The organism is Mesorhizobium sp. Cs1299R1N1, assembly GCF_037179655.1.
Taxonomy (GTDB): Bacteria; Pseudomonadota; Alphaproteobacteria; order Rhizobiales; family Rhizobiaceae; genus Mesorhizobium; species Mesorhizobium salmacidum.
Genome location: NZ_JAPYKR010000002.1, coordinates 574,817 through 631,486, shown reverse-complemented (window position 1 = coordinate 631,486; position 56,670 = coordinate 574,817). Strand labels below are relative to the sequence as shown.

The 56,670-nt window shown below is 59.4% G+C and carries 54 protein-coding genes and 5 pseudogenes (1 of these 59 running past the window's edge); 27 read left to right on the top strand and 32 right to left on the bottom strand.

The genetic code is table 11. The features are described from left to right. Positions 1-132, top strand: partial view of a type IV secretion system ATPase VirD4 gene (gene virD4, locus O7A70_RS06385; RefSeq protein ID WP_337139619.1) — the 3' end only. It extends 1,827 nt beyond the left edge of the window; 132 of the gene's 1,959 nt are visible here — the last part of the coding sequence; its start codon lies off the left edge, out of view; its stop codon occupies positions 130-132. A gap of 184 nt (positions 133-316) precedes the next feature. On the opposite strand, the gene O7A70_RS06380 is transcribed toward virD4, so the two are convergent. The 4 genes from O7A70_RS06380 to O7A70_RS06365 form a co-directional block, all read right to left on the bottom strand. Next, positions 317-502, bottom strand: a complete 186-nt coding sequence (locus O7A70_RS06380; RefSeq protein WP_337139618.1) for a hypothetical protein — start codon at positions 500-502, stop codon at positions 317-319. A gap of 174 nt (positions 503-676) precedes the next feature. Next, positions 677-868: a hypothetical protein gene (locus tag O7A70_RS06375; protein WP_337132397.1), complete on the bottom strand. Its 192-nt coding sequence runs from the start codon at positions 866-868 to the stop codon at positions 677-679. 90 nt (positions 869-958) lie between these two features. Next, entirely contained in the window at positions 959-1,327 is a 369-nt protein-coding gene (locus O7A70_RS06370; protein ID WP_337139617.1) for a hypothetical protein, read from the bottom strand. 346 nt (positions 1,328-1,673) lie between these two features. Then, positions 1,674-2,558, bottom strand: a complete 885-nt coding sequence (locus tag O7A70_RS06365; RefSeq protein ID WP_337139616.1) for a hypothetical protein — start codon at positions 2,556-2,558, stop codon at positions 1,674-1,676. A 123-nt stretch (positions 2,559-2,681) separates the two neighbouring features. Here O7A70_RS06365 and O7A70_RS06360 point away from each other — a divergent pair, with 123 nt between their 5' ends. Beyond that, positions 2,682-2,846: a hypothetical protein gene (locus O7A70_RS06360; protein ID WP_337139615.1), complete on the top strand. Its 165-nt coding sequence runs from the start codon at positions 2,682-2,684 to the stop codon at positions 2,844-2,846. Positions 2,847-3,240: 394 nt separating this feature from the next. Here O7A70_RS06360 and O7A70_RS06355 read toward each other — a convergent pair whose 3' ends face one another. The 12 genes from O7A70_RS06355 to O7A70_RS06300 all read right to left on the bottom strand — a co-directional run bounded on the left by O7A70_RS06355 (position 3,241) and on the right by O7A70_RS06300 (position 16,653). Further along, positions 3,241-4,092, bottom strand: a complete 852-nt coding sequence (locus O7A70_RS06355; protein ID WP_337139614.1) for a hypothetical protein — start codon at positions 4,090-4,092, stop codon at positions 3,241-3,243. Positions 4,093-5,046: 954 nt separating this feature from the next. Next, a complete protein-coding gene (locus O7A70_RS06350; protein ID WP_337132393.1) occupies positions 5,047-5,931 on the bottom strand; it encodes a hypothetical protein in 885 nt (294 codons plus the stop codon). Positions 5,932-6,273: 342 nt separating this feature from the next. Next, complete coding sequence (virB11, locus tag O7A70_RS06345) at positions 6,274-7,275, bottom strand: P-type DNA transfer ATPase VirB11 (protein ID WP_337139613.1); 1,002 nt, start codon at positions 7,273-7,275, stop codon at positions 6,274-6,276. Next, positions 7,272-8,693 (bottom strand): TrbI/VirB10 family protein, encoded by a 1,422-nt coding sequence (locus O7A70_RS06340; protein ID WP_337139612.1) that lies wholly within the window; start codon positions 8,691-8,693, stop codon positions 7,272-7,274. Before O7A70_RS06340 ends, virB11 begins: the two co-directional genes overlap by 4 nt. A 15-nt stretch (positions 8,694-8,708) precedes the next feature. Beyond that, complete coding sequence (locus O7A70_RS06335; RefSeq protein WP_337139611.1) at positions 8,709-9,386, bottom strand: TrbG/VirB9 family P-type conjugative transfer protein; 678 nt, start codon at positions 9,384-9,386, stop codon at positions 8,709-8,711. An 82-nt stretch (positions 9,387-9,468) separates the two neighbouring features. Further along, complete coding sequence (locus tag O7A70_RS06330) at positions 9,469-10,143, bottom strand: virB8 family protein (RefSeq protein ID WP_337129079.1); 675 nt, start codon at positions 10,141-10,143, stop codon at positions 9,469-9,471. A gap of 29 nt (positions 10,144-10,172) precedes the next feature. After that, positions 10,173-11,342 carry a type IV secretion system protein gene (locus O7A70_RS06325; protein ID WP_337139610.1) on the bottom strand — a complete coding sequence of 390 codons (1,170 nt, stop codon included), beginning with the start codon at positions 11,340-11,342 and terminating at the stop codon, positions 10,173-10,175. 5 nt (positions 11,343-11,347) lie between these two features. Continuing rightward, on the bottom strand, positions 11,348-12,166 hold the full coding sequence (locus tag O7A70_RS06320) for a type IV secretion system protein (protein WP_337139609.1): 819 nt from the start codon (positions 12,164-12,166) through the stop codon (positions 11,348-11,350). Positions 12,167-12,296: 130 nt separating this feature from the next. After that, the gene (locus tag O7A70_RS06315) at positions 12,297-14,558 is read right to left on the bottom strand and encodes a TraG/VirB4 family ATPase (protein WP_337139608.1); all 2,262 of its coding nucleotides are present in this window, start codon (positions 14,556-14,558) and stop codon (positions 12,297-12,299) included. Positions 14,559-14,637: 79 nt separating this feature from the next. Further along, on the bottom strand, positions 14,638-14,916 hold the full coding sequence (locus O7A70_RS06310; protein WP_337139693.1) for a VirB3 family type IV secretion system protein: 279 nt from the start codon (positions 14,914-14,916) through the stop codon (positions 14,638-14,640). Between the two features lie 75 nt (positions 14,917-14,991). Continuing rightward, positions 14,992-15,300, bottom strand: coding sequence for a TrbC/VirB2 family protein (locus tag O7A70_RS06305; protein WP_337139607.1), 309 nt, complete (start codon positions 15,298-15,300; stop codon positions 14,992-14,994). Positions 15,301-16,296: 996 nt separating this feature from the next. After that, entirely contained in the window at positions 16,297-16,653 is a 357-nt protein-coding gene (locus O7A70_RS06300; protein WP_337129085.1) for a hypothetical protein, read from the bottom strand. Positions 16,654-16,681: 28 nt separating this feature from the next. On the opposite strand from O7A70_RS06300, the gene O7A70_RS06295 reads away from it, so the two are divergent. Next, positions 16,682-16,948 carry a hypothetical protein gene (locus O7A70_RS06295; protein WP_337139606.1) on the top strand — a complete coding sequence of 89 codons (267 nt, stop codon included), beginning with the start codon at positions 16,682-16,684 and terminating at the stop codon, positions 16,946-16,948. 301 nt (positions 16,949-17,249) lie between these two features. Here the strand turns inward: O7A70_RS06295 and O7A70_RS06290 are convergent. The 5 genes and pseudogenes from O7A70_RS06290 to O7A70_RS06265 all read right to left on the bottom strand — a co-directional run bounded on the left by O7A70_RS06290 (position 17,250) and on the right by O7A70_RS06265 (position 23,207). Further along, positions 17,250-18,278 (bottom strand): annotated as a pseudogene (locus O7A70_RS06290) (LacI family DNA-binding transcriptional regulator). Positions 18,279-18,991: 713 nt separating this feature from the next. Beyond that, positions 18,992-19,738: a 2OG-Fe dioxygenase family protein gene (locus O7A70_RS06280; protein WP_337129087.1), complete on the bottom strand. Its 747-nt coding sequence runs from the start codon at positions 19,736-19,738 to the stop codon at positions 18,992-18,994. 10 nt (positions 19,739-19,748) lie between these two features. Further along, entirely contained in the window at positions 19,749-20,948 is a 1,200-nt protein-coding gene (locus O7A70_RS06275) for an argininosuccinate synthase-related protein (protein ID WP_337139605.1), read from the bottom strand. A 2-nt stretch (positions 20,949-20,950) separates the two neighbouring features. Continuing rightward, positions 20,951-21,883 (bottom strand): DMT family transporter, encoded by a 933-nt coding sequence (locus tag O7A70_RS06270; protein ID WP_337129089.1) that lies wholly within the window; start codon positions 21,881-21,883, stop codon positions 20,951-20,953. A gap of 664 nt (positions 21,884-22,547) precedes the next feature. Then, the gene (locus tag O7A70_RS06265) at positions 22,548-23,207 is read right to left on the bottom strand and encodes an OmpW/AlkL family protein (RefSeq protein ID WP_337129090.1); all 660 of its coding nucleotides are present in this window, start codon (positions 23,205-23,207) and stop codon (positions 22,548-22,550) included. Positions 23,208-23,716: 509 nt separating this feature from the next. Between O7A70_RS06265 and O7A70_RS06260 the strand changes: the two are divergent. Next, positions 23,717-24,333 (top strand): annotated as a pseudogene (locus tag O7A70_RS06260) (MFS transporter); the annotation flags it as partial. Positions 24,334-24,728: 395 nt separating this feature from the next. On the opposite strand, the gene O7A70_RS06255 reads toward O7A70_RS06260, so the two are convergent. The 3 genes from O7A70_RS06255 to O7A70_RS34175 form a co-directional block, all read right to left on the bottom strand. Beyond that, positions 24,729-25,031 (bottom strand): DUF982 domain-containing protein, encoded by a 303-nt coding sequence (locus tag O7A70_RS06255; RefSeq protein WP_337129091.1) that lies wholly within the window; start codon positions 25,029-25,031, stop codon positions 24,729-24,731. 898 nt (positions 25,032-25,929) lie between these two features. Further along, positions 25,930-26,514 (bottom strand): GNAT family N-acetyltransferase, encoded by a 585-nt coding sequence (locus O7A70_RS06250; protein WP_337139604.1) that lies wholly within the window; start codon positions 26,512-26,514, stop codon positions 25,930-25,932. 243 nt (positions 26,515-26,757) lie between these two features. Then, positions 26,758-27,081, bottom strand: coding sequence for a hypothetical protein (locus tag O7A70_RS34175; RefSeq protein ID WP_442921162.1), 324 nt, complete (start codon positions 27,079-27,081; stop codon positions 26,758-26,760). A 263-nt stretch (positions 27,082-27,344) separates the two neighbouring features. On the opposite strand from O7A70_RS34175, the pseudogene O7A70_RS06240 reads away from it, so the two are divergent. Further along, positions 27,345-28,308 (top strand): annotated as a pseudogene (locus O7A70_RS06240) (NUDIX hydrolase). Between the two features lie 109 nt (positions 28,309-28,417). Beyond that, positions 28,418-28,800: pseudogene (nadA, locus tag O7A70_RS06235) on the top strand (quinolinate synthase NadA); the annotation flags it as partial. A 54-nt stretch (positions 28,801-28,854) separates the two neighbouring features. Here the strand turns inward: nadA (O7A70_RS06235) and panC are convergent. Both panC and panB read right to left on the bottom strand, forming a co-directional pair. Then, positions 28,855-29,736 carry a pantoate--beta-alanine ligase gene (panC, locus tag O7A70_RS06230; protein ID WP_337139603.1) on the bottom strand — a complete coding sequence of 294 codons (882 nt, stop codon included), beginning with the start codon at positions 29,734-29,736 and terminating at the stop codon, positions 28,855-28,857. Next, positions 29,733-30,578 carry a 3-methyl-2-oxobutanoate hydroxymethyltransferase gene (panB, locus tag O7A70_RS06225; RefSeq protein WP_337139602.1) on the bottom strand — a complete coding sequence of 282 codons (846 nt, stop codon included), beginning with the start codon at positions 30,576-30,578 and terminating at the stop codon, positions 29,733-29,735. The genes panC and panB overlap by 4 nt, the downstream gene beginning before the upstream one ends. Positions 30,579-30,998: 420 nt before the next feature. Here panB and queC point away from each other — a divergent pair, with 420 nt between their 5' ends. The 18 genes and pseudogenes from queC (at position 30,999) to O7A70_RS06125 (ending at position 48,454) form a co-directional block, all read left to right on the top strand. Then, positions 30,999-31,709, top strand: coding sequence for a 7-cyano-7-deazaguanine synthase QueC (gene queC / locus O7A70_RS06220; protein WP_337139601.1), 711 nt, complete (start codon positions 30,999-31,001; stop codon positions 31,707-31,709). Between the two features lie 9 nt (positions 31,710-31,718). Continuing rightward, positions 31,719-32,075: a 6-pyruvoyl trahydropterin synthase family protein gene (locus tag O7A70_RS06215; RefSeq protein ID WP_337139600.1), complete on the top strand. Its 357-nt coding sequence runs from the start codon at positions 31,719-31,721 to the stop codon at positions 32,073-32,075. Beyond that, positions 32,072-32,803, top strand: coding sequence for a 7-carboxy-7-deazaguanine synthase QueE (gene queE, locus O7A70_RS06210; RefSeq protein ID WP_337139599.1), 732 nt, complete (start codon positions 32,072-32,074; stop codon positions 32,801-32,803). Before O7A70_RS06215 ends, queE begins: the two co-directional genes overlap by 4 nt. 666 nt (positions 32,804-33,469) lie before the next feature. Further along, positions 33,470-34,432: an NUDIX hydrolase gene (locus O7A70_RS06205; protein WP_337129099.1), complete on the top strand. Its 963-nt coding sequence runs from the start codon at positions 33,470-33,472 to the stop codon at positions 34,430-34,432. Positions 34,433-34,496: 64 nt separating this feature from the next. Beyond that, positions 34,497-35,471, top strand: coding sequence for a quinolinate synthase NadA (nadA, locus tag O7A70_RS06200; protein WP_337139598.1), 975 nt, complete (start codon positions 34,497-34,499; stop codon positions 35,469-35,471). Further along, positions 35,468-37,012: an L-aspartate oxidase gene (locus tag O7A70_RS06195; protein WP_337139597.1), complete on the top strand. Its 1,545-nt coding sequence runs from the start codon at positions 35,468-35,470 to the stop codon at positions 37,010-37,012. Before nadA (O7A70_RS06200) ends, O7A70_RS06195 begins: the two co-directional genes overlap by 4 nt. Beyond that, on the top strand, positions 37,012-37,893 hold the full coding sequence (gene nadC / locus O7A70_RS06190; RefSeq protein ID WP_337139596.1) for a carboxylating nicotinate-nucleotide diphosphorylase: 882 nt from the start codon (positions 37,012-37,014) through the stop codon (positions 37,891-37,893). The genes O7A70_RS06195 and nadC overlap by 1 nt, the downstream gene beginning before the upstream one ends. Before the next feature lie 10 nt (positions 37,894-37,903). After that, complete coding sequence (locus tag O7A70_RS06185; protein WP_337139595.1) at positions 37,904-38,245, top strand: hypothetical protein; 342 nt, start codon at positions 37,904-37,906, stop codon at positions 38,243-38,245. Positions 38,246-38,359: 114 nt separating this feature from the next. Next, entirely contained in the window at positions 38,360-39,358 is a 999-nt protein-coding gene (gene bioB, locus O7A70_RS06180) for a biotin synthase BioB (RefSeq protein ID WP_337139594.1), read from the top strand. Then, entirely contained in the window at positions 39,355-40,497 is a 1,143-nt protein-coding gene (locus O7A70_RS06175; protein ID WP_337139593.1) for an 8-amino-7-oxononanoate synthase, read from the top strand. The genes bioB and O7A70_RS06175 overlap by 4 nt, the downstream gene beginning before the upstream one ends. Next, complete coding sequence (gene bioD / locus O7A70_RS06170) at positions 40,494-41,132, top strand: dethiobiotin synthase (protein ID WP_337139592.1); 639 nt, start codon at positions 40,494-40,496, stop codon at positions 41,130-41,132. Before O7A70_RS06175 ends, bioD begins: the two co-directional genes overlap by 4 nt. Next, on the top strand, positions 41,129-42,394 hold the full coding sequence (locus O7A70_RS06165; protein ID WP_337139591.1) for an adenosylmethionine--8-amino-7-oxononanoate transaminase: 1,266 nt from the start codon (positions 41,129-41,131) through the stop codon (positions 42,392-42,394). The genes bioD and O7A70_RS06165 overlap by 4 nt, the downstream gene beginning before the upstream one ends. Next, positions 42,391-43,374, top strand: a complete 984-nt coding sequence (locus O7A70_RS06160) for a beta-ketoacyl-ACP synthase III (RefSeq protein ID WP_337129107.1) — start codon at positions 42,391-42,393, stop codon at positions 43,372-43,374. Before O7A70_RS06165 ends, O7A70_RS06160 begins: the two co-directional genes overlap by 4 nt. Before the next feature lie 1,379 nt (positions 43,375-44,753). Further along, positions 44,754-45,350 carry a sugar O-acetyltransferase gene (locus O7A70_RS06145; protein ID WP_337139590.1) on the top strand — a complete coding sequence of 199 codons (597 nt, stop codon included), beginning with the start codon at positions 44,754-44,756 and terminating at the stop codon, positions 45,348-45,350. 668 nt (positions 45,351-46,018) lie between these two features. After that, positions 46,019-46,253 (top strand): annotated as a pseudogene (locus tag O7A70_RS06140) (4Fe-4S dicluster domain-containing protein); the annotation flags it as partial. A 38-nt stretch (positions 46,254-46,291) separates the two neighbouring features. Continuing rightward, positions 46,292-46,537 carry an exopolysaccharide production repressor protein gene (locus O7A70_RS06135; RefSeq protein ID WP_337139692.1) on the top strand — a complete coding sequence of 82 codons (246 nt, stop codon included), beginning with the start codon at positions 46,292-46,294 and terminating at the stop codon, positions 46,535-46,537. Between the two features lie 512 nt (positions 46,538-47,049). Then, the gene (locus tag O7A70_RS06130; protein WP_337129109.1) at positions 47,050-47,739 is read left to right on the top strand and encodes a response regulator transcription factor; all 690 of its coding nucleotides are present in this window, start codon (positions 47,050-47,052) and stop codon (positions 47,737-47,739) included. Positions 47,740-48,157: 418 nt separating this feature from the next. After that, the gene (locus O7A70_RS06125) at positions 48,158-48,454 is read left to right on the top strand and encodes a hypothetical protein (protein WP_337139589.1); all 297 of its coding nucleotides are present in this window, start codon (positions 48,158-48,160) and stop codon (positions 48,452-48,454) included. Between the two features lie 601 nt (positions 48,455-49,055). Here O7A70_RS06125 and hemN read toward each other — a convergent pair. After that, on the bottom strand, positions 49,056-50,390 hold the full coding sequence (gene hemN, locus O7A70_RS06120) for an oxygen-independent coproporphyrinogen III oxidase (protein WP_337139691.1): 1,335 nt from the start codon (positions 50,388-50,390) through the stop codon (positions 49,056-49,058). Positions 50,391-50,672: 282 nt separating this feature from the next. Between hemN and O7A70_RS06115 the strand changes: the two genes are divergently transcribed. Continuing rightward, positions 50,673-50,867 carry a hypothetical protein gene (locus tag O7A70_RS06115; protein WP_337139588.1) on the top strand — a complete coding sequence of 65 codons (195 nt, stop codon included), beginning with the start codon at positions 50,673-50,675 and terminating at the stop codon, positions 50,865-50,867. 129 nt (positions 50,868-50,996) lie between these two features. Further along, entirely contained in the window at positions 50,997-51,389 is a 393-nt protein-coding gene (locus O7A70_RS06110; RefSeq protein ID WP_442920929.1) for a helix-turn-helix transcriptional regulator, read from the top strand. Here O7A70_RS06110 and O7A70_RS06105 read toward each other — a convergent pair. From O7A70_RS06105 to O7A70_RS06095, 3 genes are all read right to left on the bottom strand, one after another. Continuing rightward, positions 51,379-52,635 (bottom strand): tyrosine-type recombinase/integrase, encoded by a 1,257-nt coding sequence (locus O7A70_RS06105; RefSeq protein WP_337139587.1) that lies wholly within the window; start codon positions 52,633-52,635, stop codon positions 51,379-51,381. The genes O7A70_RS06110 and O7A70_RS06105 overlap by 11 nt on opposite strands. Before the next feature lie 315 nt (positions 52,636-52,950). Then, positions 52,951-54,513 (bottom strand): glutamine-hydrolyzing GMP synthase, encoded by a 1,563-nt coding sequence (guaA, locus tag O7A70_RS06100; protein WP_337107363.1) that lies wholly within the window; start codon positions 54,511-54,513, stop codon positions 52,951-52,953. A gap of 56 nt (positions 54,514-54,569) precedes the next feature. Continuing rightward, positions 54,570-55,052: a MarR family winged helix-turn-helix transcriptional regulator gene (locus tag O7A70_RS06095; protein ID WP_337139586.1), complete on the bottom strand. Its 483-nt coding sequence runs from the start codon at positions 55,050-55,052 to the stop codon at positions 54,570-54,572. Between the two features lie 86 nt (positions 55,053-55,138). Between O7A70_RS06095 and O7A70_RS06090 the strand changes: the two genes are divergently transcribed. Next, positions 55,139-55,456: a hypothetical protein gene (locus tag O7A70_RS06090; protein WP_337139585.1), complete on the top strand. Its 318-nt coding sequence runs from the start codon at positions 55,139-55,141 to the stop codon at positions 55,454-55,456. Positions 55,457-55,468: 12 nt separating this feature from the next. Here O7A70_RS06090 and O7A70_RS06085 read toward each other — a convergent pair whose 3' ends face one another. Next, on the bottom strand, positions 55,469-56,104 hold the full coding sequence (locus tag O7A70_RS06085; protein WP_337139584.1) for a 5'-methylthioadenosine/S-adenosylhomocysteine nucleosidase: 636 nt from the start codon (positions 56,102-56,104) through the stop codon (positions 55,469-55,471). Positions 56,105-56,108: 4 nt separating this feature from the next. Further along, complete coding sequence (locus tag O7A70_RS06080) at positions 56,109-56,567, bottom strand: PaaI family thioesterase (protein ID WP_027146613.1); 459 nt, start codon at positions 56,565-56,567, stop codon at positions 56,109-56,111. Positions 56,568-56,670: the final 103 nt, after the last annotated feature.

The window sequence follows — 56,670 nt, the reverse complement described above, 5'->3', positions numbered from 1 at the left end:
CCGCGGGGGACCCCTGCTCAGCGCGAGCTGCTGGCGCAAATAATTTCACTTCAGGAACTTGGCATTTCAGAGCACAACAGAATGAACTCTGAATCTGACCGTTCAATTCGGGGATTTGATGGGGCGGACTGATCATCCGATTGAGCTCTCAAGCCCCGCTTGCCCGAACTCGCGTGGCGGCCGGCCCTGAAGCGAGTTGAGAGGGATCAGAGGACTTGCTAGGGCGCCACGTGTCCTCAACGTCGGCGCAGTGAAAAGGAGCTCCGGATAGTTTGCCTCGACTACTCCACATTGCCCGATCTTTCAGCCCGACCGTTCAGTCGCCGTCCTCGAGATGGACATAGGAGATTTCCATGTCCGTTCTGTCCGGCCCGAGTTCCACGACGAAGCCAAGGTGTTTTTTGGAGGGCTTGGTGCGAACGGCCTTCAAGGCGTCGTGGCGATCCACGCTACCGCACACCGGACCGGTCCGCGCGACCACCCTTATATTCGTTTCGGCCATGCTGACTCAGCGACACCTGCTTTCGACGCGAAAGGTGGCCAGACCCTACCCGGCTGCCGTCCTATTCACCAATCCTTTACCATATCAGCACATGCTCATAGGTGGACATGCTGGTGTAGCTCGTACATGTCGAAAGCCCCGGCGCAGACCCAAGCGCCGGGGCTTTGTTAGTTCCTACATCCGGGTGATCGTATGCAATCCTAGCCGTAGCCGCTGGCCTTCCGCATAGGACAGCGCAAACGATTCCAGTTCAAATGATCGGGTAAGTTCTTGGCCGTCTTCGGTGACGCGGACGAACCACTCGCCACCGGCTTCCGCCACTTCAACACGAGCCGCCACATAGCGGAACGGAACCACGTTATCCATTGCGTGCCTCCCTAGAAGCAAGGGTAACGTCGGTTTTATAAGACCAGCAAAAACACTAGATCAAGTGAGATTCTGCGTCTGATTCCGTACCTATGGATTTCGAGCTGGCTGGCTATCGTCCGGCGCTCCAGTGATCTGGCTAACCGCCGCTTCGGCAAGTTTGTGACCCGCTAGCCTTTGAATGAACTGTTCGGCGTGCTCGCCCCATTCGGCAGGCGAGACATTGTTTTCGCGGACAGACTCCATGAACGCCTCGCGCAGCGCGTCGAGGTCGAAGATGGAAGGGCGTTGACTGTCCTTGCCTCGCATATACGGGAGTATGCCGGCAAAAGCCGGGTCTTCCAAGGGAGTGATGAAAATCCAGTTAATGCGACCTGTCGGGCTTGCGCCCCCAACGGTCCGCCATTGGCGGTTGGGCATGGCGATGGCGTATACGGTCGAGTTGACCGACGCCGACAATCAGATTCTCGTCGCCTTTGAAGATGATGGCCAGTGACCGACCGGGAGGGGAAAGGGAGCGTGGGAGGCGGACGGCTCGAAGCGGAGGAGCAGTCTGGGTGAGCCATCGCCGGAGCGCTGGCCGAGACGTGTTTTTGGCGCGAAGCTGCGACCGCGGCCAGAATCTGACCTGATCCTGTTACCCTCTCCCTACAGCGCTGACGGGTTGCAGCGCTGGCTCGGTAAAGTATGTCCTGCACGCCGGAGGCTCGTTGCGAGCCTGCTGTATCGACGCGACCGAGGTCGACCGCGAAGACGACCTCGGTCCGCTAGCGATTACACGGTCATCTTGGCCGCGGGCACGACCTCATCGTGTCAGGTCCCTGCTTCTGTTGGAACGCATGAGTTCCGCTCGAGCGCTATTGTAGGTTTCGCTAATGGAATCCCCGAGCTCCGCCATCGCATCCTGCTGCTGATACGAAGCGAAGTCCCCTGGCAGCTGATGGGCACGATCCTGAATTGCGTTGATGCGCGCGTCCAAATCCGGGTTTTGCGGCGCCGCCGCATGCCCGGCCGGCTGCACCTCAACCGCCGCATAGAAGGAAGCCAGTTCGGGATTCTGCGCAAACGCGGTGTTTAGCTGTTCTCGTTGATTTTCATTCAGATAGTCGCGGCCCATTTTCAGGGCCTTGGCCGTGTTGTTGCGGATGACGAAGTGCGCTGGACCGCCGCCCTCCTGCGTAAAAAGTTCTAGGGATCGATCCAGCAGGCGCGTCCTATCCAGTTGGCTGAGATCACCTATGCTTTGCCCTAGCTTGGATAGGGCGAGAGATTGGCGCCTTGGTTCATCGATAGCGAGGGTTCTGTCGACCACAGCAGTCTTCATTGGGGCAGTTTGAAACTTGAGGATTGGCCTGACAGCGCGGGTTTGATAGCGCGCAAAGAAAAGGTCGTCCTGCGGCACGACATTCTCAGGAGGCATTTCTGCTGCATAAAGGCGGTGCGCTGAATCTCCGAGCCGATTGAGCCGCTCGTGAAACTGCCCTGCACTGGTTCTCTCAAACTCGGTCCGGACTGAGCGGCTCGCCAGCCGAAGATTGGTAAGACGGTTTGCCGTCTCAACCGGATCCTCGGAGATTACACTTGCCGCCACTTTGCCCAATAACTCGCTTGGCATGTCAGTGAATCGTGCGGCGTCACCGCCGGTGCGGCTTGAACTTCCAGGTCTATCTCTACTTGTGTCGCGGTCCATTGCATGATGTCCTTAGGCCGTTTTTACGACTCGACGCTAGCATTCCGAAACACTCTGTCGAACTGATTCTTCGTTACACTTGAAATTTGGCCTGCAATGAGGATTTCGTGGGATCCAGGCCCCGTGAAGGATCATCATGATCGCGAATTTGTGGCTCGGGATGTGCTGTGTGGCATGTTTGAACGTGCCGACCGACACTGTGGCGACGTGCACCTCCTGGAGTGCCGCGTGATCGGTCTTGTGGTGAAGATCGCCGCACGCTGCGTCGACGCTCCGCCGATCACCTGACGGGCAAGGCCCTCTGCGTCTGTTTCCAGCGTTGCCGCCAAGGGCGTCGAGCCCGATTTCCTGCGCTATCGCCACTCGATGGACGTAGAAGCCGCCCAATTTTCGGAGTCAACGTGACTTCCAATGGGCGGCGAAAGCAGAGAGCGAGGCCGCTGACCTGGGACTGGAATTCACCTGATCCCTTTTGTCACGCCCGCACATCATACCCGCAAACCGGCAAGTGATGCGGGACGTCCACCTCGCCGTTCCGCTGATGGGCTTGACCTTCTGACCGAGCAAACTGCTCCGTCCACACCGAAGAAGGCTGCCCGCAAGGCTTAAGGGCCGAGGTCAAGCGCGAACCCGATCTCGGTCCGTGACCCGGCTAGCCGGTTAGCTTACCGCGCAGACCATTTCATCGTGTCCAGTCCCTGCTTCGGTCGGAATCCATGAGTTCCGCTCGCGCGCTATTGTAAGCGTCGTGAATGTCTTCCCCGGTCTCTGCAACTGTATTCTGCTGGTAATACGACCATTCTCCTGGCAACTGCTGGGCTCGAGCCTCAATGGCGTCGATGCGCCTGTCCAAGTCGGAATTTTGCGGCTGTCCCGCACGCCCGGCAGGCTCGCCAAGCGCATCGTGGAGCATCCCATACAATGGAAATGCGTCTAATCGCTCTCTTTGGCCTTCATTCAAATAATCCTGCCCTTTTTTGAGGGCTGTTACATAGTTGACGTTATGTTCGGCGGCGTTCGGACCTTGTGTAAGCAAATCGACTGTTCGGTCAAGAATGCGCGTTCTGTCAGCCGAGCTGAGATCGCCTATGTTGTCGGCGATATTGGACAAGGCGAGAGATTGTGACGTTCGGTCGGTCATTCCGAGGATTCTGTCGACTGCGGCAGATTTCATCGCGGCCGTTTGAAACTTCAGGACTGGCCCGACAGGGCAATAGCGCGAGTTGAATGGGTCGCTTATCAAGGCATTGCCAGGGGGCGGCATTGCTGCGGAATACACGCGCTGAGCTGATTCGCCGAGCCGATTGAGCCGGCTGTGAAATTGTCCTGCACTGCCGCCCTCCAAGTCGGAGCGTACTGAACGACTCGCCAGCCTGAGGTTGGTAAGGTTGTTTGCCGCTTCAACTGGATCGTCGGAGGCTACACCTCTGGCCACGTTGTCCATTAGTTCACGAGGCACATCGGTGAATCGTGTGGAGCGGCCGCTATCGCGAGCCGAATTTTCCGGCCTATTTCTACGTGTGTTGCGATCCATTGCTCAGAGTCCTTACGTTCATTTCTACTGGTCCAGGCTATCAGGCACGAGCGACCTGCCGAACTGATTTCGCGTTACGTTTGCAATCCTGCAGACCGGGGAATTGAGCTTTCAAGGGGCCGCTGCATGTGCCAGCCTTTGGCCGTATGTTCGCCCCTCAACAGAGGCAGACATTCCGGTCAAGGCTGCAAAACAAAGGCGGCCGGGCTGTTGAGCACACGACCGATCCCGGCGGCACTCCCGGCGCTGGTCGCCGGCCGATTGCTGAACAGTCGCGGCACCCGCGTTTGAAGCCTCACCTGCGTGGCCAAGCCCGACTTGCTCGACGTTGATCGAGACGCCTAAACCCGGTAGGGAGCCAAACGTGGGAGAGCTGACGTTCGCCTTGCTGGCGCACCTCCGACGCAGGTCTATGAATGCACCCTCTCAGGTCTCTCGCCTGTGGGGGGAAGCCGAGGGGTGGATCCGAGAGGCAAAGGTTCGAGGCCAGGCCCGAGTGCCGCAGCTCCGCGCGTCCAGGAGTCCGTGGGCTGCACCGTCGCCGAACGCTACCCGCTGGGAAAACAGCTTCCCGCATGGGCCGCAAGTCGAAATTTGTCTGGACGATCCGCCGTGCCGGAAGCCGGCGCGAAGCACCTAAATGCCTGCCCGCCGGTCACCGTTTGGACACCGACTTCAATGCTGTCCAGCGGCCATTGGGGCCGCGGACTGTAGTGCCGTTGGGGTGGGCGGCCGGCGGTGGGCCGCGTTGCGAGTTGGAGACGTCAACCATGGCGACATCACCTTTTGGCGCCGGCAGCTCCGCTGAACTGCTCCAAGACAGTTCGATCAAGATTTACCTTCGGCTGCCACAACAGCGACAGGATTCCCCGAGACCACCCCTACCCTTTGCTCAAAACCCTGCTGGCGCTGGGCGAACGGTTAGGAACGAGCTTCGCCAGCGCTCATGAAACCTTATCGTGTCAAGTCCCTGCTTCTATCGGAATGCATGAGTTCCGCTCGCGCGTTATCATAGGTTTCGTTGATGGAAGCGCCGATCTGCGCAATCGCATTCCCTTGGCCAATCGACCACTCTGCTGGCAGCTCAGCGGCCTGATGCTCAATTGCGTTGATGTTTCCGTCCAAATCTGGATTGCGCTGCGGGATCGCACGCCCGGCGGTGCTCACCTGAATCGACCTATACAGCGCACCCAGGTACGGATCCTGTGAAAATGCTCCGTTCAGTCGCTCTCTTTGTTCTTCATTCAAATGGTCGTGTCCCTTTTTAATGGCCCTGACCGTGCTGACAAGAACACTCCATTGTCCCTGAGCACCCTGTGCCGCTGTAGCGGTCAACAATTCTATCGATCGGTCAAGAAGTCGCGTCCTATCTGCCGGGCTAAAATCACCTAGCCTATCCCCCATCTTGGACAGGGCGAAGGCTTGGGCGCCTGGCTGGGTCAGACTTAGAATGCTGTCGGCAACGGCAGATTTCCTGGGCGCATTCTGAAACTTCAGTATTGGTGCGACAGCACGGCTTAGATAGCGTGCCCTGAGAAGATTCGACATGCCATTCTCAGGCGGCATTGCTGCCGTATACAAAGCCTGAGCTGAAGTGCCGAGCCGACCGAGCCGCGTATTAAACTCGCCAACTGCACCGCCTCCATCGAACTCGTCTCGGACTGAACGACTCGTTTGCTTAAAATTGGTAAGGCTCTTTGCCGTTTGAACCGGGTCGTCGGTGACGACACGCCGTGCCAATTCGCTCACCAATTCCCTTGGCAGATGACTTAATCCTGCGGCATCGCCACCGTCGCGGGCTGAACCTTCAGGTCTATTTCTACGTGTATCGCGGTCCATTGCAGGCTCCTTATGGCAACTCTCCGAGGCTACCACCCTGCCGTGGGTTGCTGAACCTGTTTCGCGTTACAACTGCAGCCTAGACTTTGGCGTCGTCGAATTGTGCAGCCGCCGCTTTGACTGGCTCTGAGACGCTGCGGTGAAGAGCGGCCAAGGCATTCAGCCCATTTAATCAGGAGATGCCAAGGGTTCGGCCACCATAACATCGGATGTCCACCCAACCGCAGAATCGGCCTTCCGGGCCGGGGTGAAGTGCGAGCTTCAACCATCCGATCGACATGGATGGAGGCTCACGTCGGCGGCAAGCAGTTTCCGTCAGACCTGCCATGTGGTCTCTCGCGCTTAGTCCAGGCATTGCGAGGGCAGGTGGATTTCCAGTACGCCCCGCCTGCCCTTCTGGCGGCCGACTTGAATAACCAGGTCAATCGTCTTTCTGGCATAACTGACAATTTCGCGATGCGACATCTGCACACCAGAGCGCATCACCATGAGTGCCAGCCTGTCGAAGGCAAGTTCAGGACTGTCGGCGTGGATAGTTGATATAGAACCCGGGTGGCCGGTGTTGATCGCCTCAAGGAAATCATAAGCCTCGATGCCGCGTATTTCGCCGAGGATGATGCGATCTGGGCGCATTCGCAAACAGCTTTCCAAGAGCCTCGATGGGCGGCGAGGCGAACCCTCCTCACGGTCTGCGATTAGCCCCACCTGGTTTTTGTGGGATGGGCTAAGCTCTTGTGCATCCTCGATCGTAATGATCCGCTCGGCAGGGTCTGACATCGCCAGCAAGGCACGCGCGACCGTGGTCTTGCCAGAGGATGTGCCTCCCGAAATCAGAATGTTAAATCGCTCGTCAACGGCTTGTCGAAACACACCTTGCAAATTGCTGGCCTGGGCCATGTCCATAATTGCCCGATGGCGCATACGGCGGTTGGCATCCACTGTGGTCTGTCCACCCTCGAATAGCTCTATCTTGGAACCGTCCAAGGTGCGCTGCAGATATTTGCGGATGGTCAGCGACACACCGAACGTCACCGCCGGTTCGACAACGACCTGCACGCGCAGCGGATTCCCCCAAACCACTGCGCGGCCCGAGACGATCGGATTGAGCGCCCCAAGGGTGTTGCGGGTCTCTCCAGCCAACTGGGCTCCAAGCTGCTTGATGGCACGGGGCGGCAAGGCCACGCCGACCTCATGCATGTGGAGCGCTCCGGCCTCCTCCACGAAGATGGAGCCGTTAGGGTTGATCGCCAACTCGTTGACATTATCATTGACCAGATAGTCCCGGAGTGGCTCCAAGTACTGCTCCACATATGAGATGTCGCGACTGGGCTGCTGATCATTCATCGGAGGATGAGATCCTGGTTGACGAAGACTCGGATTTCCTCGCCCTGAGGGACACGAATGATAGGAGGGAGGGAGAGATATTTGTCCAAGATCGTTTCACTTTGATCGCTGAGTGCTCCCGCGATTTTTGACGCAGTCTGGCCACCAGCATTGCTGTTGCCTGATCCGGCACCGCCAATATTGATGGTCGGGCCACCTCCGCTGGAGGACCGGTTGCCGCTGGTCAGGCCGGGAATGCTCGAGGGCAGCGCGGTGATGGTGCTGATGAGGACAGATGCACCTATTTTGTTAATATAGCGGTTGTCCACATTACCTTCGGTACCGGCGCGACCAAGCAGGTCCGCCCCTGTGGAGCCGAGCGCGATTGATTTGCCATCGGGCGTGATTGCCCGGTTCCAGGCGATCAGCACGCGTCTTTGCTCAACATCCACTCTATCGCTGAAAGTGCCGATCAGGCTCGTCCCCGCCGGCATCAGAATGCGAGAACCGTCAAAGGAAAACACCGGTTCGATCACTTGGGCGCGGATATTCCCGGGCAGTTCTGTATCGATAGCCGTTTCAAGCACGGCAGAGATTATAGTGCCCTGCACGACCGTATGGGACGGAGCAGGCAGAGCACGAGACACCGACGTCTTTACCTCGGAGCCGGCGGCGGAGGCGAGAAAACGATCGTTTGCGCTCAGGTCGTCAGACACTTCTCGCGTACCTTCGGCTGAGGCAACGCCCGCTCCTGAGTCATCCACGACAACGCCTGTCGATTCCCGTTGTCTGGTGGCGACCTCTTCGAGTTGACGACGCCTCTCGACGTCGAGCTTGGCGACCTCACCGGAATGTTCGCGCTCCTCTTGCAAATGCAACGCCTCGGCGCGCACACGTGCGTCTTCAATCTTCCCCTTCTCCCGCTCCTGCTGGAGCTTCTGCGTCATGTCTTTGTTGTATTGCTCCAGCAGTGCCTGGACGTCAGCAAGTGAAACATCGGAGCCTTTGTTGGCCCTGGCAATGGCAACGATTTCCTTGCGCAGTTCTTCGAGCTGCTTGTTGGTCTCAGCGTTGGGACTGGGCCTTGGCTCAGCTGCTGCAGGACCCTTGGCAGCGGGAAAATCAAGCCGCTGATCGTTAGGGATCGCGCGGTCGACTTCCAGATCAACCTGCGAAGTTTTCTGCTCATCCTCGCCGCTAAAGCCGACTGCCTTCAGCGCGAGAGTTGGCTCGACAATCAGGAACGCAACGGCGATGCCGGCCAGCAACATGCCGGCGAGCACAACCCAGCCGACACTTCGACGCTCGGATTGACGGATGTGGCGAGCTCGCCGTTCCTCCACTCGCTTTTCGCGATCCACATCGACAGAGGCATCAGCCACTGTCTCTGCGGCAATGCGATCATGTCGAGGGTCAATGTCGCTCGACCTGTCCGGCACGTCCCAATCCTTTCCTCACTGGCTCTTTTGCCATTTCACGGCGTTTGTCTTGCCGACGCAGACAGTCTCGTCGCCGATCCTCATCACCCAATAGTCGCTGGTCCCATCAACGATGATATGGTCGCCGTCGGTGCGCGAATTGACCAGTTTTTCCTCGCGCTGATGACCGACGCTGAAGATTGCAGGTCGGGGTGCGCCCTTGGGCAGGACGAAAGTTGTCTGCAATGTATTGTCTGTCACCGCGAGCGGTCGGAACCGGGCATGGCCCGAGACCATGTAGTTGTGATCCACGGGTCCGCCTCGGGCAAGGCTCTTGTCCGACGGCCTGGATTGGTCTGGGTAGGTGAAGACGATCCGGAACGCTTGCGCGGCACCCGCCTTCATGCCCGCCTTTATCTCGCCGACTGATCGTAGCTCGAATGTATAGACTCGCTGGTCGGTGTAGATAGTCATATTCGTTAGGGCTTGGTCGATAATGGGCTTCAAACTCACCACATTGCCCATCTTTAGCTTGATCACTTGCCAGGATGCGCTGTCTCCGAGAAGAATTGATTCCACTTTCTCTCCGGCGTCAAACTGGATCGCAGTGACTGACTTCAAATATAATCCGAGCTTATACACGTTATGCTCATCATATATATACCGCTTTATTCGCGCGTCTGATGCAAATCCCACCGGCGATTGTTCGCCCATGGCCGGCACTATCAACATTGCGCCGACAATTATCGATAATGATAAGATCTTTAGCATTTTTACCTAACAGTTTGCCGAATTTCTAATTGGCGGTTTCCGCGTCGATCCGGTAGGCAACAACGGTGAAGCCAAGGGGATTTTTCCACACCGACTCCAAAGTGGCATTTACTTGTGGCCTGAACTGGTAACCGACGGTGACAACATAACTGCGCTCGACAGTGTCGCGTCCCTTTTCTTCTCGATGCTTGATGATGCGTACACGAGCGAGGTCCGCCGCGTTTCGCCGGCCCGAAGGCGTCAGTGAGATCGATTTGACCACAACGCGCACTCGAACCTCATCACCATAGACAGTCGGCGGATATTGAGCCGAATCCGAGCGCCAGGTCTGGGCCAGAGTTTCGGCGGCGTTATCCGATGAGCGCGCCATGACATCAGGAATTCGGGTGCTGTTATCGGCTGGATCGTAAGTCTCGCGATCAACAACGTAGGACACCAATTCTGCCTGAAGGACTGCCTCCTGCTGATCGAGCGAGGCAGGCCGAACCTGGACGATCTTTTCAGCCTCGCCGGTGGTCTTATCGACCATCACGACATAAGGCCTGGTTTCTTTGAGGGGCAGTACAATGACCAGAGCTACCACCGACAAAAGGCTGGCGGTGACGGCGCAAACGGCGACTCTTGCCCAATTGTTGCGTTGATCGCGAAGGCTGAAAAAAAGCTCGTCTTCGAATGCGTGCTGCATTGCTTGCTCAGCCACGCGTCCCTCCTATTCTGGTGTGCGTGGGTTCAGCGGTAGAGATTGGCCTGTTCAGGAGACAAGCCTCGGTTGCCCTTTGAGCGGGAAGCCCCACCGGCAGGACCGTCGGCAGCGGCTCCCCTGCCGTCCGATTTCGGCGAGGAACCCCCGATGATCCCGCGAGCGAGATGATCATTCCAACGCTGCTTGCGGACGTACGCGCTTTGCTGCATCGCGTTGGTCCCCGACAGAATTGCGCCGAAGTGCGAAGCGCCAGCGGCACGTGCGGTGTTTGCCGTCATCAGGCCATCTTCCAACCACCGCCCTCCTTTATAAAGTGATTTGAGTCCACCCTTGACCTTGGAAGCTGCGGCAACCGCTGCTCCAGCGCCCACAGCGGCAACCGATGCAGAGGCTAAGGTGCTTGCCATCGTGGGGATCATGAACATGAGAACTGTCACAGCGATCATGATAAAGGGAAATCCAAATTCACCGCCGGCTCCTCTAGGCATGTGGGCGCTAATGCCCACTACAACTGCCATCAGCGCGGTAGCAAGTAACGGTATTATAGCAAATCCGATAGTAAAGCGCGTCCAACTCTCGAAATGTTGCCTGGTTTGAGGCATCATTAGCATGGTGATGGCGAGAGGCGCCAAGCTGATCGAAACGGCAAATCCGACTTTTGATATTAAAACACAAACGGCGGATGCCGCGGTAAAAAACGCACCAATGACCATTATTAAGATGCCTAAAGCAACGTTCCGTACTGACTTACCGATATCCCAGACGGACGTGTTTGAAATACGATCTTCGCCGATCTGCATTATCGCTCGAGAGAACCCGTCCATCGCAGAATACGTATTCATCAGCTTCGCAGGATTGGGGCCGCCACCAACAGCCCTCGGCGATGCCGCAGCGCGCATCATAAGCGCGGTGTATTCGCCGGGGACGTCTACGAGAATTGTATAGATGCCATGGAAATTCACCCAGATCGTGGCGAATGAATATATGAGTATGTATCGCACCCCCCACATCAGATATATTGAATAGTTTACAGGCCTAAATTGCATTATATGATTCACCGCGATGAATAGCAGCGCAATCAGAGCAGTAGCGTTAAGCAGTTTTCTGATCGGATGAGCGACTCCTTCAAAAACTGCCTGCACGTAATCGACGAGGGCACCGTCGATGGTTGCGGCAAGTGTTGAAATCAGGCCCATGGTGACTACTTGTCAAAGTTATCGAAAAGATTTCGGACAGTGTCCGGCTCGGCGGCCTCGGCGCCTAACGACATGAGGTAGGTTCCTGCCACGGATGCGATCACCGCTTGGGTGCGAAGCGTTTCGTTCAGTTGCTGCGCGACTTCAATCATCACGCGTGTGTTGATGTCGACGCTCGTTTTCAAGTCGCCACTGGTGCCGAGCGCTGTGACATAGCCATTTATCCTGCCCATGCTGTCATTGGCCCGCCGGTAGGAGTCCTCCGCGGCAGCCGCCGCGACAGCGCCTTGAGCCGCTGAATGAGCGACCATGACGTTGCTGAGGAGCTTGTCATTGCGCAACGCAAATGCGTCGTCCAAGTGGTAGAGCTTGCGAATTTTGACTAGGGCTGCCTGAATGCCATCGGAGCCAACCGTCTCTCCGTTCAAGGCAGCGGTGGCCATTTCCCACAGACCTGGCCCTCCTTTGCGCGCCGCGACGTCTGCCTCGCCATTGTTCTGTGGGAACGGCTTTGGCCCGGATATGGCAGCAAGCTGCGCTTGAGCCGCCTCCTGGATCCGGCTCAGCAGATTTTCAGCTACGTGCGCCGACGCAAGCAGTTGCGCGGTCCCGCCGCCCATCAGCCGAGATAGTTCAACCACGTATGTCAGCAGTTCGACAGCGTTCTTGTCATAGCTTGCCTGCGCGCCGTCCGGCGCCGCCGGGAGGGCGGCGATGGGAGGCAGGGGTGCAGGCGCGATCCCGGTTTCTTGGGCGTAAGCCTCGTGAACCAGCAGACCGGCCCCAACCCAAAGGCCAACCACGGCTTGGAAAAAGACTTTCATGTGATGGCTCCTTCGGCTTGATGGTCAAGGATTTCCCAGGTGCAGACACAGTTGTTCTCCCGCGTCGCAGGGACGGATTGGCAGGCGGCAAGGGGGACGAGTACCAATGTGAGAAAGATCAGGGACCTCGTCATTTCAGCATCTCCATTTGAAAATTAGGCGTATTGCGCCATTCTGCAGGCGCGTTTTGCCCGCGTCCGCCCCCGAGAACGTCGATCCCCTTACCAATCGGCCCGAGCGCGAAATCAAGAACGACGCTGTCGCCGCCCGACTTCAACAGCACGAGATGGTTATCGACGTTACTTGTCTGAAGGAACGCGCTCTCCGTCGGTGACAGGTTGAGCGGCGCGAGTTCGGCTTCGGTATTGTAGGAGCTGGGGTAGATGAGACGCGTGACGGCGCTCTCCAATATGGCGTCGCCGGCGGCGCTGTTGATGATGTGCGACACACGCTGGGTCAGGAGAACGACCGCAACGTTTCTCTTGCGCATCGTTAGCATCCAGTCCTTGAGGCGCAGTTCGAAATACGCGTCGTCCAGCAGTTTCCAAGCTTCATCGAGGACGAGTAGGGTCGGAACCTCGTCTTCTACGAGCCGTTCCACGCGCCGGAAGACATAGCTCAGCCACGCTGTGCGGATAGCGTTGTTGTCGAAAATTTCTGTGAGGTCAAACGCGGTGATCCGACTGTCGAAAGCGAGCGGATCGACCTCTTTGCCGCTGAAGAGCCAGCCGAACTGGCCAGTTTCGTCCCACCGGCCAAGTCGGTTGTGGAGGTCGCCCTGATCGTCCGTCGCACGCAGCTGAGTGCGGAACTGTTCGAAATTCTGGAGGCGGGGGTCAGCCGTCGCGTTGGCCTGAACGGCATCGGTGAGGGCCTGAACCTGCACCGGATTTAGCCGTCCGCCCTCGTTGCTGGCCAATGCCATCAGCCAATCCGACAGCCAGGCTGCGCCGCGGTTGTCCGCCTCCGCCCGCATTGGGTTGAAGCCCGTTTCCTGCCCCATACGTACGGAGGAATACGCTCCCCCCATGGCGCGGACCGCCATCTCAAAACCGTTGTCCTTGTCGAAGATAATAGTGCGGGCGCCAAGCCGTTGGGCTTGGCTCAGCAAAAACGCGACGCCGAGGGTCTTGCCGGACCCGGTTTGGCCGAGCACGAGCGTATGAGCTACCGTACGCTGACCTGGCGTGCCTGGTAAATGGAAGTTGAAACGGAACGTCTCGCCGGATGCTGTCGGGAAGATTGTCACGCATTCGCCCCAAGGACATCGCTCCGGCGGGTTGCCTTTCGGCAAGCCGTGCATGGCGCAAAGTTCTGCGAAGTTCTGAGAGGAGATCATTGCCGCTCGTGTGCGGTAGGTGAAGTTGCCAGGATGCTGGGCGAAATAGACGGCCCGGGCGGAGAAACTCTCGCGAACGATTGCAGCACCAGCCTCCTGCATGGCGCGCGTGACATACGCCATGGCCTCCTCAAGCTCCTCTTGAGTTTCGCAGAAGACAGCGATGCTGCAATGATGGTCGCCAAAGACGACGCGACCGGATGCAACGTCGTCCTCGGCCAATTCGAGTTGTGCCATCAAGGAGACGGCCGCATCCTCTGCCGCCTTCATCTGCTTGCGCACACGCGCGATCTTGCCTTGGGCGGTGATGTTATCGATCGGTGTAAAGCTCTGTGAGACCACGGAATCGTAGGGTAGATTGAGCCTGTCGAGAATTCCGGGAAAGGTCTCGGTCGGATAGTCCTTTACGGATATGAGGGTCCCGTAGCGTTTGAGGCTGGGGTTGGGATGATCGCATTCAAAGACTCTGCCGCGGAACGTGACCATCGAGGTCGCCAGGAGGTCCGCGACCGGGACAAATTTCCTGCCCGCAACAAGACGCCCACTTGATCCATCGATCAGCGTGCGCAACATGCCGAGCCATTGGCCATCCAGGACGGTGAGACGACGAGGCTTTGCCTCGCTTAGACTGATCATGGAGGTTCTGATCATCTGATCGAGGCGGATCGCGCGCGCGGCGACCTCGTCACGGCTATAGGTATCCTTTTTCCCAAACAAATTGATGAATTTGGTCAGTTTTTTCGGTGGCCGTATCACCATGGTGACCATCGTGATGCGATCGCGCAGGCCGATGTTCTCAAGATAGTATTGCCAGCGCCGGTCAATCTCTTCGTTGAACGCATCTCCTTTGACCGCCCGCATGCTGGGCTGAGTTGCAACGGATATGCGGTGAACATAGTACCCAACGTTACCGCGCTGCTGCGCAATGAAGCGGGAAAACGCGTTACTCAGCTCCGCTGTCTGCCGGCTGTCGATTGTGTCGGCATTGACGCCTTCGACGACAAAGGCGCCCATTAGATCGCCATCCCGCAACATCAGGGTGACGTCGTCCACGCTGCTGAGATATGGAAGTTGGCTGGCAAGTTGGTCGCTTTTGTGAGCGCCTGGTCGCATCGCCCGATTGGGAGGCGACTCAAGCACGGTACACCAGTCCTTCGCCTTTCAGCAGTGCCGCACTCATCCGCGTGCTTTGCACGGTTGCGATGAAGACATCGATGATTTTTGGATCATAGGCGGCTAGAGCACGCAACGCGAAGTAGCCAGCCCCCCCCACGACCGCCAGATAGACGAACGATTTGGTTATAAGAAAGCCGAGCATCACGGCACATATGAGAACGACCAGATATGTGAGCGGCAACCCGGCAAAGGCGACCTCTCGCGTCAAGCCTATGAAGAGCGTTGTACGTTGAATGGCCTCTACTCCCTTGAAACCGTGAGGCAGCCGGCAGCCTTTAGAGGATGAAAAAGTGGCTGCGACGGATCGAAATCATTTTGCGGCCAGGCCATGGACGAAGCTGGCGCCACCAAAGACGATCGCGATACCAACGATAACCGACACCGCGAAGGTCCAGTCCATCCGACCGGTCATGAATGAGAAGCCGACCGCGATGACAGCCAACGCCGAGATTGCAACCCCAATCGGGCCGGTGATCGATGCCACGATGGCGTCAAGGAATGATGTCACGCCGCTGAAATCCTGAGCGGCGCTTGGACTGGCGAAAATGAATGTCAGGAAAGCCGCCGTACAAGCGACAGACAACAGCTTTCTACAATCCATGTCGATCATTTTCTTCATGTGTTTCCCTTCTGGAACGTATGTGACCACAATTTATGTGCGGTATGAAATTGATAACTTTTTGGATAATTCTTATTCATGCCTCTAGTTGGTTTGTCTTTAAGCTTATCGCCTTCTATGTTCCTTGTGACCATGAGTTTAGCATGCCGACGACATCGTCACGTCACAACTAAAGGAGACTTCGCTATAAATTGTACTGCACCGCCGCTCGTATTCTCTGGCACATGTGCCATTCACAGGTGCATTCGTCCAAGAGAAACGGGTTTCATTTGTAGTGTTACGTCATATTTCATTCGCAACAAGAGAGGACCTCGGCCCCGCGTGCGGAAGGGAATCGAGAGGAATGAAGCGGCCGAGATCGCACGGGCCATGCGCGTCATCGTGGAAGCCGAACGGCGGAGAACGGTCGAGCGTCAGGCGCCTTGGCCGCTTGCAAGGACGATCCCGCACGACAGCACCTAGCTCATGCCTGGTCGTTTGCACAGTATCGTTGAGCCGGCCGTCATCTTATCGGACGTGAGATCGAGCCGGGCAGCTCGCCAAGACCAACTGCATGCGCGTCGGCGCGCAGCCCTGCCGGGTGTCGAGGAGCTTGCGCACCGACTACCGCAAATCGCGAAATGTCTTTGAGGCGAGGCACGCTCGATGTCTAACTAACACGCGGCTCAACGGCTATTGATGTGCCTTCAGTCCCGCCTCGCCGAATCTCGATTTACGGGTGTCTCGCTCCGTGCCCTTGGCGAGGTCGTGCCGGGACCCGGCGCCACCGGCGAACGCGGTGAAGGCGGTGAAGGCGGTGAAGGCGGTGAAGACAGTGTCGAGCGCCGGGCTGATGCGCCAAAAGGTGCAATCTGCCAGGCCACTCTATCAGGCGCTGGGAGATTGTTTCACGGAACGTATCTTCAGCCATTCTGGGCAAAGAGCCTAGCGGTTTCCCGCCGGAATGGCGTTAACAACACTGGATTAGCGGTCTGACCCTGCCAAGGGCTGAACCTCTTAGCGTCCGGGCAGAGTGCTTCTTACGGACATCTCGAACACGTCGAGCAGGATTGCCAGTCCGACCCCGCATGCGGTGAGGATGAGGCCGAACATGAAAATGCGGTTAGCACGTTCGAAAACCTGCCGGCGTAGCGAGCTGATTTCGAGCAGGATGGACAGGGCCCGCATCTGAAGCGCGATGCCGCCCAGGATCGGCACAACGGCGAAAAGATCATACAGCCGCCACGGCACCGGGTTCGCCGCCCAATGTGTGACGAAGCCCAGCGAGAATGCAAGTAAGATGCCGACGACGGTAACCGTGCCATTGCGGAACACAGTCTCGATCGGCTCCTCCTTAGGGTCCTGCTGGTCCAAGCTATCCTCCCTTACGGCAATCGGCCGATTGTTCGGGCGCCGGACGAATATCGCCCAAAAGCCAAAGCGGTTTCGTGAAGCGACATACAAGACAATCGCGCCAGAGGAAAGCCGCATAGATCACAGCGACGTCATCGGGCCCGACATGGACGTTGCGAAGCGGGGGCTGGCGTCGTCCTCCTTGATCATAGAGGCTCTGCAGCGGGTGCTGGCCGTCGTGCTGCCAAGGGTAAAAACCGCGGAGGCACCGGCGGCCGATGCCAATTTCGTTGTGATGACGGCCGTGGCTGCTTGAATGGCTGGAGGCTGACGGGCATTGTTTTGGCTGCAACGGTAGTATGTCGGGCCGGAAGGTGCGCTGGGATTTTGCTTCGTTTGGAGAGGCGATCCGTCCGCCACTGGATCCAGCTGTCGCGGCCAGAAAAGTTTCGACGACATCGACTTCGTAACAATCGGCCGCGCTGGAGCGCCCTCGCAAGGCCTGCACGCTTAAGCCATATGCATTGGCTGTCGCGCCTCGCTCCTGGGAAGGACCGTGCTTTTGACATTTGGCTGCCGGGTTTGTGCCGATACTGGACCGGCTTGAGAAGTTCGCTTCATATATTTTCTGGAAGATAGATGTCGAATGGCAGGAATGTCTGTCCCGGCGTCGTCGCGCAGCCGGTTTCGATGGCATTGGCCATCAGCGTCGTCAGCTCTTGGCAAAGGCGGTGCAGTGGCGTGGCGACCGCCATCGTGATGGTGCCATCTGCGAGCGCGGCCCGTGACTGCGGCGTGATTTCGTTGACGATGGCTACGATCTCCCTGAGTTCGCCCTCTTTCCTGAGCGCCGAGATTGCGCCATCCATGTCACCGCCGGCCACATAAAAGCCGACGAGCTCAGGTTCCCGCATCACATCCCGTGTTGCTTCGTAGGTCATCCGTCGTGTCTCGATGTCCATAAATACGTCAAACAGGTCGAACGTCGGCGCGTTCTCACGAATATAGGAGCGAAAGCCGATTTCCCGAAGCTCGTGACTCTGGTAGCGCTCGTTGACGGCAAGGACCGCGACCTTGCCCGGACGTTTTGCGACTTTGGAAAACATCCAGGCTGCTGTCCGCCCGACTTTACGGTTGTTGAGCCCAACATAGCCCTCGCGTACGCCGGCGGCGAAATCGGAAAGCAGCGAAAAAACCGGGATGCCTTTCGCCCTGAGTTCTTCGACGGCTGCCGTTATCGTTGGATGGTCCGGCGCCACCATAGCAATGGCGTTGCAGCGGCCGCCAAGCTCTTGGAGAAGTGCGATGAGATCGCCCGGCACATCCGAGGGCGCGAACTCAATGCGGGAGGTACCATGAAACGCTTGTGCCGCGTTTACTGCAGCCTCGACCTCGCGCGCGAATTCCTGCTAGAAATGCTGAGCCGGTTTTCTGAGGATAAAGCCGAGCCGATATCGCGGCGGGTTGGGCTGCGGGCGCCGCTCGACAAGGCCGACCCGGTGATAGCCAATGGTCTCGGCCGCCTTGTAGACCCGCATCGCAGTCTGGTCCCGCACCGGAAGGCGAGCGTTCAAAAGCCTGTCAACGGTTGCCACGCTGACTCCAGCTTCGCGGGCAAGATCCGCAATCGTTGGTCGCTTGGCCATATCCCATTCTGTAAACATTATGAGGAGGGACGTTAAGCGGTGCTAGAGTTAAGAAATCCCTATTTGCACGCAGCTTGCTTATTCCGCAATCGGGCGACTGTCCTGAGAATCCGTTTTGAAATTCAAGCGCTCATGCGATTTGGATGCCATACGAGCCGTTCTTGTCGGATCGACGGTTGATCTCGATCCTTTGTCCAGAGGGGCTGGCCTTCCATAACCTTACACCCAGCGTGCTTGCGCCGGCATTGGAGATATCGGAGAAGTTGACGATCAATAGGTGGCCCTTCGTAGCGACTGGAATGTGACGTTTTTGGTCCTAGCCCTTGTTCCGATGGCGGAGCCTTGACCCAACTGGCTGTCGATTACCGCCGTCGAGGGGCTCGCGTCGCGTGCGGTTCGCTCAAGATCCGGCATTAGCGCCACGTTCTGGTTTGGAACAAGAACCACCGCGCTAACTTCCGAAACCAGCCATAGACCGTCTGCCAGATGGAAATGGTCGGAAGGTCCGCCAGCCGCAATTGAACGGACCAGCCAACCGCATCCAATGTTCAACATCCGACCACCGCACTGCTTTGTCTCCAAAGCATGACCCAGCGTCGGATAAACCCACAGCAAGCCGATTTCAAAACCCATTCTGAGCCAAGTGGTCAAGGGCGAGTACAGCCATAGTCGAGCTGGAACATCGGATGCCATCCAACACTGATCGGGGCTGCTCAGATCTTCTCGAACGCGAGGACCAGCACATCGCGGTACGCAAACGGCTTTTTTCGTTTCTCGGCAACGATGGGAGAGACGTCGTGGTAAGTTTTCCTATCATCGCAGACCAAGAAGTCATTCGGCCGCATCATTTCCACGGTTCCGATCGGCTGCTTGCCCGTATCCGTCACGGTATTAACGCCTCCGACGACGTTTAGACGACCGATCATATAGGAAACGATGAAATCGACGCCGTCCTGATGCAGCCCCTCAGGGGCCGGCAGGCCAGACACGCTTCCGCGTGCAACAATCCTGTAGGGATGAAGCTTGACGTTCCAGTGCCTGTGGCCGGTGGTTTTGGAAACGATGCGGCCGACGCCTTTCAGGATCTTGTCCAGAATCGGATGCTCAACAAATGTCCGCTCCAGGGGTTCAAAATATCGCAGGAAGCCGCCGTTCAATTTGTTGATGCTCTTGGACTGCTCGTATGGCGCGTTGGGTAGCAGACGAAACGAGCCAGCCTCCGTATCGAATTCGAAGGCACTGTACCGGCGAAACCGATAGGTCCCGCCGTCGCGCATGTATTCATCCAAAAGCAAGTGATTCCAATGATCCGCGAAGCCGACCCATGATGAACAGTCAGCAATATCAAATGCATCTTGCGTCCACTCGCATGGTGAAAACCACCAGCCGCAGGCGCCAAGACTTTCCACGCATTCGTGCATGTACTTTTCGTTTGTGCGTTTGCTTAATTCGTCCGGCATGGCTCTCTCGTTACGGCTTGAAGGAATGCTGGTTCGCGGCCCGGGACTCCCAAAGGTCGCGGTCCCTGACATAGCGTGGCCTGTGCGCAATGATGGAGCGGGGCAGGAACCGTTTGCTATCGATCACATAGATCAACGTGCCGCCGACGCCTTCGAGCGCAGCAGCGATCGCGCTATCGCACATGGTGTGGCTGGTGCTGCCCCAATTTCCGGACACAGCCTCCTGCACCCAGGTCTGTTCTAGCCCCTGTTTCAGCATAATGGCTCGGGTTGGGAGGGAAGCCATCTCCAAGTGCCTGAGGGCATCCATGATAATAGCGGCTGCCGGCGCTTCGCGAATCTCCAAGACCTTGTCATCGGTGGAAATATGTTCAAGGCCGACAAAACGGCCATGACCAAACTTGCCGAAGTCCTTGTTCAGCAGGGCAATCGCCTCCATCAGCGCAAGATCGCGCCCGTTCACGGAAACGAGATTGCCATTGCTGAAACGGAGCGAGATCTCCTCTGCCGGGAGATCGCCTGCCGTGTGGGTCCAGCAGAACGCTTCGTCAGGCATAACAAAGTCTTCGGGATCATCCAGCGGCCCTGACTCGAATTCGCGGCACCAAAGATTTTCGTCCACACTCAGCTTGCGATCCATCATGAAAGTGAGCCCTGTTTCGGCGAGGGCCGTTGCTTTTTGCTGTCTTGAGATAGCCGACCGGACGTAGGGGGTGCCGAAAAGGCCCGAAAAGCCGTGCTGCTCAATACTGTTGTTAAGGCGGGCCAGGCTATTCTGTGACAGATTTGCCGTATGAAGGAGCAGTTCCGAACCAATGGTCGTCGCATGGTCCGCTACGGCTTTGGCGAGCACCGGTCTGCTCAACGAACTGCTCAGCGGATAAGTGCCAAGGTATCTGGCATGGGCGCGAATGGCCGGGTTGACGCCATGTTCGATGAAGGCCTCCCGACGATCAAGGCAAGTAAAGCGCGCCCCGAACTTTGCGGCCGTCTGCTCCAGAACCGGATGGTCGATGGACCCGCCCACGTCAACCGCGACGGCTTCGATATTCCGAAAGCCGAGTTGGTGTAGCCTGAAAATCAGGTAAGTACTGTCCAAGCCGCCACTGAACATCGTCACGACCGGCTTCGAGCGGTCGCCGAAGACCGCGACTTCTTCAAAGCTTTCAACACGACCCGTCGGATGTCTTAGGCAAGAATCAATGAGCATGATTATCGCTTTCTGGTTTCGAAAATGATGCCGGTGCAGGTTCCCGCGATAATGAGGCCGGCTCCGAGCATGCTTGGCACGGTTAGTGGTTCAGCCAGAAAAAGGTGAGCGACTAAGACTCCAAAGAGCGGTTCGGTACCCATCAGAAGGCTCACCCGAGTCGGCGTGCTGCCCCGAACGGCGGCGTTCTGAACATAGAATGCCCCGATCGTGCAGAAGAGTGACAGGAACACGACGGATGCCCAGAATCGACCACCGCCTTTGATCGCCAGTTCGGAAACGCCATTATCCACCAGCAGCAGCGCGATCGTAAGGACGGCGACAGTGGCGCCTTGGATCGCCGTCAAGGCAGCTGACGAAATATGGCGACCGTGCATGAGCCGTTTGGTCGTAACCACCATGATTGCTCGCAATACGGCGGCGCTAAGAACAAGAAGATCCCCGAAGCTGAAGCCGCTCATTCCTCCGGTTAGGGCAGCGACACCGACACATGAACATCCGGAGCCGGCGAGAACGCCAATCGGCGGCAACTTTCTTGAAAGTCCGTAGTCAAGGATGGGTGTAAAAACGACGCATAATGAGATGATGAGTGCGGTGTTCGTGGCACTTGTCAGGGACACGCCATAGGTCTCGGCCAGGAAAATCGCGAACAGGATGGCCCCAAGCACGGCGCCCCGGGCACAATCGCCCTGAACGACCGTCGCAATTTCCTTACGCGCGACAAACGACATGACGACTGCTGTGATCAGGAAGCGGTAAAAGATAATGACCAGAACAGGTGCGACGAGAAACGCGCCCTTCACCACCGGATAACTTGCACCCCAAACAAATGCGATTCCGACAGCGGCCACATCCGCCCAGAAAAGGCTCTTGGGTTGGCGCCCCTCCAGGATCGCGCGACTATTGCCGCCATTGCGCTTTGAATTTTTCTGCATCTTCCGCGTTAGCCCTGGCGATTTTCAGCGCATGCCGAGTGGCGCACGTAACGGGGATCGCAACAGGCGTGCCAACTGGGAAAAAGGAGTGCGAAAAAAGATATTCGTGTAATTGTTCAGTGACTTACGAGATACTGCAGGAAGCCGTATCGAACAGCATCGTGTCGCGGATGCTACAAAGCCACAAAGCCTACACAGTGTCGTTTGGCGTGCGCGACATCGGCGCTACAGTTGTCGTGAGAGGAGCATGATGAAAGCCGCCGGTATACAAACAACATCGTCACCATGATCGCAGGAGCATTCGCCGCATCATCGGGATTTCAAGAGGCGGGCCTCGACGATTTAGGCATCCGTGCTTGTTGCAGGACGAACGATCCACGTCGTTGCCCCGTGGGTGTCGAGGAGCTCTGATGCGCGCGCCTCTTTTGCTGCGCTCGGATCACGCTCTGATCGCGCATTTTGTTGCTGTGAGGACCAGAGGCAGGCGTACTGGGCATGAGAGGCGTTCAGACCCGAGCCAAAACTCTGTCTGCGGCCGTAGCGCGATACAAAATAGGGGGAAGATGCTCGGAGCGGCTTAACCCGACCGCGGCGCAGTGCCCCTGATGATCAGGGGATCACGCGGCACCATATGAACATGGTGCCGCGTTGAATTTCTGAAGTGTCAGAAGCGATAGGTGACGCCAGTGCCGATCAGCCAAGGATTGAGCTTGGCCTTGCCGGTGAAGTTCGTCCCGCCAATGGCTGTCTCGAATTTCGGCTCGAGAAAGAGCTTCTTGACGTCGAGATTGACGCCCCAATGCCGGTCCAGCGTGTAGTCGAATCCGACCTGCAAAGCGGCGCCAAACGCGTTCTTGACGTCGAGAGAGTCGGCGCTGCCGGTATTCTGGTTATAAAAGATCGTGTAGTTTGCGCCTGCGCCGACATAGGGCTTGAAAGCGCCGAAATTGGTGAAGTGGTATTGCAGCGTCAGGGTAGGCGGCAGCACCCAAGTCTTACCGATCTTGCCCAGGTCACCGATCGTTCCGCTGCCGTAGATATTGGCGTAGGTCGTGCCAAGTATGAGTTCAGCGGCGAGATTGTCGGTGAAGTAGTAAGAAAGGTCCAATTCCGGAATTGCCGTATTCGAATAGGAAAGGCCCGAGCCTGGAACTCCGTCGACGTAACCCTTGTCGTCCGTGATCACTCCCAGCGCGCGCAGGCGAACTTGCCAAGGACTAGGTTCGACCACATCGGCCGTGCCGTGGGTCAGATCCGCAGATTGTACATCCGCGGCCGCTGCCTGCTGCTGCCCTGTCACGACAAGCGCGATGCCAAGCGTCATTGCGCGTCCCAGCCCTATCCAGTCTCTCATCCTGCTCTCCATAAATCCGAAATTCGGGTGCGCGGCAGCTATGTCAGCAGGGGCGAGACGCTCGGTTGATCTAGATCAATGAGGAGAGACAATTATTTGAAACGACACCTTTCTTAACAAAACTTTCATGTGACAACTCACTGACGCACGTCCGCACGAAAGCCAGGCAAGGGTTGTTGCGTGGCAAGCATTCGCCACGCTTGAAGAGCTCCTTTCGACATGAGCGGCATCCGCGCGGTGATGCCTTCAGGAACGGGTCGCGAGGTCCGCCTGTTGCCCAGTACAGTCGTTCATGATTCCGTGTCGCCGAATCACGGACGCCTGACGATTCGGGACAATGGATTGCGCGGCCACGCAAAGTCGGCTGATCAAGACCGTCACTGCCAGGCGCTGGAAGCGCTAGTAGATTCCGCCCGTTTCTGCAGAACCTGGTCGGATCATTCTTCCACAAGAAATATTCGTTTCGACCACAAGAGCGGCTCGCACGCGGAACCCTCTTTGGGCTGGCCAGCATCTCGATCCTGGCGTTGCTTCCGCTGGTTGCCCGCGATCAGTTGAGCGCAGGGCCAATTGCATATGGCATCCTGATGGCCGGCTTCGGCACCGGAGCGTTCGCCGCCGGAATCTGCAACAACGTTCTGCGGCGATCGCTGTCTCAAGAGCGGCTGATCACGGTCGCTTGCATCGCTTCTGCAGCCTGTTCACTCGCTCTTGCCCTACCTCTTCGCTTGCCGTGGCCGCTATTGCACTCGCGCTCGGCGGCGCGGGTTGGGTCGTTGGACTGGCCTGGACGTCAGCGTGCAGTTGTCGAGCCCGCGAACGGCGACGGGTTCAAAGTCGCGTCGGTGCTCGGCACTGGACCCTGCAGCGTGACCTTCAGGAACCTTGCCGATGGACGGAGACTTTTCGTACGCCGACCTGGACGGACTACCTACGTCTAAATCATCGACTTCCCGCTGCGGACAGGGAAGTGGACGGGCGACTGCTCGAATTGAATGCGAGTCAGGTTGGCCCTCAAACGAAGCTTTCAATTGAGCGACCGACAGGCCCGGCCCGCAAACGCCATCAACCGACGTCTTTTTTCTCCCGCCCTTGAGCCGCTTCGTGAGCGTGAGGCAGCTAATGCATGTCGCCCGGAAGTGTCCTCGGTTCCGGGACAACCACATGCATAAAATCAGAAGCTTACAGCAGGTCGGGCGAACCCTATTCGCCGCGAAAAGCTGGTAGGGTTCACTGCGAGTAAAAAGAATCGATCGTAGGTCACACAACGGGCGGCAAACCGATGCCTCGCCGCCTGACGGCTGCCGGGAATGACGTGAAAACGCGGGCGCCAAAACGCTGTGGGCGAAGTTCGAATCCCAGCGCGAGCCATTCACCGGGTCCAGAACAGCAATCGGCCGCAAGCATCCAGAAGTTTGGAAAGTGTCGAGGAGGCTGGCGTGATCGCTGGCTCCTACCCTTATATAAGTTTCTGAACGCCGCCGAATGAGCCTAGCCTTGAGCCTTTCCGCGGCTCGAATGGGCGGAGGCGATCGACTTCATCGCGGGGGTCGAGTCCACCAATATGCCGGCCCTTTCGGAAAAGCCGACGAAGGCATTACGGGCAGTGCTTACGGGTTTGTGCCCATCGTGTGCGTCATAGCACACCCGAAGGGCGGTCTCGTGTATCAGGTCTCTGCGGACTTCCGGCCATTCGTCGAGAAATTCGATTGCGTCCGCAAGGCTGGCAATCTCTTGCACGATGTGCGTAGCGCGCTTCACGAAGATGGAGCTGCTGAAAACGTCAGCGTTCATTCTTTCCTCTCAAACCTGCTGGACGATCGTTCTGAAGAGGCGACCGCCTCGAAGCACGCCGAACATCGCAGACTATTCTGTCCGGGCGATGACGTTCACGAGGCAATCATGCTCACCATGGCCAATTCGCCTTCTTTTTGCGGCATGATCGGCAGTGGCATGGGACTGGGCAGTGCCTTTGGCTGTAGGCCGCCGGCGCTGGCTGAACCCGGCTTTAAAATCGAGTAGCAGTGCAGGCAAGCAGCAGTGTGAGCAAGCCCTGATCGCTCTCAATCGCAACGCGGGATTTGCGCTCGAGCGCGGCGGCCACAAAGCGCGCCGAGCGACAGCTGGATGAGTCTCACCCCGCAAGCTGCAGACAGGCGTCCATTGCTGTCTTCCGTTTATCGGCCTTGCGGCTGAATCCCGCAGTAAGATCGTGGCGACGTCATTGCATCGAAGACGGTCCGCTCGGCGCCACGCCGGCCAACCTGAATGACAATTGGCCTCGCAGAATTGGAGCCGGCCATGTCACCCCTCGTCTACCCCGCCATTCGGCAAAGCCGTCTACCTGGACGTTGTTCCCAACCGGTACCCCTTGTGCTGTTATCACCATGCTCGCCCTGTGCCTTCCGGAAGCGATCCGCGGAGCAGAAGGCAAGGCACAGCCTAGATCCCCACTTTGGTGCATATCCATGCACTAGTGCCTTGCCGGTGCACCGAAGTGCTGGCGGGCGGCACGGCCCCACCAACCGTGGAGAGTTTCAAACCCGCTGCATCTGCCAATTGCGCTTCATCCGCACGTGACGGCCGCTTCTTGGAGATCTGCCGGGAGCTGAGGATTTTGCGAATGGGCCAAGCCAAGCCACGTACGGCTTCAGCGAGAGCAGCGATGGCCAGCAGACGGTATTTTCTCTGTTTACTGAGCGGCGATAGCAGCCGTTTCTCGCTCAGCCTGCCTTTCGGCATAGAGCTTTAAATCCAGCCACATAATCGGAGCTGGCGATTCGGTATTTTTGGCCGTCTCTAAGATGGTGAAGCCGCGTCCAACATAGAAGTCGATCGACTTCCGTTTCGCGTTCACGATCAAAAAACGACATCCGACAAAAGGGCAAATACGATCCAGGCTCACGGAGAATCCGAGCGCGACCAGATCTTTTCCAATGCCGCGCCCCCGCAATTCATCATTGACAGCTAAACGTGCAATTCGAACGGCTGGCTGGGATGGGTAACGGTCAGCGCGCGGTTTGTCGGCAATTGGGTACAGTCCCTTCACCGCGATTTCAGCGCTCATCAAACTCATATAACCGAGGATGCGTTTGTCAGCCTCATCCGCCGGAACGGCGACGTAAGTTTGCGTAATAAAGGAATTGCCAGCTTTTTCAGCATCACGCCGAAAAAACGTCTTTAGCGGCAAATCTTCCTCACCAGACAAGGAAAAGGGCGACTTGCAGTCGCCCTTTTGCAATGCTCTGATTGTGAAATCGAAATCGTTATCTGCCACGATCCTTGACGCTCGCTGCCTTCACGGTGACTTGACCGCTCCGGCTCATTTGGTTGAGCAATTCGCGGCCCCTAGCTAGCGTTCTCTCGGCGTTGGCCGATGGTTTGCCAGAGTCAACTTGACGGACGAACGTATCGGCATCGCGACCAGACAGCTTGATCCCACCGAAGTCACGGGACAAGACGGCCATATGCGCCTCCATTCGTTGTTGCGATGTAGCATTATCAAGCCACAATCACGTTATCAACGTCTAAATAGGTGCTTGGTTTCTAAACCAAAGCCCAAATTCGACAACGATCGTTTAAACGTGATCGAAACGCAAATCACACCGAAATGCGTTTTTTGTAAGAGCCGCGCTTTCCGGTCTTCGGAGCAATTGCGTCCATCTTCTCGCAAAGAGCGTCCATCGACCACAGCGTTGCAATACCCCAGCGGCCATTGCCGGCGACGTTTCAGCGTCTCGTGAATGCGAATGAAGTTGTGCCGGACGGTGTACAGCGCGAGCGTATCCACGTGGTTTTCGAACTTCTTTGAGAACCCGTTCGTCAGGCGCGGGAAGCGGCGCATCTGCGCCGTGGCTTCTGCCCGAGATGCGACGTGCTGACATACGCCAGATCGGTCTCGCCTTCGATGCGCGTCTTCACCGCGCCGACCGTCGGCGGGGCCATAAATTGGCAAGACGCTCTTTCACACCATCCATGAAAGCCAGCGCATATTCAACCTAAGACTCCCGCACGGCTGCGCTGTTGACGTTACCGACGTGGTGCAGGCTCTATTAAATCGATTGTAGACCGCTTCGTTTGTGCAGCCGTCTCCAACAAATAGGGAGCATGGACGACAACGCAAAAGGAATCAGGAAAGGCGGATCAGTGGGCACGGCCAACGACATCAAAGCGGATCTGACCGCGGTTGTTGTCGCTGTGAACGGTCATGAGCCTCGCGTTCTCACGATCGGACAGGCAAACGCGCTGCCCTCCGGCCCATTTGAGCTCAGCCACCGTTCCCTTCAGTCGGGACTCAGATCATGGGTGGAAGAGCACACGGGGCAGCCCTTGGGCTATATCGAGCAGCTCTACACCTTTGCCGACCGTGACCGGGTCGGCACCGGGCAACGTGTGATCTCGATCAGCTATCTCGCGCTCACTCGAGAGGAAGAGGCAACGCATTCGGCCAGGCGCCGCTGGCAGAGATGGTACGACTATTTTCCTTGGGAGGACCACCGCTCCGGAACGCCATTTGCTGGCGAAGGTTTTGCGACCGCGCCTGTTCAAGTGGGCGGACAGCGCAGCCAACAGTGAAATGTGCCGAGAACGCCGGCGGCGGACGGCGGCTGCCTTCGGCTTCGACGAGCGGCCATGGAATGAGGAACTGACACTCCAGCGCTATGAGCTGCTCTACGAAGCAGCCATGGTGGAAGAGGCGACCAGCGAGCAGCCTTTGGCTGCTCTGTCGCCGGCGGCAGGGGAAACGATGATCGCCGATCACCGCCGGATTCTGGCTACGGGAATTGCGCGGTTGCGCTCCAAAATCAAATACCGGCCCGTGGTCTTCGAACTGATGCCGCCGGTCTTCAGTCTTCTGCAGCTACAGCGAACCGTGGAGGGCTTGGCGGGCGGGCTCCTCCACAAGCCGAACTTCCGTCGGTTGATCGAGCAGCAGGAATTGGTCGAGCAAACCGGCGAGACCACCACCGATACGGGCGGTCGACCGGCTAGGCTTTATCGCTTCCGCCATGCGGTTCTCGACGAGAGGAGCGTCGCCGGGACCAAATTGCCGCTAACGCGGGCTTTATAATACGCTTATACTCACTGCAGGAATATGCCTATTTATATTCATATTGAGTATAAGTGGGGTGTCGATGACCACTGAGTCGCTATCGCGGGCATTTTTGTAAGAGCGCGTCCTGCGCTTGATTCCGCTGATCGAGTGGTCGGCATTTTCCGACGATATCGACGCCATTCTCGCGCTGAAGCGCGAGCGCACCGCCGTGATCCCGGCTCACAATAATCAGACGTCCGAGATTTTCCACTGCGTAGCCGACATCGTCGGCGACCGTCTGGCCCTCGCCCGGAAGGCAATGACAGTCGACCCCGATATCATCGTGCTCGCTGGCGTGCATTTCATGGCCGATTCGGCGAGCTTCTCAATGCGGACAAGACGGTGCTCATTCCAGACATCAGCGCCGGCTGCTCGCTGGCTGACTCGATCACGCCCGCAGATGTCCGGCTGCTGCGCGAGCATTACCCGGCTGTTCCAGTCGTAACCTATGTGCTGGCGGACTGCGCGCCATAAGCGTTGACACGGAACGTGCGGAGCGCCAAGCAGAATGTCCACCTTGATTCAGGCAGCGGCTTGATGCACCGCTTCAGGACGTGGCCATGGCACCTGGAGATTGTCTATCAGCCGTGTTTGGCCAAGCCAGGCAGCGACGAGCAGCCGCGCTGGCCGATCCAATGTGACGATCGAGGCAAGGTCACCATCCGCGCGCAGTTCGAGATACTCGACCTTCGAGAAGCCGGCGGCGAGGATCGCCTCTCGACCGTCAGTTAGCGCACGCCCTACAGATTCTCCCGAATTCACTTGCTTGGCGGTTTGGACCAGGATTTCAGCCAGTCGAGGCGCCCTGTTGCGCGCGGCCAAAGACAGTCGCGTGTTGCGCGACGACATTGCCAAGCCGTCGGCTTCGCGCACCGTGGGGCAAGCGACAATCTCGACCGGGATATCGAGGTCACGGACAAGCTGGCGCACGATCTGGAGCTGCTGAAAGTCCTTCTCGCCGAAAAACGCCAGATCGGCCCCCGTCTGCAGAAGAAGCTTTGTGACCACGGTCGCAACGCCATCGAAGTGGCCAGGCCGAAAGGTGCCGCAAAGCCCCTCGCTCACACCGCTGACCGAAACTGTGGTCGCAAAGCCTTGCGGATACATATCGGCTGCATCGGGAGCATAAAGGATATGGGCGCCAACTGGCGCGATCTTGGCCGCGTCATCATGTTCCGTGCGCGGATAGGCGGCCAGATCATCGGCATTGTTGAACTGCTTCGGGTTGACGAACAGCGTCACGATCACCCGATCAGCCTTGGCCAGCGCGGCCCGCACGAGACTAAGGTGACCTTCATGCAGAGCGCCCATGGTTGGCACAACGGCGACCCTGAGGCCCTCGCGGCGCCAAGCGGCAACGATGCTGCGCAGTTCGGAGACGATCCGGACGATCGCGGTGCTCATGTGCATTCTCCTCCAGTGACTGTGCCCGGCTCATCGCCGAAGACGTGATCAGCGGCCGGGAAGCGGCGTTCGCGCACATCTTTTGCGTATGCCGCGATCGCTGCGTCGGCGCCCTTCCCCAACTCAGCATAGCGTTTGACGAATCTTGGCCGAAAAGCGCCGAACAGGCCCAGCATGTCATCGACAACCAGGATCTGACCGTCGCAGGCCGGCGATGCACCGATGCCGATTGTGGGAATCGCAATTTCCTGTGTAATCAGCCGAGCAAGAGCTTCCGGTATTTTCTCGAGTACGACGGCGAATGCGCCAGCCTCGGCCACCGCCGTTGCATCGCGCAGGATCTGTTCGGCATCCTCGCCTTGTCCCTGAAGGTGATAACCCCCAAAAGCATTGACGGCCTGCGGCGTCAGTCCGACGTGGCCGATCACGGGTATGCCGCGTGCGGTCACAAACCGGATTGTCTCCGCGACGCTTTCGCCGCCTTCGAGCTTGACCGCCGCCGCCCCGGTTTCGGCCATAACCAGGGCCGCATTGCGGAACGCCTGCGCGGGGCTTTCCTCGTAAGAGCCAAAGGGCATGTCGACGACCATCAGAGCGCTATGAAGTCCGCGCCGCACCGCCTTGCCGTGCAGGATCATCATTTCGAGCGTGACGCCAACAGTGGAGGACATGCCGTGCAACACCATGCCGACACTGTCGCCGACCAGCACCACGTCGCAATGCTCATCGACAAGCTTGGCGCCAGGTGTCGTATAGGCCGTCAAGCAAACAAGTGGCGTCTTGCCCTTTCGCGCCGCGATAGCCGGGGCGGTCAATGCGTTCGATCCTGCGGTTGCGCTCACCAGGTCTCTCCTTCCCCTGCGTCAGCGGGAGGGAAGCATGTGCCACATTTTTGTGCAGTTGCGAAGAGAGAATTTGCAGCGCACAATCATTTGCCGGCGACATTCATCGTCGCGACCAATTCGGCGACTCGGCGCTCAAACTCTGCGCCACCAGTTCGGCAAGCGTTTCTCTGTAAAGGCCGCTGCGCTCTCAGCAGTTGCCTGCGAGGGAGCAGACGGTCGAGGACGATCAAACGGGCAACCAAGCACGCGCATCTCTGATTGACATCAGAACAACGCTGGTTATTTGTGGCGTCGGAAAGTGGATGGTGTTTGCTGTCCACTTCGCGGGTGGCGTCCGTTCCAGCATAGTCCGCCAAGTGTCTATCGGCACGGGAGCCGATCCGGTCGCAGCCTACCCGGTAAAAACAAGGAAGCCTGATGAAGACTATCGTTATCTGCTCCGGCGGATTAGATTCCGTGACGCTCGCCTATAAGGTCGCTGCCGAAAGAGCCCTCACCCGCCTCGTGTCGTTTGACTACGGTCAGCGCCATAAAAAGGAGCTGGACTTTGCGCGCGGCTGCGCCGCGCGCCTCGGCGTGCCGCACGATATCGTCGATATCACCGCGGTCGGCCGCCGACTAACCGGATCGGCGCTGACCAGCGGCGGGACGGTCCCCGAAGGACACTATGCGGAAGACAGCATGCGCGTGACTGTCGTACCCAATCGTAACGCGATCATGCTGGCGATGGCCTTCGGTGTAGCCGCCGCGGAACAGGCAGATGCCGTAGCGGCAGCGGTCCACGGCGGCGATCATTTTATCTACCCGGACTGCCGCCCGGCTTTCGTCGAAGCCTTCGAGGCCATGCAGCGCCACGCGCTGGAGGGACTGGCGAGGATCGCCCTTTACGCGCCGTTCTTGCAACTGAGCAAAGCCGATATTGTCAGTGAAGGCGCGCGACTGGGCGTGCCGTTTGCACAAACCTGGTCGTGTTATCAGGGCGGCGCTCATCATTGCGGTCGTTGTGGTACCTGCGTCGAGCGGCGCGAGGCCTTTCACCTCGCTGCACAAAACGATCCAACATCTTACGAAGACCCCGATTACTGGATCGAAGCTTGCCAGGAATACCGGGCAACGCAACGACAATAGGGCGCAGTCATGTACACCATCGCCAAGCGTTTTGCCTTTTCGGCGTCACATGTGATCGGCGGCCTGCCGGCGGAGCATCCTTGCTCCCGACTGCACGGCCACAACTACGAAGTCGAGGTCGTCTTACAGTCGGCCGAGCTTGATCCGGTCGGCTTTGTCCGGGACTACCGCGCGCTTTCGGAGATCAAGGCGCTCATCGACAACACCTTGGATCATCGCCACCTGAACGAGGTCCTCGGACATGATCGGACGACCAGCGAGGTCATAGCCAAGTGGCTCTTCGACTGGTGCAGTGAGCGCTGGCCGGAAGTCGCGGCTGTGCGCATCAGCGAGACCCCGAAAACGTGGGCGGAATACCGTCCATGAAGGGGAGCATTCGCATCAGCGAGATCTTCGGTCCGACGGTCCAGGGAGAAGGTCCGCTGATAGGGCGCCCGACTGTATTCGTACGCACGGGCGGTTGCGATTATCGCTGCCGCTGGTGTGATACCCTGTATGCGGTGCTGCCCGAGTTCCGTGAAGACTGGACGCTGATGACGCCGACTGCAATCCTGGCGGAAGTGGAGCGGCTATCGAGTTCTGCGCGGGTGCTCGTGTCGCTGTCGGGCGGCAATCCTGCACTCCAGCCTCTGGTTCCTCTCATCGAACAGGGTCACCAGAAGGGATACACCTTCGCCCTCGAGACTCAAGGCAGTGTTTCGCAGCCTTGGTTTGCCGCGCTCGACTGGCTCACTCTTAGCCCGAAGCCGCCGTCGTCGGGGATGGCAACCGACTGGCAGGCCCTCGACGATTGCGTCGCGGCGGCAAAGAGCGGAACGCAATGCGTCCTCAAGGTGGCTGTGTTTGACGACAATGACTACGACTATGCCCGCCTGGTGGCGAACCGGTATCCGGCTCTACCGATTTATCTGCAGATCGGGAATCCTGCTCCGCTGATCACCCATGCGGGTCCTGGCAGCGAAGAGGCCGACATCGAGGACTTGATGCGGCGCTTCCGCTGGCTTGTCGACAAGGTCGCGGTGGATGGCTGGTTCACGGCAACGGTCCTGCCGCAGTTGCATGTGTTGGCCTGGGGCAATAGACGCGGCGTCTGACGGATGCGGACCATCCTGGCTAGCTTTAGCTTAGCTATTCGATGGAAGAGCTGGCTGGCCTATTTTGGCCGTCTGCGGGACTCCGGTGTCCTGCTGATATCGGTGCAACAGGACCGACGGGCGTTCCCAGGAGCTCCCGATTCAGGAGGGCCCTTGTTCTCCGTGTTCATAACCCTCCGGCGAGCCCGGGCAAGGCAAGCGTCGAGGGCCGCAGTCAGCGGACGGAACGCGGTCAAAGCGATTGTTCCTGAGCTTTTATATCAGAGTCGGTATTCGGGTAATTGATCATCATCGATTGATCCAGGGCCTTGCGAGTTCTCGCTTTTGCTTCAAACGGTCGTGGGAGATCAGCCACGGGAGCACCCATAATTGGCTATAGCCGCCAAGCTTCGCTGCGACGCGCTGATCGAGAATGCCACTATGATTACACTCGGTCTCGATGCCGCATTCCGTTCATGGCGCTTCCCACATCTCACGGTTGGCAACATTGAGCTTGCCTTCCCTGGCGTTACCTACCGCAGGCGTCGCGTTTGGGCCAGTTTTGTGCCACTGCGAAGAACAAAAGTGACCCGTACTGGTATGCGGTTAACGCGCGCCCCGGTATAGTCCACGTCCATCTAATCGGTTTAGCCGCGTCACCTCAGAGCACGGCCACGTTCTGCAACCATGCACGACCAAGCAACACGAAACAAAAATAGCAGCGCTCGGAGGGGCCGCGGCATCAATGCGGACTTGATCGCGGTTGTCGCCGCCGCGTCCGACCGGGACCCTTGCGTCCTCACCATCGGGCAACGGGATGCCCTACCCTCCGGCCCGTTCGAGCTCAGTCACCGTTCCCTACAGTCCGGCCTGAGGGACTGGGTCGAGCAGCAAACCGGCCACCCCCTGGGCTACATCGAGCAGCTCTATACCTTCGCCGACCGCGATCGGGTCAGCACTGGGCGCGAGCAGCGCAACATCTCCATCAGCTATCTCGCGCTCACCCGGCAGGAAGCTATTGCCGCATCCAGCAAATCCCACTGGAAAAGCTGGTATGAGTATTTTCCCTGGGAGGATCACCGCTCCGGGACGCCAGCCATCCTAGACGTGTTGCGGCTACGACTGATTGAGTGGGCGGACAGCGTCAGCGACGCCGCCGCGCGACGCGAGCGGAGGCAGCGTGCCGCGATTGCGTTTGCTTTAGACAAGCGCCCCTGGGACGAGGAACTCACGCTCCAACGCTATGAGCTTCTTTTTGAAGCCGCTTTGGTCGAAGAGGCCGGCGGCGGGCCGGAACCAACTTTCCCTGCGCCTGCCGCAGGCAAAGCGATGGTCGGCGACCATCGCCGGATTCTCGCAACAGGCATCGCGCGGCTGCGCTCCAAGATCAAATACCGGCCAGTCGTCTTCGAGCTCATGCGACCGAGCTTCACGCTGCTGCAGTTGCAGCGAACCGTGGAGGCGCTCGCCGGTCGGCTCATCAACAAGCCGAACTTCCGCAGGCTGGTCGAGCAGCAAGAGCTGGTCGAAGAAACTGGCGAAAGTGCCCTCGATACGGGCGGGCGCCCGGCGAAGCTCTATCGCTTCCGCCGCAATGTCCTCGATGACCGGGCAGTCGCCGGGACAAAATTGCCGCTCTCACGGGCTTGACACCTTTATAGTCAGCGTAGATATATGCCGCTTATTGTCAGCCGGAATATAAGCGGAGGCGCGGATGACTGGCGCGTTACCAACGGCCGCGTTTCTGTATGAGCGCGTCCGACGAGTGATCCCGTCAATCGAATGGCCGGCTTTCACCGATGACATCGATGCCATCCTTGCGCTCAAGCGCGAGCGCAACGCCGTGATCCTGGCCCACAACTACCAGACCCCCGAAATCTTCCATTGCGTGGCCGACATCGTCGGCGACAGCCTGGCGCTCGCCCGCAAGGCAATGACGGTCGACGCCGACGTGATCGTGCTTGCCGGCGTGCATTTCATGGCGGAGACCGCCAAGCTTCTGAACCCGGACAAGACCGTGCTCATTCCAGATCTTGCCGCCGGCTGTTCGCTGGCCGACTCGATCACGGCAGAGGACGTGCGCCAGATGCGGCAGCGCTATCCCGGCGTTCCGGTCATCACCTATGTCAACACCTCCGCCGCCGTAAAGGCAGAGTCCGACATCTGCTGCACCTCCGGCAATGCGCTCGCAGTGGTGAAGTCGCTCCGCGTGCCGCGCGTCATCATGCTGCCCGACGAATATCTGGCAAAGAACATCGCAGCGCAAACCAAGGTCGAGATCATCGCCTGGAAGGGACGCTGCGAAGTACACGAGCGCTTCACGGCGGCCGACATTCACGAACTGCGCGAGGCGCATCCGGGCGTCACTGTGCTTGCCCATCCCGAATGTCCGCCGGAAGTGGTCGCCGCAGCCGACTTCGCCGGCTCGACAGCGGCAATGTCCGACTACGTCGGACAGCAGAAGCCGGCGCGAGTCGTGCTGATGACCGAGTGTTCGATGAGCGACAACGTCGCGGTCGAGCATCCGGACGTGGATTTCGTGCGCCCCTGCAATCTGTGCCCCCACATGAAGCGCATCACGCTCGCCAATATCCGGACCGCGCTCGAGGAGAACCGCCACATCGTCACGATCGAACCGCGCATCGTCGAGCGGGCCCGCTGGGCTGTCGAGCGCATGCTCTTCGTATGACGCCGGCCATCCACGACATTCGCGGGGCGCCGGTCATTGTCGGCGCGGGCATTGCTGGCCTGCTGACGGCGCTTCATCTGGCGCCGGAACCGGTCATCCTTCTCTCCAGGACGCCGCTTGGAACGGATGCTTCGAGCACGCTCGCCCAGGGCGGGCTTGCAGCCAGTCTCGGCGAAGACGACAGCCCCGAACTGCACCTCGCCGATACGCTGGCCGCCGGGAACGGGATTTGCGACGAAGCAATAGTCAGGCGGGTGGTCGAGGCCGCTCCCAACGCAATCGATCACCTCATTCGTCTGGGTGCTCCCTTCGACCGCGCCTTGGACGGGAAGCTGCGGCTTGGCTTGGAGGCAGCGCATTCGCGGCGCCGGATCGTGCACGCCGCAGGCGACGCCACCGGCCGCGAGCTGTTCGGGGCGTTGCTCGCGGTCGCGCGGCGGACACGCTCGATCACGATTATGGAAGGCATGACAGCCCTGCGCCTGGTCGTGGCGGAGGGCAGCATTGTGGGACTTTCGGGGGTCCTGCACACAGGCGTCCTCGCATTGCCCACGCGCCGTGTGGTGCTTGCGACCGGCGGTATCGGCGGCCTCTTCAGCGACACCACGAACCCGCTTTCCTCGTTCGGACACGGGCTGGCGCTGGCCGCCTGTGCCGGCGCGGAACTTGCCGATCTCGAATTCGTCCAGTTCCATCCGACCGCGCTCGATACTTCGCGCCGGCCGATGCCGCTTGTCAGCGAAGCGGTGCGCGGCGAAGGCGCGGTGCTGGTCGATGAACATGGTCAGCGGTTCCTGGCCGATACGCCCGGTGCCGAACTCGCGCCGCGCGACGTGGTCGCGCGGGCGATCTCAGCCCAACTGGCCTCAGGGCATCGTGTCTATCTCGACGCCCGGCAATGCCTCGGCCAGAAATTCACGAAGCGCTTTCCTGCGATCGACGCCGCTTGCAAGCAGGCCGGCATCGATGCAGCCGTGGAGCCGATCCCCGTGCGTCCCGCGGCTCACTATCACATGGGCGGCGTGGCCGTTGACGCGGAAGGGCGCAGTTCCGTTGGCGGGCTGTGGGCCTGCGGCGAGGTTGCTTGCACCGGATTGCACGGCGCCAACCGGCTCGCCAGCAACTCGCTGGCCGAAGCGGTCGCAACAGCCGCCTGGGTTGCGAAGAGCGTCGCCGGCACCTGCGCCGGCTGGCAGTGGCCCAGGCTTCCCGCAATGGTGTCCGCGCGACCGGATCCCTCGCCTATACGCCAAGTGGTCTCCAATGCCCTCGGCATTGTCCGCGATGGCAAGGCGCTGCGCGATGCGGTCGCTAACTTGCTGCCGATCGCCGTCAGCGAGACGGCGGCGGCCGACCCGGCGCTGGTTGCCCTGTTGATCGCGATCGCAGCCTTCCGGCGCGAGGAAAGCCGCGGCTCGCATTACCGATCCGATTTCCCTGGGCGCGATGCTGCAGCCCTCGCGTCGCGACTGACGCTGTGCACAGCCCTTGAGAATGCCGTCGCGCTCAACTGGCAAGCCTCGGAACGGAGCTCCTGGTAATGAATTCACTTGCACCACTTCCCCAGATCATCATGGAGCCGATCGTGCGCAATGCCCTTCTGGAAGATCTGGGCAGAGCCGGCGACATCACGAGCGATGCGGTCATCCCGGCCGATTGCAAGGCGACCTTTGCGTTGAACGCGCGGCAGGGCGGCGTTGTTGCCGGGCTCGATCTGGTGATGTTTGCCTTCCTCTTGGTCGATCCCGGGATCAGCATACAGTTGCGGTGTCCCGAGGGCGGCAAGGTTTCGACCGGCGAAACCATCGCCATCGTTAACGGACCGGCGCGCAGCCTGCTCACAGCGGAGCGGACGGCGCTCAATTTTCTGTGCAAGCTGAGCGGTATTGCAACGGCCACCGCCGCGCTTGTAAACGCGGTGCGCGATCATAAGGCAAAGATCGTTTGCACGCGAAAGACCACACCGGGTCTGCGTGCGCTGGAAAAATACGCCGTGCGCGCCGGCGGTGGCGCCAATCACCGCTTCGCGCTCGACGACGCCGTGCTCATCAAGGACAACCATATCGCCCTTGCCGGCGACATCCGCACCGCAATCGAGCGGGCGCGCGGCGCGGTTGGCCATATGGTCAAGATCGAGGTCGAGGTCGACACGCTGGATCAGCTGGACATGGCGCTACAGGCGAGGGTCGACGCGGTGCTCCTCGACAACATGTCGGTCGAGGACCTTGCCCAGGCCGTGGCAATGGTCGGTGGCCGCGCGATCACCGAGGCTTCGGGTCGGGTGACACGAGCGAGCGTAGCTGCAATTGCCGCGACCGGCGTCGACCTCATATCGGTCGGCTGGCTCACCCACAGCGCGCCGATACTCGACATCGGCCTGGATATGCCGGCCGACCGGAATTGCAGCAGACGTTTGAACTAAGGGAAAGGACATGAACCGGAACCCTAAGAACGCCTTTGGTCGCAGGCAAAGCTGCGCCAATTCGTCTTCAGTTGCAGCTTCACCGATTGCCGACGAAAGCCCGTGCGCTGAAGGGCTATACGGTTCAAGCGGTGAAGCGATCCGACAAACAAAAGACCGCGTCGAAGCACTTGGCTTCCTCATCTGCCGACTCGACGAGTTGCGCCAGATGGCTGCCTCTCACGGGCTGGAACCACTCGGTCATCTGCTGGACGTCGCGTTCACAGAATCCTGCGACGCGATCAGACGGGAGCGTTCCAAGGCTCAGAGCGAACCTGCGGATGCAGCGATCCGCGCTGACGACGTGAGTTGAGCCTGCAGGCAGCGGTTGGAGCTTCCGCTTTAGCGAAGAGCAATCGCGTTTCCATGGACCAGCCTCTACAACGCTCCCGGTCAAGGACAGATGGTTATGGAGAACAAGGCCGCTATGAACCCCGAACTCACCCCGGACCTGACCTCGGACCCAATCGGTTGGGCGCTTCCGCCCTGGACGCGAGCGGAAGCCGAGGCTGTCCATGACCTGCCCTTCAACGACTTGCTGTTCCGGGCCCAGACGGTCCATCGCGAGAATTTCGATCCCAATCGCGTGCAGCTGTCGCGCCTGCTCTCGATCAAGACCGGCGGCTGCCCCGAGGATTGCGGCTATTGCAGCCAGTCCTCGCATCATCAGTCGGGCCTCAAGGCCTCGAAACTGATGGAGGTCCAGCGCGTCGTCGCCGAGGCCAGGAAAGCGCGTGATGCGGGAGCCACGCGCTATTGCATGGGGGCGGCCTGGCGCAGCCCCAAGGCGCGCGACATGGAGGCGGTTGTCGCCATGGTCGAGGGCGTGAAGGCCCTCGGCATGGAGACCTGCATGACGCTTGGCATGCTCGACCTCCGCCAGGCACAGCGGCTCAAGCAGGCCGGGCTCGACTACTATAATCACAACATCGACACCTCCGAGCGCTACTACAGCGAGGTCATCTCGACCCGCACTTTTGCCGACCGGTTGGAAACGCTTGGTCATGTCCGCGACAGCGGCATGAAGGTCTGCTGCGGCGGTATCGTCGGCATGGGCGAGGAGAAGGCCGACCGCATCGACATGCTGGTGACGCTCGCCACCCTGCCGGAGCCGCCCGACAGCGTGCCGATCAACATGCTGATCCCGATCGAGGGCACGCCGCTCGGCGAGGCCGAGCCGATCGAACCGATCGAATTCGTGCGCACCATCGCGCTTGCCCGCATCATGATGCCGAAATCGCATGTGCGGCTATCGGCCGGCCGCACGGCGATGAGCGACGAGATGCAGGCGCTGTGCTTCTTTGCCGGCGCCAACTCTATCTTCGTCGGCGACACCTTGCTGACCGCGGAGAACCCCGGAGAGGACAAGGACAGCGCTTTGTTCCGGCGCCTCGGCATCAAGCCGACGGAGCCGGAAGCCAGGTGAGCGGGCCAGCCTTGCTCGACCGCTACAAGGCGACCTTAAGCGGGCTGGCACGCAAGGATCGGCTGCGGGCCTTAAGCCCGCGCTCAGGGCTCGACTTCGCCTCCAACGACTATCTCGCCCTCGCGGGCTCGCCGCGTATGGCGCAGGCCGTTGCGACGGCGCTCGCGGCTGGCACGCCCGTCGGGGCGACCGGCTCTCGGCTCCTGCGCGGCAACGATCCGGAACACGAGGCGCTCGACGCGAAGGCAGCCACCTTCTTCGGCGCCGAGCGCGCGCTGTTTTTCGGCGGTGGCTATGTCGCCAATTTCGCGGTGCTCACGACCTTGCCCCAGAAGGGCGATCTCATCGTGCTGGACGAACTCGTTCATGCCAGCGCTCATGAGGGAGCGCGGGCCGGCCGGGCCGAAATGGTGGAAGCCGTGCATAATGATGCGGGAGCGGTGGATGACGCCATTGCCAGGTGGCGAGTCATGGGTGGGACTGGCCGTCCCTGGATCGTGGTCGAAAGCCTCTACAGCATGGACGGCGATCGCGCCCCGCTCGGTGAACTGATCGAGATCGCGGACCGTCACGAGGCATTCCTGTTCGTCGACGAGGCGCACGCCACCGGAGTCTACGGCCCGGACGGGCGCGGGCTCGCGCACGATCTCGAAGGCCGCGACAATGTCGTGGTGCTGCACACCTGCGGCAAAGCGCTCGGCGCATCCGGCGCGCTGGTCACCGCGCCCGCAGTGCTGTGCGCCTATCTCGTCAACCGCTGTCGTCCGTTCATCTACGCTACCGCGCCCTCGCCGCTGATGGCAGTGGCGGCGGCAACGGCCCTCGACATCGTTGCCGATGAGCCGGAGCGTCGCGAGCGGCTGGCCAGCCTCGTCGCGCTTGCCGGCAAGAGGGCCCAGGCGCTAGGCCTGCCCGCGAGCGGTTCCCAGATCCTGCCGATCATCGTTGGCGACAACGCCCGCGCCATGGCGCTGGCGCAGAAGTTGCAGGCGCGTGGGTTCGACGCGCGCGGCATCCGACCGCCGACCGTGCCTGAGGGGACGGCAAGGCTGCGGATCTCACTGACGCTGAATGTTGGCGAGGCCGACGTTTCGACGCTGTTCGATGCGCTTGCCGCGGAATGGGAGCGCACGCCATGACAGTCCGGTTCGTTGTCACCGGCACTGACACCGGCATCGGCAAGACGGTGTTCGCGGCCGGCCTGACCGGCCTGCTTGACGGCATTTACTGGAAGCCCGTGCAATCGGGCACCTGCGAAGAAACCGACAGCGAAATCGTCTCCCTCCTCGCCGATCTACCTGCAGCTCGTGTGCTGCCCGAGGCCTGGCGCCTTCGCCAGCCGTTCTCGCCACATCTGGCCGCGAAGTTCGACGGCGTGGAGATCGATGCACAGGCACTGTCACTGCCCGCGACGGACCGGCCATTGGTTGTTGAAGGCGCCGGCGGACTTATGGTGCCGCTCAACAGGCACACGCTCTACATCGACGTCTTCGCGCGATGGAACGCGCCGGTGGTGCTCTGCGCCCGCACCAGCCTCGGCACCATCAATCACACGCTGCTTTCCATCGAGGCACTGCGCGCCCGCTCAATCCCGCTGCTCGGCGTAGCGTTCATCGGCGACAGGGTGGTCGACACGCAAAAAACGATCGCCGAAATGGGCAAGGTTCGCGTGCTTGGCCGTCTGCCGCGCTTGGAATCCCTGACGCCCGGAACGCTCTTCGCGGCTATGCGCGCCTCATTCAATGCCGCCGACTTCATGAAGGTCCCACCATGAGCAACTCCGCTGTCTGGCATCCCTTCACCCAACATGCCACCGAGCCGGTGCCGCCGACCATCGAGCGCACCGAGGGCGCTTATGTCGAGACCCGCGACGGCAAGCGCATACTCGATGCGATCTCGTCCTGGTGGGTCATCACCCACGGCCATCGTCACCCGAAGATCATGGCGGCGATCCGGGACGCGACCGAGACCCTTGACCAGGTGATCTTCGCCGGCCTCAGCCACGAGCCGGCCGAGCGATTGGCCTCGGCCCTGGTCGACATGACGCCGGCCGGCCTCGACTGGGTCTTCTATTCCGACAGCGGCTCGACCTCAGTCGAGGTGGCGCTGAAAATGGCGCTCGGCTTTCACCGCAACAATGGCTTCCCACGCTCGCGCATCGTTGTCGTCGAGGACAGCTATCACGGTGACACCATCGGCACGATGAGCGTCGGTGCGCGCGGCGTCTTCAATGCCGCCTACGAGCCCCTGCTGTTCGAGGTCGACATCATCCCCTTCCCCACCACCGGCGAGGAGCAGAAAACGCTTGACGCTTTCGAGGGGCTGACGCGCGACCACAAAGTCGCGGCGCTGATCGTCGAGCCGCTGGTGCTCGGGGCCGGCGGCATGCTGATGTATCCGGCCTGGGTTCTCACCGAACTCAAGCGCATTGCCGAGCGCTCGGGGACGGTTTTCATCGCTGATGAAGTCATGACCGGATGGGGCCGCACGGGGACCATGTTCGCCTGCGAACAGGCAGCGATCGCGCCTGACATATTGTGCACGTCCAAGGGGCTGACGGGCGGCTCGCTGCCGCTTGCGGCGACGCTTGCCACCGATGCGATTTTTCGCGCGCATTATTCCAGCGACCGAGCCAAGACCTTCTTCCATTCGAGTTCTTACACGGCGAACCCGATCGCCTGCGCGGCAGCACTGGCAAATGTGGGCATCTGGAAAGATGAGCCGGTGGCGGAGCGAGTTGCCGACCTGTCGCGAATGCAGACGGAAAAGGTTGCGCGGTTCAGCCAGGATCCGCGTTTTGAGAATGTGCGCACCTGCGGCACTATCTCTGCCCTTGATCTCCGCGTCGGAAATGCGGGCTATCTGGCCGAGGTCGGACCAAAGCTGCGCGCTTTCTTCGTCGATCGCGGGTTGTTGGTGAGACCCCTGGGCAACGTCATCTACGTGCTGCCGCCCTATTGCGTGACGTCGGGCGAACTTGACCGGCTTTACGACGCGATCGACGACGCAGCCGGCCTTGCGGGCGACAAGAGATGATCCGCACGGCGCGCATCATGGGCTTTGGCCACCACGTGCCGGCTCGAAAAGTCGGCAATGCCGAGATCGAGGCAAGCCTCGGACTGGAGGCAGGCTGGATCGAGGGGCGCACTGGCATCCGCTCGCGTTTCTGGGCTGAGCCCGGCGACACGCTGTCCGGAATGGCGGCAAAGGCAGGCGACATGGCTCTGGAAGCCGCCGGCATCGACCGCAACGAGATCGGCCTGCTTCTGCTGGCGACTTCGACGCCGGATCACCTGTTGCCGCCGAGCGCGCCGCTGGTGGCGCACAGGCTCGGCCTCGAAAATGCCGGTGCGGTCGACCTTGCCGGCGCCTGCGCGGGGTTCATCTATGCGCTGACCTTCGCCGAGGGGTTTGTGCGTCTGAACAACAGGCCAGCCATCGTCATTGCAGCCAACATATTGAGCCGCAGGATCAATCCAGCCGAGCGGGCAAGCGCGGTGCTTTTTGCCGATGCCGCAGGTGCGGCGGTGATCGAGCCTTCCGGGAACCCTGGTCACGGCATACTCGGCTCTTCGCTTGCCTCGGACGGCTCCGCGTATAGTCTGATCCATGTTCCGGCGGGCGGGAGCAACTGTCCGTTTTCTGACGAGATCGACGTTGCACAAACTCGCATGACGATCGCGAACGGCCGCGAAGTTTTCGTCAAAGCCGTGGAGATAATGAGCCGCTGTTCCAGGCAGGCTCTGCTGGCAGCCGGTCTCTCGGCGTCAGATGTGGACCGCTTTGTCCCCCACCAGGCAAACGCCCGAATCTTCGACGCGGTCGGCAGGTCACTCGGCATCGAGGATTGCCGCATCGTCAAAACCGTCGGCGATCATGGCAACTCGTCGGCCGCAACCATCCCCCTGTCGCTGTCAATTGCCCACAGCGTCAACCCGATTGAGCCGGGCGAGCAATTATTGCTGGCGGCGGCCGGTGCCGGCCTTACCGGCGGGGCATTGGTAATTGGCGTTTAGCCCAGGCCGCGCTGTGATGGGCCATTGACGATCATTGATCGTCCTGGTGGCATTGCGTCACAATCGTCTGGATGCGCGCCGTGGCTGATCGATCGACCAATACGGCGAGCGGTCCTCGTTCTATGTCGAGCAGCTGCTGGTTCCGACCTTCAAACCTGGTGACATCGTGACCATCGGCTGTGTGAGCGCTCCGATTCGTGCGAGAGAATCGTTCGACGAATCCGGAGCTTGGGCGGGGCCGACATGTGTCCGCCCTCCAGTGCGGTTGTCCGCCGGCGGAGTTCGCGGAGCGGGTCCAATTCAATCTCGCGCTAAAGGGCAGTGTCAGGAATTCTGTCGGGCAGGCCGGTTTCGAGATTGGCGGATGAACGTCTCGCCGAAACTGAGGGCGAAACTGGGTCTGGGCCTCGAACCAGTTGCGCGGGGGCCGTTCCAATCCTCGGCGGCGCGGTTTCGCACCAGACAGGCAGTTCCATCGCCGCGTTGTCGGCGGAGGAGTGGCCGCGCGTTCGTGCGCGCCCCGTAGCGTTGAGTTTAGCGCCTCGATGTCATCCGTCGTAGATCCGGCCCGCGCTTCCGCGATAGCCGACCAAGGCGCGACCTGGCCCCGGCTCTGTGTGATCGCCCGAGGTCGCTGGCCCAGTAGCCCGGCTCGAAGTCCTTCAGAGCCTTCGCGGAAATAGGTGCCAAGCCGGAGGGCAGCGCTCATCGCCGGCTGGCCGGGATTGGTGCTGCGTGCCGCAGCGGTAAGGCTACCGTCGATCATCAAAGCCTCGAGCGCGACGAGGAGCTTGAGGTCCGGGGCCTTGAGAGTCCTGCGTCAGCCATCCATCCCGTAGATGGCCCCTATTAAAGCAATCGATTTTACAATTTGGGAGATGCTGCGTTAGGAAAGCAGTTCAAGGATTAGGACAGTGCGTACATGGATAATTATCGATAGCCCGGCTCCCGGCAGGTGTACGCCGAGCATCAGCCGAGGGACACGTCCACTGCGGCCACCTCGGCGGTCTGCCCAAGCTAAATGGCGTCGGCGGACGCCAAAAAGGCCCACCCAACCTGTACAGACGCTCAACCACCGGCAAGCCTCGTACTGTTCTCAAGCCTCCTTCTACATCGGAAACTGTCGCGTGTTAAAACGGCAAGAGAGTAGAAGTCCTTTCACGCACCCTCAAGAGCGCTGGAGGCTTGGAAGGAAAGTGAACTGGAACTAGCCTACCATGTGGAACTCGCCGAACGGCGCCGGACGATCCGCCCTCAATGGCGATACCATCGTGCGGAAGCTTCATAGGCAAAAGCTCCCGCTGTCGTTTTCCCGAGCCTCATTTCGCGCCTAACTCCAAATTTATATAAATCAAGTCGTACCCTGTGAGATTGTTGAAATGAGCCTGCGCACCGAAAATGAAAAAATGCTATCCGGAGAGCTTTACGATGTTATGGATCCTTCGCTTGTTGAACAGAGAAACAGGATAAGAGGTCTGTGCCAAAAGATAAACTCTTCCAGTGAAGCTGACCAGGATCTACGTCGAAGCCTTTGCCAACATATTTTCGGGAAAGGCGGAGACACTGTTTCGGTCCAGCCACCATTTTTCTGCGATTACGGTTCCAACATAGAATTAGGCATGCACGTCGTTTTCAATTTTAACTGCATAGTACTCGATTGCTGTCGAGTTCGCATAGGTGACCACGGGCTCGTTGGTCCAGGCGTCCAAATCCTGACGCCAATGCATCCATTTAATGCTGCCCTTCGCCGGAAACAGCTGTACGGAAAGCCGGTTGAGATTGGATCGGACGTATGGGTGGGAGCGGGGGCGATTATCTTGCCTGGCGTGACAATCGGATCAGGCACTGTGATCGGTGCAGGCAGTGTCGTAACACGCGACATTCCGGCCGGAGTGTTTGCAGCTGGTAACCCTTGTCGAGTGATCCGAGAAATCTCTGCGGATGAGCGAGAAAACTACTCGTCAGATAGAAACTAAACTGGTCACAGTTGCAACTCTCCTCCAAGCACGGTCAGTCCAGCACCATCACCTACCCGCCCAACGGACGCTACCTCACCAGGCAGATCAGGAGCCTCGCGTGCGGACACGGATTTCGGGTGGTCGCTATTGCCGGACATCCCGCCCCAGCAGACGGAGAATGCCGTCGGTCGGGGAGGGATGCTTCTCGGCAAACGTCTCCCCCGTTGCGGGCGCGCAACCGATCTCTTCACGCTGTAAGTGAGCTTGTTGAGAAGCTGATCGGCGCTGCTCGTTAGAGCATTTTCCACATAACGGATGGATCTGTCCGCTTTTCAGCTCGTTTCTGAAGCGCTCCGTTTACCGCGATTCCTTTGAGATTCGTCAGCTTCTCGAAAGCTAGTCCTTTTAGAGCATGGGGACTTGAGAGGACGCCGGCTATCGAAAGCTATGGATCTGGAACGCCAGAGCTGATGCGAACAGAGATCGCCTGCCTGGCGTTTTTTTTCGGCGTCCCTTGATGATGAGTTGCACGACCTAGCCGAGGACCTCCCGGTCGGCCGGCGCAGGATAAGAGCTTTCGCTGGGAAAACGTTCGACGTTTACCGAGTTGGGACGCTGCAAAGAGAGACCTCGCTGCGTGGAGAATTCACGATGACCAGCCCGTTCCTTACCTGCGACGGCGCCAGATTGGCTGCGGCCGCTGCTTCAAGGTCTGCCCGCGCGAAGCCTTGCATCTCAACGGGAGGAGGACGCGGGTGAAATCCTCGGCGTCTGCGATGACGGGGACGACTTCGATGGCGAGCTCAATGGCATGACTATCGTCTCGACCATGACGGCTGCTGCATCGGCTGCGGAGCCTGCGCTCCCGTCTGTCCGAAGAACACTGCCAACCAGGTTGCGGCCGACAACCCCGCAGCGTGATCCGACGGACGAACAGGAGAGCGTGCGTGCCCCTCAGAATGTTTTGCCACGTCCTGGCGGTGGTCCTGCCCGTCAATGCTCTGGGCGCCTATCTCCTCTCGCATTCCATCCGAGCGGCAATCCTCAAGACGCTGAGTTGTGCACTGCTTCTCCAGGCAGGCTATTTTGGAAGCGTGCTCTTTCTGATCTGGCGGTCCGGCTGCGCTGCACGAAAGACCGAGCTTTTTGATGGCGACGAGGAAGTTCGGCGCCAGTCGCAAACCTGTCGGGAGGACGAGGAATGAACTTTCCAACGTCGCAGCCTCTGCATGCGAATTGCGTCACTTCGATGGCGAAAGAGGTGCTGGAAATCAGCGACGGGTTCTCTTGGGAACACGAACTTTGGCAGGACTCGTGCATAGCTCAATCACACACCGCCGGAGAAAACCTAGCAAAATTCGAAAGCCACCCGCTCACCTTTGGTCGCGCCCCCGCCGGCGATCGAGCGTCCGTTTGCCATGGCCAAGGCAGGCTTCCGCATACGCCGCCTGTGGCTGGCAACTTGGCCGCCAAACGAACAGAGTTCGTGCTAGCACCCCGTGGCAATCTGCGCCGGGTCTAGCCCATCCTCTGCGCAGAAGCGCGGCCGGCATGAGGCCGCGCATACCCGAAGTCCAGCAAATAGATGGCCTGAGGCTCTGTAATGCCGTCCCCGGCAGGCCGCGCCGACAGCGCGCATCTGCCGATCAAAAAAGCTCCCCGCATCAACAGCGCCCAACAACGCTTCCCGTGCCAAGCCCTCTCGATAGGACACGAAATGCGAACGCTACTCGTTGATCATCATGCAAAGCTTACCCAAGTGATGCAAGGAGCGCTCTTGGACTGCGGTTTCACCGTTGACGTGATGCCTACTCTCGATGAGGCGTCGCTTGCATTTGGTTGTGCACGCTACGAAATTCTCCTCCTCGAGTTGGCCCTGCCGGATGGAGATGGGTTAGATTGGTTGAGGCAGTTGAGGCGCGAGGGGCATTCGGTTCCTGCTATTATGATGAGCAGCCTGGATGATCTCGATACGCGAATCGCGATTTTCAACGGGGGCGCGGATGACTTCTTGCGTAAGCCTGTCTCGACTGATGAGCTCATTGCGCGGATAAGAGCCGTTCTGCGGCGATCAACACAGGTGACCGACCCCATCGTCACGTTTGGCAATCTCACATTCGATCCAATCGGCCGCCAGGTTTCCGTTGGCGGTCAGCCGCTGAAGATCCCGCGCCGCGAACTATGCATTCTTGAGCATCTGCTCAATCGCGCGGGTCGCACGTTGCCGCGCGAGCTCCTGGTGGACAGCCTCTATGCCTTCGACGAGGAAGTCTCGAGCAATGCGCTTGAAGTGGGGATCTATCGCTTACGCGCGCTTTTGGGCCAGTCCGGTGCGACGCTTTCGATCAAGACGGTGCGGGGCATCGGTTATGTTCTCGAACTAAATGACAGGCCGCCAGAAGCGTAACCAGCGATCGTGAACCAATGTTCCCGGTTTGCGGTGGTTATAACACTATATGTACACGGAAATCACGCAGCAGGCTACCAAGGCCTTCTTCTGGCTCACTGGAAAGATGTTTTCGCCGATCTTCGTTCACAATAGTTTCGATCGCTAGTAAATTCACATTTGCTTCCAATAATTATCTGCCACTGTCCCGGATTCCCTTGAACGATGTAGAGATTTCCTCGCCGAGCAAAGACTTAACCGCGTTGCATGATGCATCTCAACACGATGTACTTTGGGCAGCTGTAACTGGCGCGATTGGCGTCAGCCTCTTTAGCCGCGCCGGTGATGAAGCACTTTCAACGCGCATGGCTGTGCGACTTCAAGGCCCGCAGGGTTCGGCTTCAAGACCATTTTCCAAATTGATCAAGGAGACACACAAATGGAGAAATCCCCTCTGCTCGCATCGGCCGCGATTGGCTTTCTGGGCTTGTTTGTGCCCTTGAAATCATTTGCGTCCGAAACCGAGGACCGCCCGGCTCCGCCTCCGGCTGCTGTCATGACGTCGCCCTTGATCTCGACCGGAACCCCACCGATCGGGCCCCGCGAATTGCCCGAAGTCTGCCTGATGGCGGGCGTGACCTGTGCTCAAAGCGGACGTGTTTTCTGCCTGGTCACCTGCCAGACCGCAGGACCGCCAGCCGACTTGGCCGTGTGCTGGTGGATCTGTGATCACTGAGCAATGCCGCGGCCAAAACGACGCTCGAGCTCGCCGGGACGGCGGACGTCGTTCACAGCTCTCGGTCTTCAAGGCTGGTCTCGCCCAGCGCCGCTTCTTAGCGACCCAGCCATATGAGGTCGCAACAGGCCGGCCGGTCGGTATGATCCTGCGCTCGGTAAACCCACCAAAGGGAACTAGGATCGCAGCTAGCCGCGCCGGCTGTCCCGTGCTGGGTGGCCGAGAATCCGGGTTCTAATCCGAGTGATCGCAAGTCGACGCGGTCGAGGGCCGCCTCAGTTTACCTGGCAACAAGTTGCTGCAGCGCCTCATGGATGACGTCGCACATGATATCCGCACCTGCCCAGCGCTTGAGCACAAGCAGGCTGCGCGCACGCCGAGACCCGAGCGAAATCTGTGCGGAATCTGAAAGGCCGAGCCCGCCAAGTCCGGCTCGGCCCGGAGCACCAGACGACTCGACAGGTCCTTCCGCGCGCTTGGGCCAAAAGCGGCCGGATGTCTGGAAGCGGCAGCCGTTAGCAATCCGTCCTCCTCACATCGATGTTGCATATCGGCTCGCAAAGGACCGTCATGCTTTTGGATCGGCTCAAAATTGATTGTACTAACAGGATGAGCGATTGGCATAGGCGTCGAACACAGCAGCAACAGCCCGAACTACAAAGCGGTGCTTGTGCCTAACGCGGATGCAACCGTTTTCGATATCCACTATCCCATCGTCGGCGAGCATCGCCAAGCTTTTAGCCGACTCGAGAAGAGGGTTCGAGTCAAATCCGTGGGCTGCACAGATTGCTGGCACGTCGGCCTCCAAATCGCACATCAGCCGCTCGATGATTGCAGATCTGAGGCGATCTTCGCCAGTGAGATGGTAGCCCTTGGACGTCGCCAAGCGGCCGGCTCTGATGTGACGGCTGTAGGAACTGATAGCAACTTCGTTTTGGACGTAACCATCGCCGAGACGCCCTATGGCCGACGCACCACAGCCGATCACAGTTTTACAGGTGTCGGCCGAGTAACCTAGGGAGTTACGCCGTAGGCGACCGGCTTTGTGCGCCAGCGCGAGCTCGTCATGAGGCAGAGCGAAATGGTCAAGCCCGATCTGGCGGTAGCCGGCGGCAATCAGGGTCTCGGCCACGGCTTCGGCCTGTTCCGCGCGCGCAGTGATGTCCGGCAGCGCTGCCTCATCGATCAGGCGCTGGTTTTTCCTAGAGGTCGGAACATGCGCGTAGCCGAACACTGCAAGTCGGTCGGGATGCATGGCTACCGCTGCCGCCGCGGTCTGAACGCATGACTGCACTGTCTGATTGGGGAGACCGTAAACAAGATCGAAATTGACACGGCTCACTCCATTATGGCGCAAGGTCTCCGTGGCGGCTGACGTCTCTGCTTCACTCTGGACCCGATTGATCGCTTTTTGAACAACGGGGTCAAAGCTTTGAATACCCAGACTCGCGCGGGTCACGCCGGCTGCCCCTAGCGCCTCGGCCATCTCGGTCGTGAATGTGCGCGGGTCGATCTCGACCGCGATCGTCGCCGTTTTCCTGAACGCGAAACGGTGGCGCAGGAGTTTCATTAGGGCCAGGAGCTCCGCAGGTCCTATGAGGGTCGGCGTTCCGCCCCCGAAGTGCACGTCGCTCACTGGCAGCGGCTTCGGCGCTTGCTCCGCGACCAAACGGATCTCATCACGCAGAACCGCCAGATAATCGAGGATTGGCGCATCCCGCCGAGTGGCTCCGGTGGGGAAGCCGCAATACCAGCATAACGAGCGGCAGAACGGGATGTGGACATAGAGCGAGATGGGTTCCTCAGCCGGCAGGCAGGTCAGCCATTCCCTACAAGCCTCGGCGTCGACCGTGGTGGAGAACTGCGGAGCAGCCGGATAGATGGTGTACCAAGGCGGGCCAGCGTCCGCATATTTTGTCAGGATTGAGCTCCGCAATTGACGTTGTTCCTTCTTCAAATCGGCCTATTCTGCACCGCTGCGCGCTCGTGTGTCTTTGCGCTATGTCAACCGTCCGACTTAGCCGGAGGCTAACAGCGATCTCAGTGCTAGCTGCTGACTTCGCTGTCCCGGACTCAAATGATAGTGCCGACGATTGAAACGACAGGGCCGAACTGAACTAGCTCGGAGGAAGGAGCGGGTTATGCCGGCATCCGGGACGAAAACTTTGGCAATGATGATCGGGGCCTGCTGCAAGCCACCCAGGATATGCAGCGCGACATGATGGAGCTCCAGCGCGAGATAAGGGGCAGCGATGCACGAGCCGCGCTGGCCTACGAGCAGTCGAACAGCGCCCGCCGCTTGGAACGACTGGACGGCCGTCCACGCCACCAGTTTCATGAACCGATGGCTTTTCTGGCTTCAAGGGCAGTTGACCTCGATTGCGCAGCCGAGCCGATATCGGAAGCACTGTAGTAGCATTCGAAACTCATTCGCTGTCTTGGCGCAACGTGTCCGTTTTGCAGGTCCGCGCAATCCTTTCCACGCTGCATGGGGGGACCAGCTTCCTTTCCAGGCACGATGCACCCAGCATGTCGTCCAACATTGCGTGATCTGGAATCGACTGTGATTGGGAAAATGGAAACTGATGCACGTGTATCGGAGCGAGAACCAAACCAGCAGGACGGTGCTCCGGCTGCGGAAATGGCCCGTATCGTCAACGGCCTTTCATTGCCGTCGCGCCCGTCGAACAAACGGGCAATTCGGCGAACCGAGCTTCGCAAGATCGTCCCTTTAGCCGATACCACGATCTATGAAATGGAACAGCGCGGCGAGTTTCCGCGACGGTTTTACCTGACCCCGCGTTGCGTCGTTTGGGACTTGGCCGAGGTGGAAGACTGGGTTGAGGAACGTCGCCGTGCATCCAATGCAGCCTTGACAAAGAAAGCTCCACCACCGGACGTGAGGAAGCGCAAGACACGTCCAGTCAGACGGTAGCTTCCAACGGGAGCAACTGCATGGCCGGTGGATAAAGTGTTGGAACGCGCTTCCGCCCTTCCACCCACGCGTCAACCATGTCAGCCCATTCTTGGAGCATATGGCGACGCTGCTGTTCGTATTCAGCCTTGTTGTAGACGCCGCGAGAAGACCGGCCGTCTTCATGGGCGAGACATTTCTCAATCCAATCCCCGTTAAATCCCATTTCGTTGAGAAGCGTCGAGCCGGTGCGTCGAAGATCGTGCACTGTAAAGGCCTCCAATGTTAGGCCCTCTTTCTTTGTCCGCTCGACAACGGCATAGGTGACCCGATTGAATGTCGCGCGAGACATGGGCTCATCTGCCTCGTAACGTGACGGCAGGATATACCGAGAATTCCCGGCACAGGTCTTTAGCGCGATGAGAATGTCCATCGACTGTTGTGACAGATAGACATTGTGCGCCTTGGATCGCTTCATTCGTTCCTTCGGGATGGTCCAGACTGAGTTCTCGAAGTCCACCTCGGCCCAGACGGCGTTTAGCAATTCGCTCTTGCGCACCATGGTCAACAGGATCAGCCTTAATCCGAGCCGGATCGTCGGCAGGGTCGGCACATGCTCGAGTTGATTGAGCATGATCCGAATTTCGGCGGGCGTGAGAGCGCGATCCTTGGGTACAAAGGTCGCGATCGAAGCCGGCCCAACTTCATCAGCGGGATTGGCGATCTTGGTGCCATGCAAGATGGCAAACCCGTAGATCTGCTTAATGATATCGCGCACATGGATGGCGGTGGCCGGCGCCCCGCGTTCTTTCACCTTGGCGCAGAGCTCACGCAGGTCGTCAGAGGTAATTTCGGTGAGAAAGCGGTTCTTCCAGGCGGGAACAATGTCACGGTTGAGGATGGCTTTCCGCATCGAACGCGTGCTGTCGGCCATCCTGGCTTCCTTGATCCAGCGCTCAGCAACCTCATTGAAAGTTTTCGCCTCTGAATTACGGCGCTTCTCTCGCTGTTTCTCACGCGCTGGGGACAGGCCCTCGGCCGTCGCGCGCCGAGCATCGAGGCATTTCTCTCTCGCCTGTCCAAGGGAGATGCCTCCACGACCATATCGCCCAATTGTCAGGGTCTCTCGTCTTCCATTCAAACGGTAGTCATACCTGAACGTGATTAATCCTGTCGGGGAGACGGTGACGTACATACCGTCACGGTCTGCAACCTTGTACGTTTTGTCCTTTGGTTTCAGGGACTTGAGAGCGGTATCAGTGAGCATAGGACATCCTCTCGGGGGTCGGAAATGCACTCATTACCCTCGATTTTACCGTCAGACGACTTCCATGCAACTTGTTCTTATTAATCTTGCTATATCAATCAGTTAGTCAAAATATTTTACCGTCACGCTCGAAATCTGGCTGACGGTAATGGCAAAATCAACAGGTGAGCTAAAATCCTTTACCGTCAGCTTTACCGTCAAATCCAAGCGCTTGTCCGCGATAGGGACCGATAGTCAACGAGAGTAATTTCGTTATTTTTCAGTGGTTTAGGTGCACGTTTCGATAGGCGGCGATAGTCTCTGAACAACATCATTTCATTCCCACTCGATTGTGCCAGGCGGCTTCGAGGTGACGTCGTACACCACACGGTTGATGCCGCGCACTTCGTTGATGATGCGGGTGGCGGCGGCACCCAGGAAGGCCATGTCGTAGTGATAGAAATCAGCCGTCATGCCGTCGACCGAAGTGACTGCACGCAGCGCACAGACGAATTCGTAGGTGCGGCCGTCGCCCATCACGCCAACTGTCTGCACCGGTAACAACACGGCGAAGGCCTGCCAGATCGCGTCATAAAGGCCAGCCTTACGGATCTCGTCGAGATAGATGGCGTCGGCCTCGCGCAGGATCTCCAGCTTCTCGCGCGTGATGCCGCCAGGGCAGCGGATGGCAAGACCGGGGCCTGGGAACGGATGGCGTCCGATGAAGCTTTCGGGCAGACCGAGCTCCTTGCCTAGCGCCCTCACCTCGTCCTTGAACAGTTCGCGCAACGGCTCGACCAATTGCATGTTCATGCGCTCGGGCAGGCCGCCGACATTGTGGTGCGACTTGATCGTCACCGACGGGCCGCCGGTGAAGGAGACGCTTTCGATGACGTCGGGATAGAGCGTGCCTTGTGCCAGGAAATCGGCGCCGCCGAGCTTCTTTGCCTCGTCCTCGAACACCTCGATGAACAGCCGGCCGATAGTCTTGCGCTTCTTTTCCGGATCCGACTCGCCCTCCAGCGCCGAGATGAATTTGTCGGAGGCATCGACCAGGATCAGCGGCAGATTGTAATGCTGGCGGAACATCGCCACCACACCGGCGGCCTCGTCCTTGCGCATCAGGCCGTGGTCGACGAGAATGCAGGTCAGCTGGTCGCCGACCGCCTCGTGGATCAGAAGGGCGGCGACCGAGGAATCCACGCCGCCCGACAGCGCGCAGATGACCTTGCCCTTGCCGACCTGCTTGCGGATCGCCTCGACCGCGTGTTCGCGATAGGCGCGCATCGTCCAGTCGCCTTCGATGCCGGCGATGTTGTGAACGAAATTCCTGAGCAGCCGGGCGCCGTCGGGTGTGTGCACCACCTCCGGGTGGAACATGATGCCGTACATCCTGCGCTCGACATTGCCGAAGATAGCGAAAGGCGAGCTTTCCGATTTGCCGAACACCTCGAAGCCCGGCGGCAAGGCGATGACGCGATCGCCATGGCTCATCCACACCTGATGGCGCTGGCCGGTCGCCCAAAGCCCCTCGAACAGCGGACTGTCCTTCTCGATCTCGACAAAGGCGCGGCCGAATTCGCGATGGTTGGAGCTTTCGGCGACGCCGCCCATCTGCACGCACATGGCCATCTGGCCGTAGCAGATGCCCAGCACCGGCACACCGGCGTCGAAGACGATCTGTGGCGCGCGCGGGCTGCCGATGTCCGATGTCGAGGCGGGGCCGCCGGACAGGATCACCGCTTTCGGATTGATGCGCTTGAACGCGGCTTCGGCCGACTGGAACGGCACGATCTCGGAAAACACGCCGGCCTCGCGGATGCGGCGGGCGATGAGTTGGGTAAACTGGCTGCCGAAATCGACAATCAGGACGGTGTCGGTGTGATTGGCTGTCGTCATGGCGAGCCTTTAGAGAAAGAAACGAGTCGGCGCAATGGGTTGCGCGATCACGCCGCTCACTTCAGCCCCGGTGCTCCTCCCGATGCGTCGCCCCGCCCCGCGTCAAGTGTGCGCAAGGCGTCCATAAGCGCCGCGAACCGCTGCTCGCCGATGCGATCGATATAGCCGCGCTCGATCTGAAGCTTGATGCGGTCGCCGTCGCGCAAGGCATCCAGACCCTTGCGGGTATAGCGCACAAGCTTGCCGCGCCCGTCCCGTGGATCGGGCAACCGCTCCAGCACGCCTTCCGCTTCCAGACCGTCGAGCAATTGCTGAACCGCTTGCTTGGAGGTGGCCGCGCGCTCGATCAATGCCGACTGGTGCGTGCCGTTGCGGGGGATGTGCCCGAGCAGCCCGGCGCGCGCCTCGCTGAACCAGGCGTGGCCGGCGGCCCGCATGGCGGCGGCAAATTCCACCTGCCAGGCACGGCTCGCCTGCCACAGCCGCCAGCCGACATGGTCCGGCAACGCTTCGGTTTTTTCGTCAAGTTGCTTGACCATTTACTCCAGACTCCGTATAGTCAAGATACTTGACGATATTCATCCCGTCGAGGCTCTTTCGAAACGCGAACCCATGGACAGGTATAATGACATTACTGAACAGGGACACGCTGGCCATTATCATGGTCGGAACCACGCATGTCATCGACATGGGCGGCAAGCACGCCTTCGTCCACTATGAAACTGAAGATCGGGCGCACATGCTCCTACCGGACGGCACACGCTTCCACGGACGTTGGGCGCTGCTGGACGACGGCTACAAGGTCGAATGGAAAGACGGCCCCGCCGGCGCGTGGAAACTCGATCATACACCGGGGGCGATCGATTATATCGACGCAACAGGCGCCGTGCGCGGACGCGTCTCACGCATCGATTTCGGCGATCCGCAGCGCCTGGCCGCTTGATCCGAAGAACAGTCAGCCCTCGAGCAGGCCGCCACCGATCGCCCGTTCGAGCGACTCGATCGCCACGGCCAGTTTCTCGTCGATGACGTGCAGATATTCCGTCCAGTCGTTGACATGGCGCAGATCGGCCGCGCCGTCGGAAATGCCGCGCAGGCCGATCAGCGGCACGCCGAACAATTGGCAGGCGCGCAGGCAGGCGAAGGTCTCCATGTCGACCATATCGGCGTCGATCGCGTCATAAGCGGCACCGGTGACGATCGCGCCGCCGGTCGAGAGCGTGGCGCTTCTGATGCCTGGAATAACGAGAGGCAGCGGCACCGTCACCGGCAGGTCGAGGAAAGGCGTCGCGCCCTTCTCGAAGCCGAGCGGCGAAGCGTCCATGTCGCGATAGCTCACCGAAGCGGCCTGGTAGATTTCAGCCTGTTCCAGCCTGCGGCTGCCGGCCGAGCCCAGCGAAACGACGAGGTCCGGCAATGCTTTTGTGGATTTCAACCAGGAGAGCTCGGCGCCCAGCCGTACGCCTGCTTCGACCGGGCCGACGCCCGTCATCAGCGGGGTGAACAGCCGCTGCAGATGCGGGCCATATTCGGCCTGCGCCGCCATGACGAAGAGCACATTCTTGCCGCCAATGCGCACGACATTGCTCATCGGCTCATCCCGCTATACCGTCGCGACCAACCATCGTCATCATCGTGCCGGTCATGGTGGCGATCAGCTTGGCCTCGCCGTCGGCGGCGAAGGCATAGGCCTGGCCGTCGGCAACGATGATGGTACGGCCGGGTTTGGTCACCGAACCGCGGAACAGAAAGCGTTCGCCCCGGCCCGGCGCCAGAAGGTTGACCTTGAATTCGATGGTCAGCACGCCGGAATTCTCAGGCATGAGCGAGAATGCCGCATAGCCGCAAGCCGAGTCCAGCGCCGTCGAAATGACGCCTGCATGCAGGAAGCCATGCTGCTGGGTCAGCGCCGCCGAATAGGGCATCTCGATCTCGATTATGCCGGGTGTCACCAACGTCAATTCGGCGCCAATCGTCGCCATCGCCTGCTGGCGTGCGAAGGACGCCCGGACGCGATCCTCATAGTCTGGAGCCGGTACGATCTTCGCTGCCATCGCCGTTGCCTTCGTTTGTCTGGCAAAGCTTATTGCAGAGGGATCGGCGGCAGGCAATCTCAATTGCTGCACTGCAACAATCGGTCTCGTAGGCCGTCACCGG

What these genes read in the sequence shown, in the direction of transcription:
- guaA (WP_337107363.1), bottom strand. Translation starts at nt 54,513, where the DNA reads ATGACGACAGCCAATCACACCGACACCGTCCTGATTGTCGATTTCGGC.
- O7A70_RS06320 (WP_337139609.1), bottom strand. Translation starts at nt 12,166, where the DNA reads ATGAAAGTCTTTTTCCAAGCCGTGGTTGGCCTTTGGGTTGGGGCCGGT.
- O7A70_RS06265 (WP_337129090.1), bottom strand. Translation starts at nt 23,207, where the DNA reads ATGACGCTTGGCATCGCGCTTGTCGTGACAGGGCAGCAGCAGGCAGCG.
- O7A70_RS34175 (WP_442921162.1), bottom strand. Translation starts at nt 27,081, where the DNA reads ATGCGCCGCTTCCCGCGCCTGACGAACGGGTTCTCAAAGAAGTTCGAA.
- O7A70_RS06355 (WP_337139614.1), bottom strand. Translation starts at nt 4,092, where the DNA reads ATGGATCGCAACACACGTAGAAATAGGCCGGAAAATTCGGCTCGCGAT.
- O7A70_RS06085 (WP_337139584.1), bottom strand. Translation starts at nt 56,104, where the DNA reads ATGAGCAATGTCGTGCGCATTGGCGGCAAGAATGTGCTCTTCGTCATG.
- O7A70_RS06270 (WP_337129089.1), bottom strand. Translation starts at nt 21,883, where the DNA reads ATGCAGAAAAATTCAAAGCGCAATGGCGGCAATAGTCGCGCGATCCTG.
- queC (WP_337139601.1), top strand. Translation starts at nt 30,999, where the DNA reads ATGAAGACTATCGTTATCTGCTCCGGCGGATTAGATTCCGTGACGCTC.
- O7A70_RS06215 (WP_337139600.1), top strand. Translation starts at nt 31,719, where the DNA reads ATGTACACCATCGCCAAGCGTTTTGCCTTTTCGGCGTCACATGTGATC.
- O7A70_RS06305 (WP_337139607.1), bottom strand. Translation starts at nt 15,300, where the DNA reads ATGAAGAAAATGATCGACATGGATTGTAGAAAGCTGTTGTCTGTCGCT.
- nadA (WP_337139598.1), top strand. Translation starts at nt 34,497, where the DNA reads ATGACTGGCGCGTTACCAACGGCCGCGTTTCTGTATGAGCGCGTCCGA.
- O7A70_RS06335 (WP_337139611.1), bottom strand. Translation starts at nt 9,386, where the DNA reads ATGGGCGAACAATCGCCGGTGGGATTTGCATCAGACGCGCGAATAAAG.
- O7A70_RS06165 (WP_337139591.1), top strand. Translation starts at nt 41,129, where the DNA reads ATGAGCAACTCCGCTGTCTGGCATCCCTTCACCCAACATGCCACCGAG.
- bioB (WP_337139594.1), top strand. Translation starts at nt 38,360, where the DNA reads ATGAACCCCGAACTCACCCCGGACCTGACCTCGGACCCAATCGGTTGG.
- O7A70_RS06380 (WP_337139618.1), bottom strand. Translation starts at nt 502, where the DNA reads ATGGCCGAAACGAATATAAGGGTGGTCGCGCGGACCGGTCCGGTGTGC.
- nadC (WP_337139596.1), top strand. Translation starts at nt 37,012, where the DNA reads ATGAATTCACTTGCACCACTTCCCCAGATCATCATGGAGCCGATCGTG.
- O7A70_RS06255 (WP_337129091.1), bottom strand. Translation starts at nt 25,031, where the DNA reads ATGAACGCTGACGTTTTCAGCAGCTCCATCTTCGTGAAGCGCGCTACG.
- panC (WP_337139603.1), bottom strand. Translation starts at nt 29,736, where the DNA reads ATGAGCACCGCGATCGTCCGGATCGTCTCCGAACTGCGCAGCATCGTT.
- O7A70_RS06365 (WP_337139616.1), bottom strand. Translation starts at nt 2,558, where the DNA reads ATGGACCGCGACACAAGTAGAGATAGACCTGGAAGTTCAAGCCGCACC.
- O7A70_RS06125 (WP_337139589.1), top strand. Translation starts at nt 48,158, where the DNA reads ATGGAGAAATCCCCTCTGCTCGCATCGGCCGCGATTGGCTTTCTGGGC.
- O7A70_RS06130 (WP_337129109.1), top strand. Translation starts at nt 47,050, where the DNA reads ATGCGAACGCTACTCGTTGATCATCATGCAAAGCTTACCCAAGTGATG.
- O7A70_RS06185 (WP_337139595.1), top strand. Translation starts at nt 37,904, where the DNA reads ATGAACCGGAACCCTAAGAACGCCTTTGGTCGCAGGCAAAGCTGCGCC.
- O7A70_RS06325 (WP_337139610.1), bottom strand. Translation starts at nt 11,342, where the DNA reads ATGGGCCTGATTTCAACACTTGCCGCAACCATCGACGGTGCCCTCGTC.
- O7A70_RS06375 (WP_337132397.1), bottom strand. Translation starts at nt 868, where the DNA reads ATGGATAACGTGGTTCCGTTCCGCTATGTGGCGGCTCGTGTTGAAGTG.
- O7A70_RS06275 (WP_337139605.1), bottom strand. Translation starts at nt 20,948, where the DNA reads ATGCTCATTGATTCTTGCCTAAGACATCCGACGGGTCGTGTTGAAAGC.
- O7A70_RS06195 (WP_337139597.1), top strand. Translation starts at nt 35,468, where the DNA reads ATGACGCCGGCCATCCACGACATTCGCGGGGCGCCGGTCATTGTCGGC.
- queE (WP_337139599.1), top strand. Translation starts at nt 32,072, where the DNA reads ATGAAGGGGAGCATTCGCATCAGCGAGATCTTCGGTCCGACGGTCCAG.
- O7A70_RS06145 (WP_337139590.1), top strand. Translation starts at nt 44,754, where the DNA reads ATGAGCCTGCGCACCGAAAATGAAAAAATGCTATCCGGAGAGCTTTAC.
- O7A70_RS06095 (WP_337139586.1), bottom strand. Translation starts at nt 55,052, where the DNA reads ATGGTCAAGCAACTTGACGAAAAAACCGAAGCGTTGCCGGACCATGTC.
- O7A70_RS06090 (WP_337139585.1), top strand. Translation starts at nt 55,139, where the DNA reads ATGACATTACTGAACAGGGACACGCTGGCCATTATCATGGTCGGAACC.
- O7A70_RS06080 (WP_027146613.1), bottom strand. Translation starts at nt 56,567, where the DNA reads ATGGCAGCGAAGATCGTACCGGCTCCAGACTATGAGGATCGCGTCCGG.
- O7A70_RS06350 (WP_337132393.1), bottom strand. Translation starts at nt 5,931, where the DNA reads ATGGACCGCGATACACGTAGAAATAGACCTGAAGGTTCAGCCCGCGAC.
- O7A70_RS06205 (WP_337129099.1), top strand. Translation starts at nt 33,470, where the DNA reads ATGCACGACCAAGCAACACGAAACAAAAATAGCAGCGCTCGGAGGGGC.
- O7A70_RS06115 (WP_337139588.1), top strand. Translation starts at nt 50,673, where the DNA reads ATGATGGAGCTCCAGCGCGAGATAAGGGGCAGCGATGCACGAGCCGCG.
- virB11 (WP_337139613.1), bottom strand. Translation starts at nt 7,275, where the DNA reads ATGAATGATCAGCAGCCCAGTCGCGACATCTCATATGTGGAGCAGTAC.
- O7A70_RS06160 (WP_337129107.1), top strand. Translation starts at nt 42,391, where the DNA reads ATGATCCGCACGGCGCGCATCATGGGCTTTGGCCACCACGTGCCGGCT.
- O7A70_RS06105 (WP_337139587.1), bottom strand. Translation starts at nt 52,635, where the DNA reads ATGCTCACTGATACCGCTCTCAAGTCCCTGAAACCAAAGGACAAAACG.
- bioD (WP_337139592.1), top strand. Translation starts at nt 40,494, where the DNA reads ATGACAGTCCGGTTCGTTGTCACCGGCACTGACACCGGCATCGGCAAG.
- O7A70_RS06135 (WP_337139692.1), top strand. Translation starts at nt 46,292, where the DNA reads ATGTTTTGCCACGTCCTGGCGGTGGTCCTGCCCGTCAATGCTCTGGGC.
- O7A70_RS06280 (WP_337129087.1), bottom strand. Translation starts at nt 19,738, where the DNA reads ATGCCGGACGAATTAAGCAAACGCACAAACGAAAAGTACATGCACGAA.